This is a genomic window from Sphingomonas sp. BE138 (genome assembly GCF_031456125.1).
GTDB lineage: Bacteria > Pseudomonadota > Alphaproteobacteria > Sphingomonadales > Sphingomonadaceae > Sphingomonas.
On the sequence record NZ_JAVDUC010000003.1, the window covers coordinates 112,932 to 167,724 of the forward strand.

Consider the following 54,793-nt stretch of genomic DNA (forward strand, 5'->3'; position numbering starts at 1 on the left):
TGCTTACTCGGCGGCCGCTTCGGCCTCGGCAGCCGGGGCGTTCGCCGCCTCGGCAGCGGCTTCCTCGGCCGCCTTCTGCTTCTCGGCACGCTCCTCGGCGCGCTCCTTGGCCTTCTCGCCCGGCTCCGCCTTCTTCGGGTTGTTGCGGGCCGCACGCTCCTTCACGCCGGCCGCATCCAGGAAGCGCGCGACGCGGTCGGTCGGCTGCGCACCCATCGCCAGCCAGTGCTTGGCGCGCTCACCGTCGAGCACGATGCGCTTCTCGTCGTCCTTGGCGAGCAGCGGGTTGTAATTGCCCAGCTTCTCGATGAACTTGCCGTCACGCGGCGACCGCGCATCGGCCACGACGATGCGGTAGTAGGGACGCTTCTTCGAGCCGCCACGCGACAGGCGAATGCTGAGTGCCATTGATCTTTCCTTGCCTTCTAAACCGTCGCCCCTGCGGAGGCAGGGGCCTATCTCTGCGTCAACAATCGGCGCCCCTCGCTCACGGAGAGACATGGGCCCCTGCCTCCGCAGGGGCGACGATCGCTATCTCTTGAACTTGAACCCGCCCGGGCCCCCCGGAAGGTTGCCGGGCAGACCGGGGAGTCCCGGACCGCCACCGAGCCCACCGCCCAAGCCGCCGCCCGGCCCGCCCAGCTTGCCCATCATGTCGCCCATGTCGGCCCCGCCGATGGCGTTGCCCAGGCCGCCGAGCCCGCCCTTGCCGAGCATCGCCATCATGCCCTTCAGGCCGCCCATCTTCTTGATCTTCTTCATGGCGGTCGACATTTCCTGATGCATCTTCAGGAGCTTGTTGACCTCCTGCACCGTGGTGCCGGATCCCTTGGCGATACGGATCTTGCGCTTGGCGTTGATCAGCTCGGGCTTGGCGCGTTCCTTGACGGTCATCGATCCGATCATCGCGTCGAGATGCACCAGCATCTTGTCGCTGCCCGGCGTCGCCTCCATCGCGGCCTGCGCCTTCTTCATGCCCGGCAGCATCCCCGCCAGCGCACCCAGGCCGCCCATCCGCTTCATCTGGGCGAGCTGGCTGCGCAGGTCGTTCATGTCGAACTGGCCCTTGGCGAGCCGGTTCGCCATCCGCTCGGCGTCTTCCTGCTGGATCGACTCCGCCGCGCGCTCGACCAGCGAGACGACGTCGCCCATCCCCAGGATGCGCCCGGCGACACGGCTGGGGTGGAACGCCTCCAGCTGATCCAGCTTTTCGCCGACGCCCGCGAACTTGATCGGCTTGCCGGTGACCGCGCGCATCGACAGCGCCGCGCCGCCGCGCGCATCGCCGTCCATGCGGGTCAGCACCACGCCGGTCAGCGGCACCTGTTCGGCGAAGTTTGTCGCGACGTTGACCGCGTCCTGCCCGGTCAGCGAGTCGACGACCAGCAGGATCTCCTGCGGCTTCGCGACGTCGGCGACCGCCTTCATCTCGTCCATCAACGCCTGGTCGACGTGCAGACGGCCCGCGGTGTCGAGCATCAGCACGTCGAAGCCCTGCAGCTTCGCCGCCTGCACCGCGCGGCGCGCGATGTCCACCGGCTGCTGCCCGGCGATGATCGGCAGCGTCGCGACCTCGACCTGCGTGCCGAGCGTCGCCAGCTGCTCCTGCGCCGCCGGGCGATTGACGTCGAGCGACGCCATCAGCACCTTCTTGGCCGACCGCCCGGTCATCGAGCTCGACGACAGTCGCTTGGCGATCTTCGCCGTCGTCGTCGTCTTGCCCGAGCCCTGAAGCCCGACCATCATCACGATCGCCGGCGGGGTCACCGCCAGGTTCAGCTCGGCGGCCTCTGGATCGTCGCCACCCAGCATCCGCACGAGCGCGTCGTTGACGATCTTGACGACCTGCTGCCCCGGCGTGACCGAGCGCAGCACGTTCTGCCCGATCGCTTCCTCGGTCACCTCGTCGACGAACTGGCGGGCGACCGGCAGCGCCACGTCCGCCTCCAGCAGCGCGACGCGCACCTCGCGCATCGCCTGGCGCACGTCCGCCTCGGTGAGCGCGCCACGCCCCCGCAGCCGGTCGAACACGCCGCCAAGACGATCGCTGAGGCTATCGAACATCGAAACTCCTTTCACCCGCCGAAACGCAAAATACGCCGGCGGGCGAAACCTCGCCGGCCAGCGTGCGCCACATGGACGCGTGATCCTTCGCGTTCCCAACGGAACTTGGCTGGCGCGATAGCGGAATGTGGCGGAGGGAGCAAGCCCGATCCCGGCGACGACCGTCATTCCCGCGCAGGCGGGGATCCAGACGCGCAGGTTTTCGCTGGCACCGCAACGTCAGAGGTCATGGATTCCCGTCTCCGCGGGAATGATGGAGGGCTGGCTACCAGCCCCCACCCGCTTCCAGATAGCTCCGCTCCTCGTCCGTCGTCTCCCGCCCCAGTGCCGCATTGCGCGACGGAAACCGCCCAAATCGCGCAAACACCTCCGCATGATCGCGCGCGAACTTGATGTTCTCCTCGATCCCCAGCGCCTCGAACATCGCCACGCTCCGCGCCTGCCCGGCGCCATCCTCTGCGTGCATCAGCGGCATATAGAGGAACACCCGCTCCTCCTTCGCCAACTCCGCATCCCACCCGCGCGCGATCGCTTCCTCCGTCAGCGCGCGCGCCAGCGAGTCCGCTGCGAACGCCGCCGCCTCGCCCCGCAACAGGTTGCGCGAAAACTGGTCGAGCACGATCACCGCCGCCAGCAGGTGTCGCGGCTCGTCGCGCCATCCCGCCGCGCCCGTCGCCAGGACCCGCTCCCGCAGTGCCCCGAAGCGCGTGGCGATCTGCGCGTCCAGCGCGTCGTCCTTCGCGAACTGCTGCTCGCTGGTCAGGGCGAACCAGAAGTCGAGCACTTCGTTCGTCGCGGAGTCGACTTCACCCTCGGTCATGCCTAGATCGCGCCTCATGTCGTTATCCCACCAGCCCGAGGTCGTGACGCTCGGCTGTCGTCTCAACATCGCCGAAAGCGCGGCGATCCGCCAGATGGCGGGTCGCGGGCAGGTGGTGGTGAACGGCTGCGGCGTCACCAATCAGGCGGTGAAGGACACCCGCGCCGCGATCCGCCGGCTGCGTCGCGCGCGGCCCGATGCGGAACTGATCGTGACCGGCTGCGCGTCGGAGATGGATCGCGACGCGTTCGCCGCGATGCCGGAGGTCGATCGCGTGATCGGCAACGCCGCCAAGCTGCTTCCTGCCACCTGGGGTGCCCGCCCCAACGCGCCGCGCCCCGTGCCGCAGACGCGCGCCTTCGTGGGCGTCCAGAATGGCTGCGACCATCATTGCACCTTCTGCGCGATCCCGCAGGGCCGCGGCCGCAACCGTGCGGAACCGATCGCCGACGTGATCCCGCGCGTCGCGGCGCTGGTCGAAAGCGGCCAGCGCGAGGTGGTGCTGAGCGGCGTCGATCTCGCCAGCTACGACGATCGCGGCGCGCGGCTCGGCGCGCTGGTCGAGCGCTTGCTGACCGCGGTACCCCGCCTCGAACGCCTGCGCCTGTCCTCGCTCGATCCGGCTGCGATCGACGACCGGCTGTTCGCGCTCCTCACGCAGGAGCCGCGGGTCATGCCGCACGTTCACCTTTCCGTGCAGGCGGGCGACGACATGATCCTGAAGCGGATGCGCCGCCGTCATGCGCGCGTCGACGTGCTGCGGCTGGTCGAGCGGTTGAAGGCGGCCCGCGACGTCGCGATCGGCGCGGACCTGATCGCCGGCTTCCCGACCGAGGATGCCGCGATGTTCGCCAACACGCTCGCACTGGTCGACGATGCCGATATCGCCCACGCGCACGTCTTCCCCTATTCGCCGCGCACCGGCACCCCTGCCGCGCGGATGCCGCAGGTCACGCCGGCGGTCGCGCGCGACCGCGCCGTCGCGCTACGCGCGGCATCGGCCAGGCGCCTCGCCGCCCGCCTCTCGGCACAGGTCGGCACCGTGCAGCGCGTGCTGGTCGAAAAGCCCGGCGACCGCGGCCATGCCCCCGATTTCGCGGCGGTCCGCCTGGCTTTCCCCGCTCCCGTCGGCAGCGTGGTCGCAGTGACCGTCACCGCCGCCGCCCCCGACCATCTGACCGGACATATCGCATGAGCACGAGCTGGCACGACAAGCTGCTGGGCGGTTTCCGCCGCACCTCCGACCGGCTGGTCGGCAACCTCGCCGGTCTGGGCGGCGCGCGGCTCGACGAGGATACGCTCGACACCGTCGAGGAAGCGCTGATCGCCTCCGATCTCGGCCCCGCCACCGCCGCGAAGGTGCGCGGCCGGCTGGCCGAGGGCACGTTCGAGCGCAACATGGAGGAGCTGGGCATCCGCCTCGTCGTCGCCGAGGAGGTCGAAAAGGTGCTGGCGCAGGTCGCCAGGCCGATCGGGATCGACGCCTTCCCGCGTCCGCAGGTGATCCTGGTCATCGGCGTCAACGGCTCGGGCAAGACCACCACCATCGCCAAGCTGGCGCACCTGTTCCTCGAACAGGATTATGCGGTGATGCTGGCGGCGGGCGACACGTTCCGCGCCGCCGCCATCGGCCAGCTGAAGACCTGGGCGGAGCGGATCGGCGTGCCGATCGTCACCGGCCCGGAGGGCGGCGACGCCGCCGGCATCGTCTGGGACGCGGTGAAGCAGGCGACCGCGATCGGTACCGACGTGCTGATCGTCGATACGGCCGGCCGCCTCCAGAACAAACGCGAACTGATGGACGAACTGGCCAAGATCCGCCGCGTGCTCGGCCGCCTCAACCCCGCCGCGCCGCACGACGTCCTGCTGGTCCTCGACGCCACCACCGGCCAGAACGCGCTCAGCCAGATCGAGGTGTTCAAGGAGGTGGCGGGCGTCACCGGGCTGGTCATGACCAAGCTGGACGGCACCGCACGCGGCGGCGTGCTGGTGGCGGCGGCCGAGCGCTACGGCCTGCCGATCCACGCGATCGGCGTCGGCGAGCAGATGGACGACCTGCGCCCCTTCGATGCCCACGAGGTCAGCCGCATCATCGCTGGCGTCGACGCGGGGAAGCGCCGGTGACCGCCACCGCCCGCGAAACCAGGCCCGAGGGCAACGGCGGCGTCCGCGCGCTGGTCGACTACGGCCCGCTGGCGCTGTTCTTCGCCGCCAACTTCCTCGTCCCCGCCGAGGTCGCGCGCCGGATCGTCGCGCACGTCACCCCGATGCTGTCGACCCTGAAGCAGGTCGAGGCGCTGCTGCTCGCGCGCGTCATCCTGGCGACCGCGGTCTTCGTCCTCGCCAGCGGTGTCGCGCTGGTCATCGCGCGCGTGAAACTGGGGCGCGTGCCGCCGATGCTGCTGATCTCCGCCGGGCTGGTGATCGTGTTCGGCGGCCTGACCATGTACTTCCGCGACCCCCGCTTCATCCAGATGAAGCCGACGATCGTCTATGCCCTGCTCGCCGCCGTCCTCGGTTTCGGCCTCGCGACGGGCCGCCCGCTGCTCCAGCAGTTGATGGAGAGCAGCTATCCCGGCCTGCGCGAGAGCGGCTGGCGGCGGCTGACTCTCAACTGGGTGTGGTTCTTCGCGATCATGGCGATCCTCAACGAAGCCGTCTGGCGCGGCGCCGCGGTCGCGGTCGGGCCGCAGCGCGGGTGGGATCTGTGGGCGATCTACAAGGTGTGGGTCGTCATCCCCGCCACGATGCTGTTTGCGATCGCCAACGTGCCGATGCTGATGCGCCACGGACTCGTGCTCGGCGACGAAACCCCGCCGATCCCGCCGGAGGGCTGACGCCGCGTCAGGGTCCTGATGCACCCTTCGTGCAATGCCTGTCGAACCACGTGCCCGCCGCACGCCCTCGCCACATCCTACATCGCCAGCGCCAGGCTGACCGTCGCCAGCGGAACGACGGTCGCCGTCTCCGCGTCCAGGGTGCCCAGCCGCCGCAGCGTATCGTCGCGCACCACCGCGAGCACCTCGGCGCGCAGACGCCACGTCGCGCCGCCGGCGTCGAACGGCCGGGTCAACGCCAACCCCGCGCTCCCATAGGACACCGTGCCCGTACCCTTCTGATAAAACCCGCCCCACCCGACACCGATCAGCGCCGGGAACGACAATGTCGCCCCGCTTCCCAGCCCCAATTCGGGCGACATGCTCGCCTGCGTGAACACGCCGCCGTCGCCTTGCGTCCGCCGCGTCACCACGGCCCCCGGATGGAGCGCCGCAAGGCCGCTGTCACCGTCCAGCGACGCAGTCAGGCTCGCCTCGTGCGTGGTAGCGGAAATCCCGTTCGGGCTCGCCTTGATCGCATAGGCCGCCCCCAGGCGCACCCCGCCGCCGACCGACGCGACCAGTCCGACCAGGTTGTTGCTTTCATACCAGCTCCGCGGCGACGCACGCTCGGCACTGGCGGGCGCGTGCAAGCCATTGGAACTGCTCGCCACCAGCCAGCGGTCTGCCTCTCCCCTCGCATTGCGGTGCAGCTCCCGGGCGAAGCCGGCCTGCACATGCACCGGCACGCGGTCGAGATTGGCGGCATCGTCGTCATACCCGCCGCGCGCGAAGTCGCCGTTGCGCACATCGACCGTCACCAATGGATGGAAACGCCCCGCGCCGGCCGCCACCGCGCCCAGGCTCGCGTCCTCGGTGTCGATCGTCGGTGCGTCCTGCGCCGCCGCGGCGGACGGCTCCAGGATCAGGAGCAATGCCGCCGCGATCCGCCTAGCCACGCGGGCGCGCCGCCGCTGCGGCGGCGGTGGCCACGGTCGGCGTTACCCGCCAGACCGTGTTCGACAGGTCGTCGGCGACGTAGAGCGCGCGTCGCGGCGCGTCGTAGAGCACGCCCACCGGCCGCCCCCGCGCCTTGCCGTCCGGGCCGATGAAGCCGGTAACGACATCGCGCGGCTGCCCCGCCGGACGCCCGCCCGCAAACGGTACCCACGCCACCTTGTAGCCGGCGAGGTCCTGCCGGTTCCAGCTGCCATGTTCGCCGACGAACGCGCCCTCGCTGAACGCGCCGCCCCAGCCGCCGCCGGTCACGAACGACAGCCCCAGCGCCGCGACATGCGAACCGAGCGCATAGTCGGGCACCACCGCCTGCGCGACCAGATCGGGGCGCTGCGGATGCGCGCGCGCGTCGACGTTGCGCCCGTAGTAGCTATAGGGCCAGCCGTAGAACGCCCCGTCGCGCACCTGCGTCAGGTAATCGGGCACCAGCCGCGGCCCCAGTTCGTCGCGCTCGTTGACCACGCTCCACAGTGCGTTGGTGGTCGGCTCGATCGCCAGCGCGGTCGGATTGCGGATGCCGGTCGCGATCGCGCGGTGGGCGCCGGTCTGCCGGTCGATCTCCCACACCACCGCGCGGTCCTGCTCCACCTCCATCCCGCGTTCGCCGACGTTGCTGTTCGATCCGATCCCGACGTACAGCTTCGACCCATCCGCGCTCGCCGCCAGCGACTTGGTCCAGTGATGGTTGATCCGCGCCGGCAGCTTGGTCACCTCCCACGCCGGCGTCGTGATGCTGGTGGCGCCGGGCACATAGGCGAAGCGCTTGAGCGAGCCCTGTTCTGCGACGAACAGCTCGTTGCCGACCAGCGCCATCCCGTACGGTGCGTCGAGCTTGTCGATGAAGACGGTGCGCAGCTCCGGTCGACCGTCGCCATCGGCGTCGCGCAGCAATGTGATGCGGTCGCCGCCCTTCACGCTGGTGGTACCGACGCTCTTGATATAGCCCGCGATCACGTCCTTGGGGCGCAGCTTGGGCGCGTGCCCGCCCTTGCCCTCCGCCACCAGCAGGTCGCCGGTGGGGAGCAGCAGCATCTGGCGCGGCACCTTCAGGTCGGTCGCCACCGCCATGATGCTGAACCCCGCCGGGACGGTCGGCCTGGCATCGCCCCACGCCGAGGGCTTGGCGATCTTCATCGCCGGCACCAGCGAGTGCTGCTGGTCGGGCAGTTGCGGGTTCGCGCCGGTCTGGCGCACGTCTTGCGGCTGGCTGCCGCACGCGGCGAGCAGCGCCAGCACGGCGAGCGAGGCGGCCGCGCGGATCATCGCACCGCCTCCGCGCGCACCGCAGGGCCGGCAAAGGCGAACCATCCCGCGGCCAGCACCGCACCGGTCGATACCAGCGACAGCAGCAGCCCCCCGACCCCGACCGACGCCCAGGCGTCCTGGCTATGGTGGAACGCGTTGACCAGCCCCGCCACCCATGCGAGCGCCAGCAGGAGCGGATAGAGCCATGCCGCCCGCCGCCGCAGCGCGTCGACCACGCTCCACGCCAGCGCCGGCGCGCCGATCACCAGCGCGCCGGTGATCGCCCACGCCGCCATGTTCGACCATTGCATCTCGGCACTGCCCAGATAGGTGGCATCGGCGGCCAGCGCGGCCGGAAACAGCGCGACCGGGAAGGCGAGCAGCAGCCCGTGCACCGGGTTGACGCGCCGCGGGGCGACGGCTGACGACATCATGGGCGATCTCCCGGGCCCCGTGCGGGCCGTCAGGTCACACAATGATCTCATCACGCCATGGTTGCCGCACCGCCGGTCAGAAGCGCGCGCGCACCCCGATCGTGGCGGTACGCGGCGCGCCCGGCTGCACCCACAGCGCCAGATAGCTGTTGGCGTACCATCGCGTGTCGAACAGGTTGCTGACCGACCCGAACAGCGTCACCTCGCGGGTCAGGTCGACCTCGCCGAAGATGCGCGCCAGCGTATAGCCCGGCAGCTCGAAGGCGGTGCCGGTCTGCCCGCTGCGCTCGCCGACATAGTGCACGCCCGCCCCCAGCAGCGCCTCGCGCGTGCCGAACGTCATGTGCTTGGCGAGCTGGACGTTGAGGTTATGGTCGGGAATGTTGATCAGCCGGTCGCCCGGCAGGATCTGGAACGAGAAATTGGGATCGAGCACCCGCGACCGCGCTTCCGCATCGGTATAGGCATAGCTCAGCAGCACGTCGACGCGCCCGGGCAGCTGTCCGTTGACGTCCAACTCCACCCCGCGGCTGCGGGCCTTGCCGATCGCGACCGAGAAGCCGGGGTTCGCGGTGTCGGTCGCCAGGACGTTCGACTTCTCGAGCTGATAGACCGCCAGCGTCCCGTTCAGCCGGCCGCCGAACGCGGTCAGCTTCACGCCCGCCTCCACCGATGTGCTCGTCTCGGGATCGAACACCGTTCCGCGTGCGTCCGCGCCTATATTGGCGCGGAAGCCCTGTCCATAAGCGGCGTAGACCGACAACGGATCGCTGACTTGGTAGACGATCCCCGCCTGCGGGTTGAAGCGCCCGGTGCGTCGCCGCCCCAGCTTGTTCAGCAGCCGGTCCTCGACGCGCAGGAGAAAGTCGTCGTAGCGCCCGCCGACGCGAACCTGAAGCCGGTCGGTGATGCTGATCTGGTCCTGCACATAGGCGCCCAGCGCGCGCTGCACGTCGAGCCGGTTGGTGATCGGCACCCCGGCCGGGGCCGGCCAACGCCCGTAGACCGGGTCGAGGATGTCGATCGCATAGCTTTGCCGATCGGTGGTGGCGGCCGTCACCACCGGGCCGCGGAAGCGCGTGAAATACTGGTCGGTGTCGAAATAGTCGCCGTCGGCGCCGATCAGCACGCGGTGCCGCAGGCCGCCGGTCGCGAACTCGCCCGCGATTTCCGCCCGCACCACGCTATGCGCCGATTCGTAGCGCCGCGTCCGCCGCTGCCGCGACAGCGTGCGACCGTCGAGGAACAGCTTCTGCCGCGCCACCGCGGTTTCGGCGTCCGACGACGCGCCGGTCAGCCGCGTGTCGCGGTGGCTCGCCCCCACCAGCAGGCTCCATCCGCCGCCGAAGTCGTGTTGCAGGCGCAGTTGATGGCCAAGCGCGCGCGCCACGGTGTCACCGTCGCCCGGCTCGCCGAGAAAGCGCGACCGCGGGACGGTGCGGAAATTCTCGCCGAGCACCACGATCCCGCGATCGAACGGCACCGCCACGCGCGTCCATTCCAGATCGTAGATGACGCGCGTGTTCGCCCCGATCCCCCACGCAATCGACGGCAGGAACCCCCACCGCCGCTGGTGGATGGTGTCGCGGAACGTGTCGCCGGACTCGGCATAGCCGATCAGCCGTGCGGTCACGTTGCCGGTCAGCGCGACGTTCGCGTCGCCCTCGGCCCGCACCGTGTCGAAGCTGCGATATTGCAGGCTCGCGCTGCCGAACGTGCGGCCCAGCTCGGCCTGTTTGGTGACCAGGTTGATCGACCCGCCCGGCTCTCCGCGCCCCAGCACCGCCGCCGCCGGCCCCTTCAGCACCTCGACCCGCTCGATCCCGGCGACATCGCGCTGCCCGCTGAACCCGCGCCCGGCGTTGAAGCCGTTGACCAGATAACCGCTCGGGAGGTTCTCGTCGCCCGCGAACCCGCGCACCGCGAAACTGTCCCACAAGCCGCCTAGCGTGTTCTGCCGCGCGACTGAGGCGTTCAGGTCGAGCGCGTCGGTCAGCCGCAGGATATTGTTCTCGCGCAGCGTGCCGGCATCGATGGTCGTGATCGCCTGTGGAATCTCGCGCAGCTTGAAGTCGCCGCGATACGGCTGGCGCACGCCCTCGACCGTGATGTCGTCATGCTCCTGCGGCGGCTCGTCCTCGGCAAGGGCCGGAGCCGGCGTCATCGACAAGGCGAGCGCGAGAGGCAGAACACCGACCAGCGCGGCGGCGCGCGATGAAGAACGCACGATGATGTTTCCCTTTTGCCTGGCGAAGCGATGGCGTCAGTGTCGTCGCTCCGCAAGCCGGACCTGTTAAGGTGATAATGTAACATTACAATCAAAAGTTGGATATCGGGATGCGACGCCACGCGGCAGCTCGCCCCGCAGCCGCCACGCTGACCCAAAAAAAGAAAGGCCCGGGTCGCCCCCGGGCCTCCTTCGTCCGTATGTCGGCGCGGCTCAGCCGACGGCGGCGTCGTACCGGCGCCCGGCCTCGTCCCAGTTCACGACGTCCCACCACGCCTTCAGATAGCCCGGCCGGTCGTTCATGTAGGTGAGGTAATAGGCGTGCTCCCACACGTCATTGCCTAGGATCGGCGTGCCCTTCTCCTTGGCATCGTCCATCAACGGATTGTCCTGGTTCGGCGTCGAGGTGACCTTCAGCGCACCCGATTCATCCGCGATCACCCACGCCCAGCCCGAACCGAACTGCCCGGCGCCCTTGCCGTTGAAGTCTTCCTTCAGCTTTTCGAGGCCGCCATAGGCATCGATCGCCTCGGCCAGCTTGCCCGATGGCTGCGTAGAACCCTTGGGCCCCATGATCTTCCAGAAGAAATCGTGGTTCCAATACCCGCCGCCATTGTTGCGGATCAGCGGCGGCAGCGACGAGACGCGCGCCAGGATGTCCTCGATCGACGCGCCTTCCAGCGACGGATCGGCGGCGACGCCTTCGTTCAGCTTGTTGGTATAGGCGGCGTGGTGCTTGTCGTGGTGGAAGGTCATCGTCTCCTTGGAGATCACCGGCTCCAGCGCGTCATAGGCATAGGGCAGCGGCGGCAGTTCGAAAGCCATGAAATCCTCCTCAAGGTTCGCGTCGGCAACGCGATGCGCCCCAAATGGCTCCCGGACGCTCGTTACGCAACCGCTCCGATCAGGTCGTGCCGCCGAAGCGCGTGACGCAGCTGGTCGTAGCTCAGGCCCAGCGCCTCGGCGGTCGCGCGCTGGTTGAAACGATGCTCGGCCAGCGACTTGGTCAGCAACTCGCGCTCGAACAAGGCGACGCGGCTCTTGAAGTCGGACGGCCCGACCTCGCAGGCAGCGACTTCCTCGTCCTCCTCGGCGGATGCGCTCGCCGGTGCCGGTGCCGGTGTCGGCACCGGGGTCGACCGCTTGCCGTTCGCCCCCGACGGGCGATAGGGCGAGGCGAACGGATCGAACTCGATCGCGCCCACCGCCCCCGGCCGTTCCCAGCGGTACACCGCGCGCTCGACCACGTTGCGCAACTCGCGCACGTTGCCGGGCCAGCTGTAGTCGCGCATCTCCTGCTCGATCTCGGGCGTGAACCCGGCCCATTCGCCGCGCCCCAGTTCCGACGACATGCGCCGCCCGAAGAAATCGGCGAGCACCGGGATATCGCTCTTGCGCGCGCGCAGCGGCGGCAACGTCACGACCTCGAAGCAGAGCCGGTCGAGCAGGTCGGCGCGGAAGGTGTTGGCATCGACGCGGTCGGGCAGATGCTCGTTGGTCGCCGCCACGATCCGCACATCGACGCGCAAGGGGCGCGACGCACCGATCCGCGTCACCTCGCCATATTCCACCGCGCGCAGCAGCCGCTCCTGCGCGCCCATCGACAGCGTCCCGAGCTCGTCGAGGAACAGCGTGCCGCCGTCCGCCTCCTCGAACCGCCCCGCCCGCGCCTTGGTCGCGCCGGTGAACGCGCCCGCCTCGTGCCCGAACAATTCCGCCTCGATCAATGTCTCCGGCAGCGCGGCGCAGTTCATCGTCACCAGCGGCTGATCCCAGCGCGGGCTGAGGTGGTGCAGCCGCTCGGCGACCAGTTCCTTGCCGGTCCCGCGCTCGCCGATCACCAGCACCGGGCGATCGAGCGCGGCGGCGCGGCTGGCGCGCTCCAGCGCGTCGAGGAAGACGCCCGACTGACCGATCACCTGCGTACTGCGCTTCATGCGCCAACGATTGGCGCATTTCACCAGACGATGGCAACCACCGGTTTTTCCTATTCGCGCCTAAATGGCGGAAATCCGCGGTTTTCAGCGACCGAAAGCATTTGGCACGGGCCGTGCAAAGCTTCGGGCAACAACGCTTTCAGGGAGTTTCCACCATGACCACCACCGTCACCAGCAAGATCGCCGCCCTCGCCCTCACCGTCCTCGTCAGCGCCACCATGGTGCTCGGCGCCGTCGGTCCGGCGACGTCGCTGGCGACGACCCCGATCACTTCCGCCCGCGCCCTGGCGTGAGCGGCGGGCGGGGTGCGGGAACAGACCCTCCCCGTACCCCGTCCGATCCGCTAGGATGGCGTGAATACCCAAGGAGTCCGTATCGAATGGGCATTTTCTCCCGCACTCGCGACATCGTCGCCGCCAATATGGCCGAGTTGCTCGACCGTGCGGACGATCCCGCCAAGATGGTCCGCATCATTATCGCGGAAATGGAAGATACGCTGGTCGAGGTGCGCGCCTCCGCGGCCCGCACCATCGCCGACCAGAAGGAGTTGCGCCGCCATATCGCCAAGCTGGCGGAACTGGAGGCCAGCTGGACCGAAAAGGCCGAGCTGGCGCTATCCAAGAACCGCGAGGACCTCGCCAAGGCCGCATTGGTCGAGCGCCGCAAGGCCGCCGACATGGGCGCGCAGCTGAGCGAGGAGGTAGCGGGGCTGGAGAATGCGCTGCGATCCTCGGAAGAGGATATCGCCAAGCTTCAGAGCAAGCTGCGCGAGGCGCGCGCCAAGCAGAACGCGATCGCGACGCGGCTGGAGAGCGCCAATACCAAGGCGCGCCTGCGCGAGATGTGGAACGGCCCACGCACCCACGAGGCGTTCAGCCGCTTCGAGACGCTCGAGCGTCGCGCCGACGAGGCAGAAGGGCGTGCCGAGGCGATGGGCCTCACGCCGCGTACACTGGAGGATGAATTCAACGAGCTGCGGTCGAGCGACAAGATCGACGCCGAGCTCGAGGCGCTCAAGAAGCGCATGAACAAGGAGGGTTGAGTATGGATTTCAACGGCTTCATCGCCATTCTGGCCTTCCTCATCGGGCTGCCGTGGCTGATCCTGCACTATGTTACCAAGTGGAAGACCGCGCCGAAGATGACGGGAGAGGACGAGCAGTTGCTCGACGAGATGTACAATCTCGCCCGTCGGCTCGAGGATCGCGTCACCACGGTCGAGCGGATCGTCGCCGCCGACAACCCCGATTTCCGCCCCGGCATCGGCGACTATCGCTCGACGCCCGACTATCGCCTCGACCAACCGTCTTCGCAGCGGAGGAACTGATGTCCGACAGCCGCACGAAATTCTATCTCGATAAGCAGGACGCCAAGTGGAAGGGTGTCTGCTCCGGGATCGCCGACTATACCGGCATCGAGGTAATGTGGGTCCGCATCGCGATGATCCTGCTGACGCTGGCCGGCGGGTTTCCGTGGACGCTGATCGCCTACTGGCTGATCGCGTGGATGGCGGAGCCCAAGCCGCTCAACCTCTACCAGGATCGCGCCGACCAGAAGTTCTGGCAGGGCGTCCGCGCCAACCCGACCCGCTCGACCGCCGAGGTGCGCGCCAAGTTCCGCGACCTGGACCGCCGCCTCGCCGACATCGAGCTTCACTACACCAGCCGCAATTCGTCGCTCGCCAAGGAAATCGACAGCCTGCGCTGAGCGCGGCCGACAAGGGGAGAGTTCCAATGGACGGACCGTGGTTCGTCCTCGCGATCATCGCGATCAGCATGACCGCCTGGGTCGTCAACAACTTCATCCGTGCGAAACACGGGTACTCGATCAGCGACGACTGGGGCCGCAACATCGACCGCAGCGACCCGAAGGCGGAACGCCACCTGCAATTGCTGACCAGCGAGAACGAGCGGCTGGCGGGTCAGGTCGGTCGACTGGAGGAGCGGATCGCGGTGCTGGAACGGATTGCCACCGATCCCGCCGAGCGCACCGCGCGCGAGATCGAGGCGCTGCGCGACCGGTAAGTAGGAGTAACGACCATGCCCGACAAGTTTGTGTTCGTTCTGTGCTTTTTCATGATCGTGGTCGGCTTGCCGGTCATCTTCGGCGTCAGTGCGGAGATGTTTCGGCGCTGGCTGAAGCATAAGGAACGCATGGCCGAGGTGTTGACCGAAGCCACCGCCGAAAAGGCGGCCCAATATGCCGCCCATTCCGAGCGGCTCGAACAACGGGTCCGCGTGCTGGAACGCATCGTCACGGACAAGGGCGTGGCACTGGCGGACGAGATCGAGGCGCTGCGCATGGTGCCCGACAAGCACCCGCTGAACTGAACAACGACGAAGAGGGAGGAAGTAACGTGCCGTGGTCCGTAGCAGTGATGGTGGTCATGATCGTGATGATCGTCACCATCGGCCGTGTCAGCCGCGAGAAGTGGCGTGCGATGGCGATGCAATCCGAGCAGCCGCCACTCGACCAGCCGCAACGGTCGACCGACGAGATCCGCCAGCTCAAGGAACGTATCGCGGTCCTGGAGCGCGTCATCACCGATCAACACGGCCGCGCCGATCTGGAACGCCAGATCGAGCAGTTGCGCGACCGCTGACCTCAACGCCAGCACAGGAGAAGGCAGCCATGTCCGATCCCCAGACCACCCTCACCCTCGTCGCCGCCTCGCTCGCCGGGCTTGCGATGCTCACCTTCGCCGCGCTGAACGGCTGGCGCGGATGGCTCCAGCTCAAGACGCAGGAGATGCGGCTGTCCGCCGAGCCCGCCGCCACCCCGAACGCCGGCGCGCGGATCGAGATCGCCGACCTGAAGGAGCGCATCCGCAAGCTGGAGGCGATCGCGGCCGGCGTCGATCTGTGAACGGTTGCGGGCAGCGCGCGGGGGCGGTAGCGCCCGCGGCATGACCGACGCCGCTGCCACGCTCGATGACGTCCGCGAGGAATATGGCTTCCTCGAAGGCGACGACCGCTACCGCCTGCTCGTCGATCTCGGCCGCGCGCTGGAGCCGATGCCCGCGGCGCTCAAGACCGACGCGACATTGGTCCGCGGCTGCTCCGCCTCGGTCTGGGTATACCCGGCGGTGCGTGGCGACGGGCGGCTCCACTTCCTCGCCGACAGCAACGCGCACATCACCAAGGGCATCATCGCGCTGGTCCTCCTGACCGTGCAGGATCGCACCGCGTCGGAGATCCTAGCGACCGATATCGAAGGCGAACTCGCCCCGTTCGACCTGAAGGCGCAGCTCAGCTCCAACCGGACGCAGGGCATCCCGAACATGATCGCGCTGATCCGCGAGACGGCGGCACGCTACGCCTGATCGACCTTACGTCGTTCCCGCGAAGGCGGGAATCCAGATGCGCAGGTGTCGATGGATGCGCTGACGTCATGGGTTCTGGATCCCCGCCTCCGCGGGGATGACGATGAAGATGGCCGCGGCGTTCTCATTCCCCATCGCTCTTCGTCACGTCGGTGACGAGCGCACAGCCAGCCCCTCACCCCGCCATCGGTAACCGCAACCGCACCAGCAGTCCGCCGAGATCCTCGCTCTCCTCAAGCGCCACCGTGCCGTCGTAGATCTCCGCCACGTCCCGCACGATCGCCAGCCCCAGCCCGGTCCCCGGCTTGCCGGTGTCCAGCCGCACCCCGCGATCGAAGATGCGAATCCGGTCCGCCTCCGGAATTCCCATGCCGTCGTCCTCGACCAGGACCTCGACGAACCCCGCCTGCGCCCCGACCGTCACGAACACGCTGCCGCCGCCGTATTTGGCGGCATTCTCGACCAGATTGCCCATGATCTCGTCCAGGTCCTGCCGCTCGATATGCGCGACCAAGTCCTTGGGCCCACTCATGTCGATGCGGACGTGCGGGTAAAGCCGCTGCACCGCGCGTTCGACCGATTCGACGCTCGGCCACACGTCGGCGCGGCTGTGCGCCGACCCGCGCCGCCCGACCGCCCGCGCGCGCGCGAGATGATGGTCGACCTGCCGTCGCATCGTTCGCGCCTCGCGGATCACGGTGTCGGCGAGGTCGTCGGACTGCGCGGTCGCGGCGTTCATGATGACGGTCAGCGGGGTCTTCAGCGCGTGCGCCAGATTGCCCGCATGGCGCCGCGCTTCCTCCGCCTGCGTCTCGTTGTGCGCGACCAGCGCATTCAGCTCCTCGACCATCGGCAGCAGTTCGAGCGGCATGTTCCCCGCGATCCGGTTCGACCGGCCGGCGCGCATCCTGGCGATTTCCAGCCGCAGGCGACGCAGCGGCAGCAATCCATAGAACGTCTGGAGCGCCGCCAGGATCACCAGCCCCAGCCCGAGCAACAGGAAGCTGCGCACCAATGTCCGGCGCAGCACCGCGATCTGCGCGTCCAGCGCCTCGCGGCTGCTCGCCACCTGGAACCGCCAGCGAACGTTCGACCCCGGCAGCGTCACGTCGCGCTCGACGATCCGCAGCTTCTCGTCCGGAAACTGGTTGCTGTCGTAGGTATGGACCTGCCGGTCGCTATGCGGCGCGCCGAACGCCAGCTCGCGATCCCACAGCGAGCGCGACGGGAACGTCTCCTTGCCCGGCGACGATACCTGCCAGTACAGGCCCGAATAGGGCTCGATGAAGCGCTGGTCGGCGGGCTGCCGGTTGAAGCGCACCTCGCCGATCGGATCGATCTCGGCCGAGACGAGCAGCGAGCGCAGCACATATTCGAGCTGGTCGTCGGCGTTGCTGGTCACCGCGCCCACCAGCACGCGGTCCAGCGCATATCCGCCGCCGAGCAGCAGCGCGGAGATCCACGCCGCCGCGATCAGGATCATCCGCCGCGAGATCGACCCGCGCGCGCGCGGCTCCTGCGGCACGGCCACGTCGCTCACGACGTCAGGCGTCCGGGTCTTCCAGGCTGTAGCCCAGGCCGCGGATCGTGGTGATCACATCCTGCCCCAGCTTCTTGCGGATGCGCGTGACGAACACCTCGATCGTGTTCGAATCGCGATCGAAATCCTGGTCGTAGATGTGCTCGATCAACTCGGTGCGGCTCACCACCTTGCCCTTGTGGTGCAGCAGGTAGCTGAGCAGCTTGTACTCCTGCGCGGTCAGCTTCACCGGCTCGCCGGCGCGCGTCACCTTGCCCGAACGGGTGTCGAGCCGCACGTCGCCCGCGATAAGCTCCGAGGAGGCATTGCCCGACGCGCGGCGGATCAGCGCGCGCAGGCGGGCGATCAGTTCCTCGGTCTGGAACGGCTTGGCGACATAGTCGTCGGCGCCCGCGTCCAGCCCGGCGACCTTGTCGGACCAGCTGTCGCGCGCGGTCAGCACCAGCACCGGGGTCACCTTGCCCTCCTTGCGCCAGCGGTCGAGCACGGTCAGCCCGTCGATCTCGGGGAACCCCAGGTCGAGCACGATCGCATCGTAATTCTCGGTCGAGCCGAGGAAATGCCCCTCCTCGCCGTCGGTGGCCAGGTCGATCGCATAACCCGCGCCTTCCAGCGTGGATTTCAGCTGCTGCCCCAGGTTGGGCTCGTCCTCGACGATCAGCACGCGCATCGGTGGTGGGGCTCCCTGCAAGAAAAGATGAATGGCCAGCCTGCGCGCTAGCACGAACAACCACGGTTATGGAAACGCGTCTGTCGCGGTGCTGAACGTACCCGGTGCCTGCGTCAGCGACCGGTGCGCCCCAGCACCTGCCCGGTGCGCCCGTCGACATCGACCCAGATTACCGCGCCGTCGCGCAGGAACTTCAGCGTGTAGATGCCGCTCGGCATCTCCAGGTCGAAGCCGATATATTGCGCGTTGCGCATCGTCGGCACCACCCGCCGCTCGATCTCGGGCAGCGGGAGCAGCCGTCCCTGCCGCCGCGCCTGCAGCGCCACGGCCCCGTCGCGCACCTGATCCGGCAACGGCTGCGCGATCGCGGGCGCGGCCAATCCGCAAAGGAGAAGGTAGGCAAGCATTCTCACGATTGCTGGCATAGCGGCGACGGCTTGAACAGCCTGTGAATGAGGGAGAAGCGCATGTCGGTCGACAGCGCAACTTGCCCCCTCCGGTCAGGTTCCCTAGGTCGCACGCCATGGCCGCACCTATATTGTCGTATGAAGACCTCGGGCTCGTTCAGGGCTCCGGGTGGCTGTTCCGCCACCTCGACCTGTTCGTCGGTGAGCGCGATCGCCTCGCGCTGATCGGCCGCAACGGCGCGGGCAAGTCGACGCTGCTCAAGCTGATCGCGGGCGTGATCGACGCCGACGAAGGGCGGCGCAGCATCGTCCCCGGCACCCGCGTCGTGATGCTTGAGCAGGATCCCGACGTCGGCGGGTTCGCGACGCTGCGCGACTATGCGCTGTCGGGCGACGGCGCACCGGAAAGCTACCAGGCCGATGCGATCGCCGACCAGCTCGGAATCGACCTGTCGCGCGAGGCCGCCTCGGCATCGGGCGGCGAGCGCCGCCGCGCCGCGATCGTCCGCGCGCTGGCGATGGAGCCCGACGTGCTGCTGCTCGACGAGCCGACCAACCATCTCGACATCGCCGCGATCGAATGGCTGGAGGACTGGCTGAAGCGCTTCACCGGCGCGTTCGTGGTCATCAGCCACGACCGCACCTTTCTCACCCGACTGACGAAGCAGACGCTGTGGCTCGACCGCGGCGAACTGCGCCGTGCCGAGGTCGGCTTCGGCGGGTTCGACGCCTGGACCGAACAGGTCTATGCCGAGGAGGAGCGCAACGCGCAGCGCCTCGACGCCAAGCTGAAGATCGAGGAGCATTGGCTCCAGCGCGGCGTCACCGGCCGCCGTCGCCGCAACCAGGGCCGCCTCGCCAAGCTGAAGGAGATGCGCGCCGAGCGCGCCGCGATGATCGGCCCGCAGGGCGCCGCCGCGCTCCAGGTCGCCAGCGACGACGTGAAGACCAAGGTCGTGATCGACGTCGAGCATGTCAGCAAGAGCTACGGCGAGCGCCCGATCATCCGCGACTTGTCCCTGCGCGTCGCGCGCGGCGACCGGATCGGCATCGTCGGGCGCAACGGCGCGGGCAAGACCACGCTGCTCAAGCTGCTGACCGGCGAGATCGCGCCCGACAGCGGCACCGTCCGCCGCGCCAGGACGCTCGACGGCATCGTCATCGACCAGCAGCGCAGCCTGATGGCGCCGCAAAAGACGGTGCGCGACGTCCTCGCCGACGGCGGAGAGTGGATCGACGTGCTCGGCACGCGCAAGCACATCCACGGCTATCTCAAGGAGTTCCTGTTCGATCCGTCGCTGACCGAGGCGAAGGTCGGCACGCTGTCGGGCGGCGAGCGCTCGCGCCTGCTGCTTGCGCGCGAGTTCGGCCGCGAGTCGAACCTGCTGATCCTCGACGAGCCGACCAACGACCTCGACCTCGAGACGCTCGACCTGTTGCAGGAGGTGATCGCCGATTACGGCGGCACCGTCCTGATCGTCAGCCACGACCGCGACTTCCTCGATCGCACCGTCACCGTGACGCTCGGCCTCGACGGCAGCGGGCAGGTCGATGTCGTCGCGGGCGGATACGAGGATTGGGAGCGCAAGCGCCGCCCACGCGTCGAACCTGCCAGGAAACCGGCATCCAGGGGCGCCGCCGCGCCGCCGCCCCCCGCGCCGACGCGCGTCAAGCTCAGCTACAAGGATCAGCGCGACTACGACCTGCTGCCCAAGCGGATCGAGGAGCTGGATGCGCGGATCGCCGCCGACGAGGCCGCGATGGCCGACCCGGGCCTCTACGCCCGCGATGCCGCGGCCTTCGACCGGCTCGGCCGCGGCATCGCAGCGCTGCGCGAGGAAAAGGACGCCGCCGAGATGCGCTGGCTCGAACTTGCCGAAGTCGTTGAGAAATCTAGTTGATCCATATTATCCGCAACCCCGGGTTAACTGTTTCCGCTTACCGCCCTTGCCCATGGAGGGTGTGCAATGAGCGGATCGGAACCCATCGACTTCGACCAGCGACTGGCCGCGTTCGGCTATAACGGCGACAGCTATGGCGGCTTTCCGGCCGTCAGGCGCGCGATCGAACGGCACGCGCCGGCCGCGCTCGTCGCGCTGTACCGCCACATCGCCGCCACGCCCGCGATCCGCGGACTGTTCCAGTCGCAGGCGCGGATGGACCACGCCCGCGACAAGCAGCTCGAACATTGGCGCAAGCTGTTCTCCGGTCCGATCGACCGCAGCTATGCCGCCGCCGCCTCCAACATCGGCCAGATCCACGCGCGCATCGGCCTCGCGCCGACCTGGTACATCAGCGGCTATGCGCGGATGCTGGAGCATGTCCTGCCCCGGGTCATGCTCGGCCGCCTGCTCCTGCCGTTCGGTGCCCGCCGCCGCGCGCGCGCCGCGACTGCGCTGGTCAAGGCGTCGCTGATCGATATGGACATCGCGCTGGATGCCTATTTCGCCGCCGAACAGGCCGGTCGCCGCGCGGTGATCGAACGTTGCGGCCAGGTGTTCGAGCGCATGGCGCAGGGCGACCTCACCGCCACGCTCGACGGCCTGCCGTCCGAATATCAGGCGCTGGCGGACAGTTTCGAGGCGATGCGCACGCAAATGGCGACCACGCTCGGCATCGTCACCCGCTCCAGCCAGCAGATCCGCACCGGCTCCGGCGACATCCGCTCGGCGTCCGACGACCTGTCGCAGCGCACCGAGCAGCAGGCCGCCTCGCTGGAGGAAACCGCTGCGGCGATGGACGAGATCAACACCACCGTCCGCCAGACCGCCGAGGGCGCGACGCAGGCGAACCGCATCGTCGGCGAGGCGCGCACCGAGGCGCAGGAATCGGGTCAGATCGTCCGCCGCGCGGTGGAGGCGATGGGCGGAATCGAGCGGTCCTCCGCGGAGATCAGCGAGATCATCACCGTCATCGACGGCATCTCGTTCCAGACCAACCTGCTCGCGCTCAACGCCGGGGTCGAGGCGGCCCGCGCCGGCGAGGCGGGCAAGGGTTTCGCGGTCGTCGCCTCCGAGGTCCGCGCGCTGGCGCAGCGCTCGGCGGACGCCGCCAAGGACGTGAAGACGCGCATCCTCGCCTCCTCGGAACAGGTCGGCGCCGGCGTCGAGCTGGTCAACGAGGCCGGTCGCGCGCTGGAGCGGATCATCGGCCGCATCGGCGAGATCAGCGAGCTCGTCTCGCGCATCGCCGCCTCCGCCAGCCATCAGTCGATCGGCCTCGGGCAGGTCAATACCGCGGTGTCGGAGATGGACAACGTGACGCAGCGCAACGCCGCGATGGTCGAACAGGCCACCGCCGCCGCCCGCTCGCTCGCCGCCGAGGCCGAGACGCTGTCGCGCGAAGTCGCGCGCTTCCGCCTCGACGCGGGCGACGGAAACGCCGTCCACCGCCTGCAGGCCCGCCTCGCGGCGATGTAATAAGGGGCGGGTCGGAGAGCGTGCCACGGAAACTGCGCGGTCGGATCACGCGCAACCGGGCACACGCTTCGACACGGTCAGCGCGAACGGATCGGATCTCCATCCACTTCCGGAACAGTCTCCTCCAGCGCCTTGCCCGCGCGCCCCGCCAGTTCGACCACATAGTGCCACGCCACGCGCCCCGACCGGCTGCCGCGCCGGGTCGCCCATTGCACCGCATCCGCCGCATCGAACGACAGCGCATAACGCTCGGCATAGCCGCGCACGATCGCCAGATAGGCGTCCTGATCGACGACATGGAAGCCCAGGCTCAATCCGAAGCGATCCGACAGCGCCATCTGGTCGTCGATCGAATCGCGCGGGTTGATCGCGCTGTCCTGTTCCTTGATGTCGCGCGTCACCAGGTGGCGGCGGTTGGAGGTGACGATCAGGCGGGCGTTTACCGGCCGCGCTTCCGCCCCGCCCTCCAGCAACGACCGCAGCACCCGCGCATCCGCCGCCGCGTCGAAACCGAGATCGTCGAGGAAGATCGCATAGGCGCGCGGCTGCCGCGCCACCGCATCGAACAGCCGAGGCAGTGAGTCGAGCCGGTCCGCCGCCACCTCGATCAGCGCCAGCGCGCCGCCGCCCGCCTGCACCGCGCCCACCGCCGCCTTGACCAGCGCCGACTTGCCCGTACCCCGCGCGCCCCACAGCAGCGCGTCCTGCGCCGCCTGCCCCGCCGCCAGCCGTGCCAGATTGGTGAACAGCGCCGCCTTCTGCGCCTCGATGCCGTGCAGCAGCGCAAGCGGCAGCGGCCGGAAATCGCGCGCCGCGACCATCGCCGCGTCGCGCCAGACATAGGCCGGATGCGCGAGCGGATCGGCACCCGCCGGCGGCGGCGGCGCGAGCCGCTCCAGCGCGGCGGCGATACGGGTCAACGGGTCGTCCATCGCCGCGTCGGCTAACCCGCATGTCACGTTGCCGCAACGCAATATCGTGCATAAAGGAAACCTTGCGCGGGGCGACGGGTTCAGGCGCTAGGGGGTTCGTTACGCCTCCGTGGGGGAACAGGAGCTTCAATTGACGGAAATCGTGCCGGTGATCCTTTCTGGCGGGTCGGGGACCCGCTTGTGGCCGATGTCGCGGCCGGAAAAGCCCAAGCAGATGCTGTCGCTGACCGCGAAGGAGACAATGCTGCAGCTGACCGCGGCGCGGGCGCACGGCGATGCCTTTGCCGCCCCGATCGTCGTCGCCAATGCCGCGCACGCCGACCAGGTCGAGGAGCAACTCGGCGCGATCGGCGCCACGCCCAGTGCGCTGATCCTCGAACCCGCCGGCCGCAACACCGCGCCCGCGATCGCGCTCGCGGCGCTCAGCGCCGGGGACGACCAGGCGATGCTGGTCATGCCGTCTGACCACGTGATCGCCGATCGCGACGCCTTCCACGCCGCGATCCACGCCGCGCTGCCGCTCGTCGAACAGGGCTGGCTGGTCACCTTCGGGATCACCCCGGACGCGCCGGAGACGGGCTACGGCTACATTAAGATCGGCGAGGAGATCGCCGCGGGCGTCCACCGCGTCGCCCGCTTCGTCGAGAAGCCCAAGCGCGACGTGGCCGAGGCGATGATCGCCGCGGGCGACCACGCCTGGAATGGCGGCATCTTCCTCTTCCGCGCCGACGCCTTCCTCGCCGCGCTCGAACGCCACGCCCCCGACATGCTGTCGGCGGTGCGCGACGCCTGCGCAAAGGCGCGGCGCGAGGGCGTGCGCGTCTACCCCGATGCCGAGGCATTCGCCGCCTCGCCGTCCGACTCGATCGACTATGCGGTCATGGAAAAGGCCGATCGCGTCGCGGTCGTACCGGTCACCATGGGGTGGAGCGACGTCGGCAGCTGGGATGCGCTCCACGCGATCAGCGAGGGCGACGCACGCGGCAACGTGGTCCATGGCGAGGTCATCATGCTCGACAGCAGCAACTGCCTCGCGCGCAGCGACGGCGTGCGTGTCGCGATGGTCGGTGTCGAGGACCTGATCGTCGTCGCCAGCGGCAACGACGTACTCATCCTTCCGCGCGGCCGCAGCCAGGACGTCAAGCTGCTTCTGGAAGCGATGAAGCGATGACGAACGGCGCGGGGCTGCGCGGGAACGTACACGCGCCCGCGCCGTCGGCCCATCGCCGGATCGCCTCCGCCATCGCGAGCGTAGCGACGCCGCTCCGGATCCGATCACGGCACCGGACCGGCACTCCTACGCTCGCACCGATGCGCGTATGCCGCGCCCGGCCCTCACCCCGTCATCACCCACGCCCAGCACGCGACCAGTCCCGCGCATCCCAGCAGCAGCTGCGGCGGCCGCAGCCGTGCGAAGTGCGCGGGCGCATTGCCCGCCAGCGCCGCGCGCCGGTCGAGTAGCGCCGCCAGCGCATATCCCGCGGCCAGCAGCGCCAGCGCGGTGCCGACGAACGGCACCAGCAGCGCCAGTCCGGCGATCGTGACGTAGCCGACCGCCGCGACGATCTCGACCGGCGTCGACGCGCGGGGCGTCGCAAAGCCGAACCCGCGCCTGACCCCGCCGATGAACGACAGGATCAGCGCGCCCCAGATGATCGCCAGCCGCACGGCCAGCACGCCCCATGCGGGTGGCAGCACCCATGCGCCGATCCCGGCGGCGACGAGCGGGAGCATCGGGCCATAGCCGAAGATGATGCTGTCGGTGGGAATGCGATTGCGGTCGTTCATGCGGGCCGAACGCATGACCGACGCTTCAGTCGCGTGCGAAGATCTCGGTGTGCGGGATGGTGACCCCCGCTGCGGGAAGCGCGACGTCATGCGGCTGCGCGAACAGGTCGTCACGCCATGACGTCGGGCCGAGCCGCTGGATAACACGACAGGTTTCGTTATCGGGATCGACGAACACGATCGTATCGAGCGTCGGCAGGTGGCGGTACTGGCCCAGCTTCTCGCCCTCGTCGTTCCTGGTGGTCGACGGGGACAGCACCTCGAAGATCACGACCGGATCGGTGAAGATGCGATCGCGCTCGCGCTCCGGTGTGGCGGGGTGATTGCAGTAAACGCTGACGTCGGGATAGCGAACATCGGTATCCGTCACGCGCACGCCCACGTCGGAATTGTAGGGGCGGCAGCCGCTGCCGCGCAGGTGTTGTCCAAGAAAGACCAAAATCTTGGTCGCTACCCGCGCATGCGCCGGTGTCCCGCCGGTCATCATGCGGATCATCCCGTCGACCAGCTCGTACTTGCGGTCGCTCGGAAAATCGATCGCCAGGAATTGCTCGACCGTGATCGGCTCGTAGAGCGGGTCGTATCTCATGCCGCGGAGATAGCATTGGCGGAGACGCAAACAAAGGACCGGCGGATCGCTCCACCGGCCCTTCGTGTCGGGCAACCGGCGACGGCATAGCCGGCGCCGCGATGTCGGACGGGATCGGCGCTGCCGACCCGCCGGCCATTCCGATGTCGTGTCGGGCGCAGCCGAAGCTGCGCCCGTCCGTCATCAGAAGTCCATGCCGCCCATGCCGCCCATGCCACCGCCGGCGGGCATGGCCGGAGCCTTGTCCTCGGGCAGTTCCGAGACGGTCGCCTCGGTGGTGATCAGCAGGCCCGCGACCGACGCGGCGTTCTGCAGCGCGGTGCGCACCACCTTGGTCGGGTCGATCACGCCGGCCGAGACCAGGTTCTCATACTGGTCGGTCGCCGCGTTGAACCCGAACGACGTATCGGCCTGGTCGAGCAGCTTGCCCGACACCACCGCACCGTCGTGACCGGCGTTCTGCGCGATCTGGCGCACCAGCGCGGTCAGCGACTTGCGGACGATATCGACGCCGCGCGTCTGGTCGTCGTTCTCGCCGGTGACGCCGTCCAGCGCCTTCGTCGCGTACAGCAGCGCGGTGCCGCCGCCCGGGACGATGCCTTCCTCGACCGCGGCGCGGGTCGCGTGCAGCGCGTCGTCGACGCGGTCCTTGCGCTCCTTCACCTCGACCTCGGTCGCACCGCCGACCTTGATGACCGCGACGCCGCCGGCCAGCTTGGCCAGACGCTCCTGCAGCTTCTCGCGGTCGTAGTCGGAGGTCGTGACCTCGATCTGCTGACGGATCGCCTCGGTGCGGCCCTTGATCGACTCCGCGTCACCCGCGCCGTCGACGATGGTGGTGTTGTCCTTGTCGATCGTCACGCGCTTGGCGGTGCCCAGCATGCCCAGCGTAACGCTCTCGAGCTTGATGCCCAGGTCCTCGCTGACGACTTCGCCCTTGGTCAGGATCGCGATGTCTTCCAGCATCGCCTTGCGGCGATCGCCGAAGCCCGGCGCCTTGACCGCTGCGACCTTCAGGCCGCCGCGCAGCTTGTTGACGACGAGCGTGGCCAGCGCCTCGCCCTCGATGTCCTCGGCGATGATCAGCAGCGGACGGCCCGACTGCACCACCGCCTCGAGGATCGGCAGCATCGCCTGCAGCGACGACAGCTTCTTCTCGTGGATCAGGATGTAGGGGTCGTTCAGCTCGACCTGCATCTTCTCCGGGTTGGTGATGAAGTACGGCGACAGATAGCCGCGGTCGAACTGCATGCCCTCGACGACGTCCAGCTCGAATTCGAGGCCCTTGGCCTCCTCGACGGTGATGACGCCTTCCTTGCCGACCTTCTCCATCGCTTCCGCGATCTTCTCGCCGACTTCCTTGTCGCCGTTGGCCGAGATGATGCCGACCTGCGCGACTTCCGACGAACCCGACACCGGCTTCGAACGGCCCTTCACGTCCTCGACGACCTTCGCGACGGCGATGTCGATGCCGCGCTTCAGGTCCATCGGGTTCATGCCGGCCGCGACCGACTTCATGCCCTCGCGGACGATCGCCTGCGCCAGCACGGTGGCGGTGGTGGTGCCGTCACCCGCGATGTCGTTGGTCTTCGAGGCCACTTCGCGCACCATCTGCGCGCCCATGTTCTCGAACTTGTCCTTGAGCTCGATCTCCTTGGCGACCGACACACCGTCCTTGGTGATGCGGGGCGCACCGAAGCTCTTGTCGATCACGACGTTGCGGCCCTTCGGCCCCAGCGTGACCTTCACCGCGTCGGCGAGGATGTCGACGCCGCGCAGGATGCGCTCGCGCGCGTCGCGGCCGAATTTCACGTCCTTGGCTGCCATGTGGCTACCCTTTCAGATGACGAATGTTGGGAAAGTTGAGGCGTTCGGACTCAGGCGATGATGCCGAGGATGTCCGATTCCTTCATGATGAGCAGGTCTTCACCGTTGACCTTGACCTCGGTGCCCGACCACTTGCCGAACAGGATGCGGTCACCGGCCTTGACGTCCAGCGGGGCGAGCTCGCCCTTGTCGTTCTTGGCGCCCGCGCCGGCGGCGACGACTTCGCCTTCCTGCGGCTTTTCCTTGGCGGTGTCGGGGATGATGATCCCGCCGGCCGTCTTCTCTTCCGCCTCGACGCGGCGGACGAGAACGCGGTCGTGCAACGGACGAAAGTTCATTGCTCAGTACCTCTCTGAAGGCAATATGACAGTTCTTTGGCACTCCGGTCTCCCGAGTGCCAGCGCCCCGCATATGTGGGCCGGCCGCGTCGGGGTCAACGCCCGGCGCAACAATTTTGTGGAACCGGCCGTCAGGGCGTGCGTGGCGTCAGGCCAAGCCGCTCGCGCGCCGACCACCGCCACAGCAGCAGGACCGAAACGACGCCCAGCCCCGTCGCCAGCCCCCACCATATCCCCGCCGCCCCGTAGTGCAGCCCGAAACCGAGGAGTACCGCCGTCCCGAACCCCGCGCCCCAATAGCCCGAGATCTGGATCAGCATCGGCACCCGCGTGTCCTGCACCCCGCGCAGCACCCCCGCCGCGACCGCCTGCGCGCCGTCGACCAGCTGGAAGATCGCCGCGATGCCGAGCAGCTGCACCGCCATCCCCGCCACCGCCGCCTCGCGCGCCGGGTCGACGTACAGCCGCACCAGCCAGTGCGGCACCGCCCAGAAGATCGCCGCGCTCAGCGTCATCACCACGATGCCGCACCCGACCGCGACATTGCCGGCGCGCGCCACCCACGCACGGTCGCCCGCGCCAAAGGCGAAGCCGACGCGGATCGTTCCGGCCTGCGCCAGCCCGAACGGGATCTGGAAGGCGATCGCGGCGATGTTGAGCGCGACGGCATGCGCGTCGATCGCGGTAACCGAGATCAGCCCCATCAGCAGCCCGGCGCCACCGAACAGCCCGCCCTCCGCCATCCAGCCGAGCGCGATCGGCGCGCCCAGCCTGGCGATCTCGCGCATCCGCGACCATTCGGGCCGCCACCATTTGCCGAACAGCCGAAAGCGCCTCAGCCTGCGATCGCGCATCAGGATCACGGCGTAAGCCGCGCACGTCGCACAGGAAACCAGCACGCTCGACAGCGCGGAGCCTTCCAGCCCCAGCGCCGGGAAGCCGGCATTGCCGAAGACCAGGCACCAATTGCCGAGCAACGCGACCCCCAGCGACAGCGCGGTGACGACCAAAGCCCAGCCCGGCCGCCCCAGCGCCGCCGCGGTCAGCCGGATCAGCGCCGCCATGACCGCGGGCGGCACCGCCAGCGACAGGATACGACAGAACGCGCCCGCCCGCGCTGCCACCGCCGGATCCTGCCCCGCCAGTCGCAGCAGCGGCGCGGCGCAATTGAGCACCGCCATCACCACCAGCGATCCCGCCACCGCCAGCCACATCGCCATCCGGAACGACCGCCGCACCTGCCGCACCGCGCCGACCCGCCGCCCCAGCGCGGCGGCGATCAACGGCTCGGCCGCACCCACCAATCCGATCAGCGCGAAGCCCAGGATGTGGAAGAAGAACACCCCCAGCGTCGCGGCCGCGAACTCGACCGGGCCCAGCCGCGCGACGAACACCACGTCGACCGCGAACACCGCCATTTGCAGCAGGTTCGCCCCGATCAACGGCCCCGCCAGCGCCGCCAGCGCACGCAACTCCGCGTTCCACGTCGGCGGCGGTCCTTGCGTCAAGGGCGCGAGCGTGGCGGGAGCGTTCATGGGTGGAACCCCTAGCCGAGCGGCACCGCGATGGCGACCCCGCCCCTCCACTGTCATCCCCGCGCAGGCGGGGATCCAGACGCGCAGGTCTGGCGATAGGGCGAAACGGCGGGGGTTCTGTATTCCCGCCTTTGGCCGTCGGCCAAAGTTTATCCTGAGCGCCTCCCTTGCAGGCAGTGGAAGGGCGGGAATGACGAGCGCCGCCGCACGACGCTCGTTAACCCCAAAGCGTATTGCCCCGGTCATACACGCCGCGCTACGGTCGCCGCCACGCAATGAAGGTGGCAGGAACGATGAAGCTGGTACGCGGCGCCTGGAAGCTGCTGGTCGGGATCAAGGACGCGCTGGTGCTCGTCGCGATGCTGCTGTTCTTCGCGGTGATCTTCGCCGCCCTCAACGCACGCCAGCGCCCGGCCGCGATCGGCGACGGCGCGCTGGTCCTGAAGTTCGACGGCCCGATCGTCGAACAGCCCGAGGAAGTGCCGCTTACCGCCATCGTCAGCGGGCAGCAGATCGGCAAGCAATATCGCCTCCGCGACGTGTTGCGCGCGATCGACGCCGCGCGCACGGACGGCCGCGTCAAGGCGATCGTCCTCGACCTCGACCGGTTCGGCGGCGCCTATCCGGCGGTGCTGGGCGAGGTGCAGGCCGCGCTGCTGCGCGCGCGCGCCGCGGGCAAGCCGGTGCTCGCCTTCGCCACCGCCTATACCGACGGCGGCTACCGCCTGGCCTCGGCCGCCAGCGAGATCTGGATGGACCCGCTGGGCGGCACGATGTTTGCCGGCCCGGGCGGCAACCAGTTGTTCTACAAGGGGCTGATCGACAAGCTCGGCATCAACGCGCACGTCTACCGCGTCGGCAAGTTCAAGTCGGCGGTCGAGCCCTATACCCGCACCGACCAGAGTCCCGAGGCGCGCGAGGCGTCGCAGGCCCTCTACGGCGCGCTGTTCGACCAGTGGCGCGAGGCGGTGGCGACCGCGCGTCCGAAGGCGCAATTGGCGCCGTGGCTGTCGAACCCGGCACAGCTCATCACCCAGGCGCAGGGCGACGTCTCGCGCGCCAACGTGGCGACCGGCATCGTCGACAAGCTCGGCGACCGGGTCGCCTTCGGCCGCCGCGTCGCGCAGCTGGCGGGCGGCGACGACAAGAAGGTCGCCGGCTGGTTCAGGACGATCGGTTATGACGCCTATGTCGCCGCCAATCCGCTGCCGAAAAAGGGCAAGGTCGGCGTCCTGACCGTCGCCGGTGAAATCGTCGACGGCGACGCCGGCCCCGGCAAGGCCGCCGGCGATACCGTGTCGAAGCTGCTCTACGACGGGCTCGCCGACAACGACCTGAAGGCGCTCGTCGTCCGCGTCGACTCGCCGGGCGGCTCGGTGCTGGCCTCGGAGAAGATCCGGCTGGCGATCATGGAGGCGAAGCGGCGCGGGCTCCCCGTGGTCGTCTCGATGGGCGGGCTCGCCGCGTCGGGCGGCTATTGGGTGTCGACCCCGGCCGACGTGATCTTCGCCGAACCCGGCACCATCACCGGCTCGATCGGCATCTTCGGCATTATCCCGACCTTCGAGAACACGCTCAGGAAGATCGGTCTGTCGACCGACGGCGTGAAGACCACGCCCCTGTCCGGCCAGCCCGACGTCCTCGGCGGCACCACCCCCGAGCTCGACCGGATCGTCCAGGCCGGGATCGAGCACGGCTACCTCCAGTTCCTCACTCGCGTGTCGCAGTCGCGCAAGCTGCCGATCGCGCGCGTCAACGAGATCGGGCAGGGCCGCGTCTGGATCGGCGGCATCGCGCAGCAGCTGAAGCTGGTCGACCGGTTCGGCGGACTCGACGAGGCGATCGCCGAAGCGGGCAAGCGCGCCAGGCTCGACGATGCAAAGCCGGTCTGGCTGGAGAAGAAGCCCGGCTTCGCGGCGCAGATCGCGCAGCAGATCGCGAGCCAGGAGGATGACGACGATGCCGGCGCCCCCGACGCCTTGTCGCGACTGGCCTGGCAGCGTCAGCAGGCGTTCGCTTCCGCGCTCGGCGATGCGAAGCGGATGCTGGGCGGCGCGGCGGTGCGCGCACAGTGCCTCGAATGCGTGGGGCTCGGCCCGATCGCGGCGCGGGCGGAGGATCGCAACCTGTGGCAGCTCGTCGTCGCGCGGCTGGGGCTGTGATGACGCCCGGTCCGATCACGATCCGCGCCGCGACCGGCGAGGATGCCGCCGCGATCGCCGCGATCTACGCGCCGTTCGTGCTGTCGGGCACCGTCTCCTTCGAGAACGAGGCGCCCGATGCGGCGGCGATGCGCGCCCGGATCGAGGGGTCGGACGGCTATTATCCATGGCTGGTCGCCACCGCGGGCGATGCGGTGCTCGCCTACGCCTATGCCACGCGCTTCCGCGACCGCCCCGCCTATCGCTATGTCGTCGAGACGTCGATCTACGTCGCCGGCGCCACCCACGGCCAGGGCGTCGGGCGACTGCTCTACGAGGCGCTGGTCGACACGCTGCGCGCGCAGGGGTTCACCCAAGCGATCGGCGTCATCGCGCTCCCCAACGACGCGTCGATCACGCTCCACGAGGCGGTCGGCTTCCGCCGCGCCGGCGTCTATCGCGAGGTCGGCTACAAGCAGGGTCGCTGGATCGACGTCGGCTTCTGGCAATGCGAACTGAACGACAGCGCGATTCCGCCGGTCGAACCCAGGCCGTTCAGCGTCACCGGCGTACGGCGGGATTGATCCCGCCGTCCCGTGGAGGCGGGAACCCAGACGCGCAGATCGACCGCCGGACTCGCATCGTCAGAGGGTCTGGCTCCCCGCCTGCGCGGGGATGACGCAGCGGACTGCGCGGCCCGCCGCCTACGGCGCCGGCCGCTCCGCCTGCGCCTCCGCCAGGATCACCGCGAACTTGCCCTCGGCATCGGTCCACTCGCGCACCGGCGTCCAGCCGCCCGCGCGCAGCAGGATGCGCGCATCGCGCTCGCCATATTTATGGCTGTTCTCGGTGTGGATCGACTCGCCCGCCGCCATCGCGAACGGCCGCCCCTCGACCGTGAACGCGACGTCGCGCGTCGCGACCAGGTGCATCTCGATCCGCGCGCGATCGTCGTTCCAGCGCGCCTCGTGCGCGAACGCCTCGACCGGTACGGTCCCGTCCAGTTCGCGGTTGATCCGCTCCAGCAGGTTACGGTTGAACGCCGCCGTCACCCCGGCGGCATCGTCATAGGCCGGGACCAGCACCGCCGGATCCTTGATCCGGTCCATCCCGATCAGCAGCATCGCGCCCTCCCCCAGGGACGCGCGCATCGCCCGCAACAGGTCGACCGCGGCCAGCGGGATCAGATTGCCGATCGTCGAGCCGGGAAAGAACCCCAGCTTCGGCGCGTCGGCGATCGTATGCGGCAGCGTCAGCGGGCGTGTGAAGTCGGCCTCGAAGGGCAGCACCAGCAGGTCCGGGAACGCATCCGACAGGTCGCGCGCGGATTGCCGCAGGAACTCGCCCGAGATATCGATCGGCACATAGGACGACGGCTTCACGCAGCGCAGCAGCACCGGCGTCTTGGTCGACGACCCCGACCCGAACTCGACCACCGCGCGCCCCTCGCCGACGATCTCGTGCAACTCGGGGCACAGGTCGTGGAGCAGCGCGGTCTCGGTGCGCGTCGGATAATATTCCGGCAGATCGGTGATCTGCTCGAATAATTGCGAACCGCGATGGTCGTAGAACCACCGCGCCGGGATCGCGCGCGGGCGCCGCTCCAGCCCGGACAGCACATCGGCGCGGAACTGCGGGTCGGCCAGCGTCATCTGTCCGTCCTCGGCCTCGGGTTTCAGCATCACAGGTCCTTTGCCAGCCGCACGCCGGTGAACTGCCAGCGCTGGTGCGGGTAGAAGAAGTTGCGGTAGCAGGCGCGCACATGCCCGCGCGGCGTCGCGCAGCTGCCGCCGCGCAGCACGAACTGCCCGTTCATGAACTTGCCGTTATACTCGCCCACCGCGCCCTCGACCGCGCGGAAGCCGGGATACGGACGATAGGCCGAGCCGGTCCATTCCCACACGTCGCCGAAGAACGCCGGGCCACCCTCCGCCGGCCGCGGCTCGACCGCGCCCGCCGCGTCGAGCTGGTTGCCGCCGCCGGCATCGTGCGCCGCGGCGGCGGCTTCCCACTCGAACTCGGTCGGCAACCGCGCCCCCGCCCAGGTCGCATAGGCATCCGCCTCGTAGAAGCTCACATGCGTCACCGGCGCCGCCGGGTCGATTGCACGCCGCCCGTCGAGCCCGAAGCGCGTCCACCCGCCGTCGCGATGCTCCCAATACAGCGGCGCACTCACGCCCTCGCGCTGCACCCACCCCCAGCCGTCCGACAGCCACAGCCGCGCATCGCGATAGCCGCCATCGGCGATGAACGCGGCCCATTCACCGTTGGTGACGGTCCGATCCGCGATCGCGTGCGCCGGCACCAGCGTGCGGTGCCGCGGCCCTTCGCAGTCGAACGCGAACCCCTGCCCGCCATGCCCGACCTCCACGACACGCTCGCCGCTCTCGATCCACCCGACCGGTCCCGGCATCGCCACCGGCACCTTGCGCGCGGCCGCGAAGATCGCCGGCTCGAGCGGGTTTTCGGAAAACAGATGCAGCATGTCGGTGACGAGCAGTTCCTGATGCTGCTCCTCGTGATGGCACCCCAGCGCCACCAGCTCCCGCACCGCCGCGGGCAGCGCGTCCAGCGCCGCCAGCACCGCCGCGTCCACCGCCGCGCGGTACGCCAGCACCTCGTCCAGCGTCGGCCGCGTGATCATCCCGCGCCGCGCGCGCGCGTGCCGCCGCCCTTCTGCCTCATAATAGCTGTTGAACAGGAACGGGAACCGCGCGTCGTGCAGCCGGTAGCCCGGCACGTGATCCCGCAGCACGAACGTCTCGAAGAACCACGTGGTGTGCGCCAGATGCCATTTGGCCGGCGACGCATCGTCCATCGACTGCACCGTCGCATCGGCATCGGACAGCGGGGCGACCAGCGCCTCGCTCAGCCGCCGCACCTGCGCATAGCGCCGTGCGAGCGGGGTGGTCCCGGCATCATGCCGGGGGAGCGCTTCCATGGTCGTCCTCCTGCAGCTACCCGGGAGATCGGGCGCGCACGGGACTGCCTTATGTTATCGGTTTGCCCCTGCGACCCACAGAACGTCTCCACCTGCATTAAGGTTCACGTGCCGGCAGGCGACGAAAAGAAAATCCGAAAGGCGGTTCAGGTAGATGAGCGCTTGGGGGTTGGCATGCGGCGCCAGCGCCACCGCCGAGCGCTCCGCACGCCGCACGATCGCGCGCGCCAGATGCAACGACGCCGCCGCGCCGCCTGGCAGCACGAAGCTGGTCAGCGGCGGCACGTGCTCGTTGAGCGCATCGATCTCCGCCTCGATACGCGCGACCTGCGCCGGCACGATCCGCAACGTCATCTCGCCCGGTGCGTAATCGTCACCCGGCGTCGCCAGATCGGCGCCCAGGTCGAACAGGTCGTTCTGCACCCGCGTCAGCTGCGCGACCAGCGCGTCGTCCGCCAGCGCGGCGATCGCCACCCCGATCGCGCTGTTCGCCTCGTCGACATCGCCGATCGCCTGCATCCGCGCGTCGGTCTTCGCGATCCGGCTGCCATCCGACAGCCCGGTCGTCCCCTCGTCCCCGGTCCGCGTGTAGATGCGGTTCAGCCGGACCATCAGGTGCGCCCGGCGGCGAACAGGATGACGACCACGATCAGCACCGCCAGCGCCTGGTAGAAGATGCGCATCTGCATCATCCGGTTGGATTTCAGCTGCGCAGCGGTCGGCCCGCCCCCTTCGCCGCGCGCCTCCGCCGACGCACTCTGGAGGAAAGAGACGATGCCGCGCACGAGCGCGACCACCGTGGCGATCATCGCCGCGACCAGCAGGATGACGAGGAACGTGTTCATGAACGGAATGTAGGCACTTGCCCCGCCCGGAGCAACGGGCGCGCGCAGCCCGAGCCACCCGCCCCGCGGTCCAGCGTCACCACTGCCATCTACACCCGCTCTCCCGCCCGCAACCGCGCCGCCAGCGCCAGGCCGTCCACTCCCGACGCCCGCATCGCCGCCAGCGTCGGCGCCCCGTGCCGCTTCGCCAGCCGCTCCCCGTCCGCTCCGGCCAGCAGGTCGTGGTGCCACCACCGCGGCACCGGCAGGTCCAGCAGCGCCTGCAACACCCGATGGACATGCGTCGCCGCGAACAGGTCGCGCCCACGCACCACGTCGGTCACGCCTTGCGCGGCGTCGTCCACCGTCACCGCCAGATGATAGCTCGCGGGCGCATCCTTGCGCGCCAGCACCACGTCGCCCTGCGCCAGCGCCTCGTTCGCCACCATGCGCGCGTGATCGGTCCACGACAGTTCGCCGCCCAGCGCCACCGCCGCCGCCATGTCCAGCCGCCAGCAGTGCGCCGCGTCCCGCGCCGGCGCCCCCCGGCAGGTCCCCGGATACACCGCGGCCGTCCCATGCGGCGCGCTCATCGCCTCCGCAATCTCGGCACGCGTGCAATAACAACGATATAGCAGGCCCCGTTCACGCAATTTCTCAAGCGCCGACGCATAACGATCCAGCCGCGCCGACTGGAACACCACCTCCCCGTCCCACGCCAGCCCCAGCCATGTCAGGTCGTCGACGATCGTCGCGACATGCTCCGGCCGGCTGCGCGTCCCGTCGATATCCTCGATCCGCAACAGGAACCGCCCGCCGCGCTCGCGCGCGAAATCGTGCGCACGGATCGCCGAAAAGGCGTGCCCCATGTGCAGCCGCCCGGTCGGCGAGGGCGCGAAGCGCGTGGTAACGGTCATGCCCCCATCTGCGTGCGCCGCCGCCACGCGACAAGAGGGTGACGAAAACCGGGATCGCGCGTTAGGAAGCGCCTATGAACCACCCCACCCCGCCCGTCGCCGCCACCCGTCCGCATCGCTCCACCACGCACGGGGTCACCATCGACGATCCATGGGCATGGCTGAAGGACCCGAACTACCCCGACGTCACCGACACGGATATTCTCGCCTATCTGGAGGAAGAGAATGCCTGGTTCGAGGCGCAGATGGCGCCGCACCGCCCGCTGGTCGATCGCCTGTACGAAGAGATGAAGGCGCGCATCAAGGAGGATGAGAGCAGCGTTCCGCAGAAGGATGGCGACCATCTCTACTGGACGGCCTATGAGACCGGCGGCCAGTATCGCAAATGGTGGCGCCGGCCCGTCGCGGGGGGCCCGGACGAGCTGCTGCTCGACGAACCCGCGCTGGCGGAGGGCAAGGAATATTTCCGCCTCGGCGCCTTTGCCGTGTCGAACGATGCCAAGAAGCTCGCCTATGCCATTGACGACAATGGATCAGAACGCTTCACGATCCACGTCAAGGATCTGACCACCGGTGAACTGCTCCCCGATACGATCCCCGGCATGTTGTCGGAGATCGTCTGGACCGCCGACGACAGCGGCTTCCTCTACGGCCTCGCCAACAAGGAGTGGCGCACCGACAATGCGCGCTTTCATCGCCTCGGCACCGATCCGGCCGAGGATATCGAGCTCTTCCACGAGGATGACGAGGGCTACCGCGTCGCGGTTGGCGAGACGAGCGACCGCCGCTGGATCGTCATCGGCACCGGCGACCACGTCACCAGCGAGATCCGCCTGCTCCCCGCCGACGATCCCTTCGCCGATCCGATCCTGATCGCACCGCGTCGGGAAGGCCGCGAATATGACGTCGATACGCACGGCGACACGTTGTTCATCCACACCAACGACATCGATCCGATGTGGCGGCTCGTCACCGCCCCGATCGCGTCGCCAGGCGAGTGGACCGAGCGTATCGCGCCGGGCGCCCGCTTCTACATGACCGGCGTCGAATGTTTCCGCGACTTCTTCATCGTCGAGGGGCGCGAGGACGGGCTCGACCAGATCGAAGTCCATTCCTACGACCCCGCTACCCCGCCGCGCCGCATCACCTTCCCGGAGGCGAGCTACGCCGCGGCACTCGGCGATAATCCCGAGTACGATCAGACTGTTCTACGTCTCGGCTATGAGTCGATGGTAACACCGGGCACGGTCTACGACTATGACACCGCGACCGGCGAACTGACCATGCTCAAGGTTCAGGAGATCCCCAGCGGCTATGATGCGGGACGCTACGCGACGCAGCGGCTGACGATCCCCGCGCGCGACGGCACGCAGGTGCCGGTCTCGATCGTCTATCCGCACGACTTTCCGCGCGACGGCTCACGCCCGTTGTTCCTCTACGCCTATGGCGCCTATGGCCATGCGATCCCGCCGGGCTTCTCGACCGGGCGGCTCAGCCTGCTCGACCGCGGCTTCGCCTATGCGATCGCGCACATCCGCGGCGGCGACGACCTCGGCCAGCAATGGTATCACGACGGCAAGCTCGAGAAGCGCACCAACACCTTCAACGACTTCGTCGACGTGGCGAAGGCATTGGTCGCACAAGGCTGGACCAGCGCCGGCCGCATCGCGATCGCCGGCCGCTCGGCGGGCGGCGAACTGATGGGCGCGGTCGTGAATTCCGATCCGCAGCTATGGGGCGCGGTGATCGCCGACGTGCCGTTCGTCGACGTCCTCAACACGATGCTCGACGAGACGCTGCCGCTGACGCCCGGCGAATGGCCGGAATGGGGCAATCCGATTGAGGACCCGAAGGCGTTCGAGCTGATCCGCAGCTATTCGCCGTACGACAATGTAAAGGCTCAGGATTACCCGCCACTGTTCATCTCCGGGGGCCTCAACGATCCGCGCGTGACCTATTGGGAGCCCGCAAAGTGGGCGGCGAAGCTGCGCGCGACGAAGACCGATGCCAACGTCCTGCTGCTCAAGACCAACATGGGCGCCGGTCACGGCGGCAAGTCCGGCCGTTTCGAAAGCCTGCGCGAAGCCGCCGAGGAACATGCCTTCGTGCTGTGGCAATTGGGCGTGGAGGAGTGAGCGCGGCATGACGATCGAGGCGATCGTCGCGCGCTACGGTCTCGCCGCGCTGTTCGCGGGCGCCGCGCTGGAGGGCGAGGCAGCGGTGATGGCCGGCGGCATCCTCGCGCACAAGGGGCTGCTGTCGCTCCCGCTCGCGATGCTCGCCGCCGGGCTCGGCTCCTATGCCGCCGATCAGGCGTGGTTCTACGCCGGCCGCCACTTCCGCGACCATCGCTGGATCGCCGCCGCGCGCGCCAAGCCCGCTTTCGCGCGTGCGGTCGCCACGTTCGAACGCCATCCGACCGCCTTCATCTTCGCCTTCCGCTTCCTCTACGGGCTTCGCACCGTCAGCCCGATCGCGATCGGCTCCACGCAAGTGTCGGCGCGGCTGTTCGCGATCGTCAACGGCCTCTCCGCGGCGTGCTGGGCGATGATCTTTACTGGGATCGGCTATCTGTTCGGCCATGGGTTCGAGCAGGTGCTCGGCCGGGTCGCCGCCAACCGCCACCTGTGGTGGGCCGTCGCCGCGGTGCTGGCGGCGGGCATCGCCTTCGCGGGCTGGCGCTGGTACAAGGCGCGCCACGCATGACCTTCACGCAGCCCTTCACCGCGCAGCCTGCCGACATCGACGAGCTCGGCCACGTCAACAATGCCGTCTGGGTACGCTGGATTCAGGACCTGTCGGTCGCGCACTGGCACGCGATCGCGCCGCCCGCGCATCAGGCCGCCTATGTCTGGATGATCACGCGCCACGTCATCGACTATCGCGGCAATGTCGTGGAGGGCGAGACGGTGACCGGCGAGACCTGGGTTCCCGATCCGCCGCGCGGCGCCCGCTTCGACCGCCATTTCCGCTTCCTGGGCACCGACGGCAAGGTCCGTGTCGAAGGCGTGACCACCTGGGCGCTCCTCGACCGCGCCGCCGGCCGGCTGCTGCGCATCACGCCGGAGATCGCCGCACCGTTTCTGGCGTCCAGCCGACCCCCGGCATGAGCAGGGAATGAAAACGCGGGGGCCGTCGCCAGCCCCCGCGCCTGCATTCTCCGTCAGATCAAGCGGCCGCGGGCTGCTTCTCCGAAATCACCTTCAACAGATCGTCGAACGACTTGGAGAAGCTCGCGACGCCCTCGTCGACCAGCGTCCTGGTCACCCCGCCCAGGTCCAGCCCCAGCCGCGCCTGTTCGTCGATCACATGCCGCGCGTCGTCCACGCCCTCGGTCAGCGTCTGCGCCACCGTGCCATGGTCGCGGAACGCGTCCATCGTCTTGGGCGGCATCGTATTGACCGTCTCCGGCCCGATCAGCTGGTCGACGTACAGCGTGTCGGGATAGTCGGGGTTCTTGGTCCCGGTCGACGCCCAGAGCAAGCGCTGCGGCCGCGCGCCCTTCGCCGCCAGCTTCTGCCAGCGGTCGGACGCGATGAACTCCTGATACCAGGCATAGGCCAGCTTGGCGTTGGCGATCGCCACCTTGCCCTTCAGCGCCTTGGCCTCCTCGCCGCCCGTTCCGGCGTCGATCGCATCGTCGATCTTGCTGTCGATGCGGCTGACGAAGAAGCTCGCCACGCTCGCGATCCGCTCCACGGCCAAATCCTTCGACACGCGCTCCTCCAGCCCTTCGACATAGGCCAGCGCGACCTTCTTGTACGCCTCGACCCCGAACAGCAGCGTGACGTTGACGTTGATGCCCTTGGCGATCGTGTCGCGGATCGCGCGCACACCGTCGTCGGTGCCCGGGATCTTGATCATCAGGTTCGGGCGGTCGACCGCCTGCCACAGCCGCTCGGCCTCCTCGGCGGTCTCCGGCCCCTTCAGCGCCAGATACGGCGACACTTCGAGGCTGACATAGCCGTCCCTGGCGTCCAGCCGGTCATAGACGGGGCGCAGCGTATCGCACGCCGCCTGGATGTCCTTCACCGCCTGCGCTTCGTAGCGCGCCATCGGCTCGGCACCCGGATTGGCCTTGTCGAACTCCGCGAACCCGGCGTCATAGGCCTCGCCCGCGCCCATCGCCTTCTCGAAGATCGTCGGGTTGGAGGTGACGCCGGTCAGCCCGTCCTCGTCGACCAGCTTCTGCAGCCCGCCCTGCTCGAGGAACTTGCGGTCGACGAAATCCAGCCACACCGCCGTCCCGGCGTTGCTGAGGTCCTGTAGCTTGCTCATACCGATCTCCGTATCCCGTCGTGTCTGTCAGCGCGCAGCGCGTCGCCGGCCGATATAGGAACCCGCCGTCGCCGCCGCGACCGTCAGCGGCCCATCGCTTCCTTCGCCACCTTTACGACATTCTCGACCGTGAAGCCGAACTTGTCCTGCAGCTTGGCGAGCGGGGCCGACGCGCCGAACGTCGACATCGTGATCTGCCGCCCCTCGAAGCCGACGTAGCGATCCCAGCCGAGCGACCCGGCCATCTCGATCGCGACCCGCGCCGTCACCGCCTTGGGCAGCACGCTTTCCTTATAGGCGGCGTCCTGCAGTTCGTAGCGGTACCAGCTCGGCATCGACACGACGCGCGCCTTCACGCCCTCGGCGACCAGCGTCTCATACGCCTGCACCGCCAGCGACACTTCCGAGCCGGTCGCGGTCAGGATCACCTCGGGCGCCTCGTCGCCGCCCGCCAGCACGTACGCGCCCTTCTCGACCCCGTCCGCACTCGCATATTTGGTCCGGTCGAGCGTCGGCAGCGCCTGACGCGACAGGATCAGCGCCGCCGGGGTGCTCGCGTCCTTCATCACCGCGCGCCATGCCGCCGCCACCTCGTTGGCGTCGCCGGGACGGAAGGTGTCGATGCCCGGAATCGCGCGCAGCGTCGCCAGATGCTCGATCGGCTGGTGGGTCGGCCCGTCCTCGCCGACGCCGATCGAATCGTGCGTGAACACCCACACCGCGCCGATCTCCATGATCGCCGACAGCCGCACCGGCGCGCGCATGTAATCCAGGAAGACCAGGAACGTGGAGCCATAGGCACGCAGGTGCGACAGCGCCATGCCGTTCACCACCGCGCCCATGCCATGTTCGCGCACGCCGAAGTGGAAGTTGGTGCCGCCGTAATTGTCCGCCTCGAACGACGGCGCGCCCTTGATGTCGGTCTTGGTCGACGGCGCGAGGTCCGCCGATCCGCCGAGCAGCCACGGCACTTTCTTGACGATCGCGTTCAGCACCTTGCCGCCCGCATCGCGGCTCGCCACGCCCTTCTCGTCGGCCTCGAACACCGGGATCTCGCTGTCCCAGCCCTCGGGCAGCTCGTCCTTCAGCAGCAGGTCGAGTTCTGCCGCCAGGTCAGCATGTTCGCTGCGATACTTCTCGAACAATGCCACCCATTCGTCGCGCGCCTTGCCGCCGCGATCCTTGACCGCCTTGCCGAACGCCTCCTTCACGCCCTCGGGAACGTAGAAGTCCTCCGCCGGCCAGCCATAGGCGAGCTTGGTCTTGGCGATGTTCTCGGCGCCCAGCGGCTCGCCGTGCGCCTTCTCGCTGCCGGCGCGAGGGCTGCCCCAGCCGATCACCGACTTCACGACGATCAGCGTCGGGCACGATTGCTCGTCACGAAACGCCTGAAGCGCGTTCTTCAATGCGTTGAGATCATTGGCATCGTCGACATGAATGACGTTCCAGCCATAGGCCTGGAAGCGCTTGCCGACATCCTCGTCGAACGCCAGATCCGTGTCGCCTTCGATCGAGATCTGGTTGCTGTCGTAGATCCAGCACAGGTTCGACAGCTTCAGGTGCCCGGCCAGCGATGCCGCCTCGGCCGAGACGCCCTCCATCATGTCGCCGTCGCCGCACACGACATAGACGTCATGGTCGAACAGCGCGAAGCCGGGGCGGTTGTAGCGCGCCGCCAGCCAGCGCTCGGCGATCGCCATGCCCACCGAATTGCCGCATCCCGCGCCCAGCGGACCGGTCGTCGTCTCGACGCCGGTGGTGTGGCGATATTCGGGGTGGCCCGGCGTCTTGGACGACAGCTGCCGGAACTGCTTGATATCGTCGAGCGACATCGCCGGCTTGCCGCTCTTCTCGCCGTCCGCGCCGATCTCCTCGACGCCGGCCAGATACAGCAGCGAGTACAGCAGCATCGAGGCATGGCCGACCGACAGGACGAAGCGGTCGCGGTTCGGCCAGTCGGCATGCGCGGGGTCGTAGCGGAGGAACTGCGTCCAGATCGTCCAGCCGACCGGCGCCAACGCCATCGGCGTGCCGGGGTGGCCCGAATTGGCCTTTTGCACGGCGTCCATCGACAGCGTGCGGATCGTGTCGATCTGCAGCCGCTCCGGGCTGCCGTCCTCGTGGATACCGGCGGGCGAGCTGGCGGTGTCGGTCATGCAATCCTCATGTCGGGAGTCACGGGGTCGAACGCACCGGCACGACGCCGGTTGCCGAGTCCCGCCTCCCTTAACCGCTCGCCTCGGCGCGTTCCAGCCGCGTAACGACACCGCGATCCGCGACATAGGTCGCATCCACCTCGTCGAGAAACAGTCCGTGCCCCAGCACGCCCGGCGTCGCATCCAGCGCGGCGGCCAACGCGCGCGCCGCGGGAAAGGCCGCGAACCGCGCGTCGAGGACGAGGTTGCCGTTGTCGGTCGCCCGCTCGCGCAGCGCCACCGCCGCGCCCAGCGCGCCCAGCCTCGCGGTGACGAATGCTTCCGCGAACGGCAGCACCTCGACCGGCAGCTTCGCCGCGCCGATCGCCGCGACCCGTTTGGAGGCGTCGGCGATCACCACCATCCGCGTCGACGCCGCCGCGACGATCTTCTCGCGCAACATCGCGCCGCCCGCGCCCTTGATCGCCCACAGCCGCGCGTCGACCTCGTCGGCGCCGTCGATCGTCAGGTCGACCGCCGCGACCCCGGCGAAGTCGCGCACGGCGATGCCCAGCGCCGCGGCCTTGCGCGCACTGTCGATGCTGGTCGCGACCGCTTCGATGCGCAGTCCCTCGGCCACGCGCCGCCCGAGCGCTTGAATCGCGAACCGCACCGTCGATCCGGTGCCCAGCCCGACGAGCATCCCGTCGCGCACCTCTTCGACCGCCGCTTCCGCCGCCAGCCGCTTGTCGTCATCCTGCATCCGCGCCTCCGCCCACGACAGCGCGCGAGGACCGTCGATCGTTGCCTGCCTGCTGGTTATCCCAGCGAAGGCCGGGATCTCCCGACGGTGACGCGCACCGCCAGCCAGGCAGCAGATCCCGGCGTTCGCCGGGACGACGAACCCTGGCTAGTCCGGTGACACCGCCCCCGCCCCCGCCCCCGCCGCCGACCCCGCCCGCGCCCGCGCCCGCCCGTTGCCCTCCGCCTCATCCTTCTCGCCTCGGAAAGGATGCAGCAGCTCGCCGCCCATGCCGCCGCGGATCGGCTTGTCGATGCCATACACCGGCGGCCATTGATCCTTCGGCAGGTGAAGCGTCCCGAACACGCGGTCGATCCACGGAAACATCGCGGCATAATTGCGGTCGCGCCCCTCCGCGCCGTTGGTGTGGTGCCAGTGATGGAAGGCCGGCGTCGCCGCGACCTGCTCCAGCCACCCGAACCGCCACCGGACGTTGGCATGGACCAGGAACGACCACACCGTACCGACCAGCGTTACATAGACCGGGATCATCGCATCCGCGCCGCTGGCATGCGTGTTCGCCAGCCCCAGCGCATAGACCGGTACCAGCCCGCACAGCCGGACGAACGTGACGTCGAGCGGATGCGCGCGCGTGTTCGCCAGCCAGTCGAGATGCTCGACCGTGTGATGGATCGCGTGGAAGCGCCAGAGGAACGGGATTTCGTGGCACCAGCGGTGCGCCCAATAGGCGCCGATCTCGCTCACCAGCAACGCCGCGACCAGCTTGGCCGCGAACGGCAGCGAGGCGACCCACGCGGTATAGGCGCCCGGCGTCACTTGCCCCAGCACCACCGCGACCGTCGCCATGATCGGCGCGATGATCACGCCGGGCACCAGGCTGTTGAGGAAGTAGTAGACCAGGTCGGCGGCCCGTCCCGCGACGCCGCCGCGGGACGCCGGTCGGTCGCGCAGGCTGAACAACCACTCGATCGGCACGAACAGCATCGCGAGCAGCACCAGCCACACGCTCAATCGCGCCACGTCGATTGCCACGTCCGACAGCGTCATCGCCCCTTCCCGCCTGCGCCGACGACCGGCGCGCACCTTGTCTCGCGCATCGATCGTCAAGAATCGGTGAAGCGGCGGCGCGCCCGCAAGCACGCCGCCGCCCCACACTTCGTCGAAATCTGATCGATCAGACCATCTGGGGGCGGGTCGCGCCGCTCGCCTTGCGGCGACGGATCGTGGCGCCGACCACACCGAAGCCCAGGATCATCGTCATCCAGGTGTCGGGCTCCGGCACCGCCGCGGTCAGCGACACGTTGTCGAGCAGCAGCGACGGCGGCAGGCCGTTCGGGGTGCCCTTCGCGAGGAACGACAGCGTCTGGCTGGTGCCGCCCGCCACGAAGTCGAGCGAAGCCTTCTTCCAGCCCGAGGCGCCCTTCGGAGCGACGGTCAGCGTCTCGGTCGACTTCACGACGTTGCCCAGCGACACGTCGAAGCGCTGGGTCGTCTGGCCCGGGGTCGTGAACCACGTGACGGCGGCCCAGTCGAAGGTCAGGTTGTAGGTGTTGCCCTGGACCAGCCCGCCGATGACCTGGCTGATCTTGCCGGCGAATGCGGGATCGCCATCGGCCAGGATGTAGTTGCCGTATGCCCAGGTCTTGCCGTTGTCGCCGTTGTAGCCGGTCTCCGAATAATTGCCCTTGAAGTCGCCGAGGCTGGATACGGTGTTGGCCGTGCCGAAGGTGCCGTAGATGTAGTCGTGGTTACCGCCCAGCGAGGTGAAGCCGTCCCCATCCGGGCTGTCGCCCTTGATGAGGAAGTTATAGCCGTAGCCGGTATAGCCGCTGGTCTTCTCGTTCGTCCAGTTGGTGACATTGTTGGTGAACTGGCGGCTGCCATCGACGGTGTTTTGCTCGAAGCCGCCGTTCTTGACCAGGTTCTGCGCCGAAGCGGCACCCGACATCATCATCACGGCGGCGGCAGCCATTGCCAATTTCTTCATGATCGTCCCCTCACGACAACAGCGCCACGCCGTGCCTGTGAGAAATTCGATAGTGTCGCGCGCCGACGACCGTCAACAAGCGACGATCGACCGCTGATTATGCGCCCGATCCCGATTTCAGCCTCTTAGGTAGTAAATGTCTCTTTCTGATACACGCCGGAAAACACCGCTTACCGCCGATTGTACTTTCCGGCATTGCTAAGGAAGGCGTTCACCATGTCGCCGATTACGTCGCCCGGCGTCGCAGCCTCCGACGCGGCGCGCCGGTCCTTGGGTTCGGCGCCGTGATCTTCTTGCGCGGCGGTACGTCCGGCAGGGCGCACGCCGCGCGACAATGCCGCGGTCACGGCCGCGCCCGCGACCGCGGTCAGCGCACCGGCGATCGCCTGCCGCCCCGCCGGCCCCTGCGCCTGCTCGATCAGCTTCTCGCCCGCCTTGCGCAGTTCCTTGGGCACCTTCACCCCCAGCACTTCCTTTGGCAGCTTGCCCTTCTTCTTCTTGGCCATCGTCGCGCGTCTCCTGACTGTCGCAGCGATATAAGACACCGCCGGGGCGGCGCAACCGTCGTGCACATGGCGCGTCTTGCCGCAGTGCGGCACCCGCCCCACATCGCGCGCTGGCTTGCGGGCTGGACGCAGCCGAACAGATATGGAACAGATTCCCCTATGGCATTGACGACGATCTCCGTCCGCGGCGCGCGCGAGCACAATCTCAAGGACGTGAGCGTCGACATTCCGCGCGATACGCTGACGGTCATCACCGGCTTGTCCGGCTCCGGCAAATCGTCGCTCGCCTTCGACACCATCTATGCCGAGGGGCAACGTCGCTACGTCGAATCGCTGTCGGCCTATGCGCGCCAGTTCCTGGAACTGATGCAGAAGCCCGACGTCGACCATATCGAGGGACTGAGCCCCGCGATTTCGATCGAGCAGAAGACCACCAGCCGCAACCCGCGCTCGACGGTGGCGACCGTCACCGAGATCTACGATTACATGCGCCTGCTCTGGGCGCGCGTCGGCGTGCCCTATTCGCCGGTCACCGGCCTGCCGATCGCCGCGCAGACCGTCAGCCAGATGGTCGACCGCGTCATGGCGCTGCCGGAGGGCACGCGGCTCTACCTGCTCGCCCCCGTCGTGCGCGGCCGCAAGGGCGAGTATCGCAAGGAACTGGCCGAGTGGCAGAAGGCGGGCTTCACCCGCGTCCGCATCGACGGCACGATCCACGAGATCGACGAGGCCCCCGCGCTCGACAAGAAGTACAAGCACGATATCGAGGTCGTCGTCGATCGCCTCGCGGTCAACGAAAACGCCGCCACGCGCCTCGCCGACAGTTTCGAGACCGCGCTGAAGCTCGCCGACGGCCTCGCCTATATCGACCCTGCCGATCCGGTCGAGCCGCGCACCCCCGAAAGCGTCGTGCTCGGCGATCACGCGCCCCCGGGCCGCATCGTCTTTTCCGAGCGGTTCGCCTGCCCCGTCAGCGGCTTCACCATCGCCGAGATCGAGCCGCGCCTCTTCTCCTTCAACGCTCCCCAGGGCGCCTGCCCGGCCTGCGACGGGCTGGGCGAGAAGCTGGTCTTCGACGAGGACCTGATCGTCCCCAACCACGAACTGTCGATCAAGAAGGGCGCGGTCGTCCCCTGGGCGAAGTCCAACCCGCCCTCGCCCTATTACATGCAGGTGATGGCCAGCCTCGCGCGCGAGTTCGGCTTCTCGCTCGACACCGCCTGGCGCGACCTCCACCCCGAAGTCGCCGACAAGATCCTCTACGGCACCGAAGGGAAGGCGGTCACGCTCACCTTCGTCGACGGCAAGAAGAGCTACGACGTCAAGAAGCCGTTCGAGGGCGTCATCGGCAACCTCAACCGCCGCCTGCTCCAGACCGAGAGCGCGTGGATGCGCGAGGAGCTGTCCAAATACCAGTCGTCGCAACCGTGCGAGGTCTGCAAGGGCGCGCGCCTCAAGCCCGAGGCGCTGGCGGTCAAGATCGCGCAGCAGGACATCAGCCACGCGACCCGCATGAGCGTGGTCGACGCGCTCGCCTTCTTCACCGACCTGCCCAACCACCTCGGCGACCAGCAGCGCGCCATCGCCGAGCGCATCCTGAAGGAGATCATCGAGCGGCTCGGCTTCCTCAACAACGTCGGGCTCGACTATCTCAACCTCGACCGCACCAGCGGCACGCTGTCGGGCGGCGAGAGCCAGCGCATCCGCCTCGCGTCGCAGATCGGCAGCGGGCTGTCGGGCGTCCTCTACGTCCTCGACGAGCCGTCGATCGGCCTGCACCAGCGCGACAACGACATGCTGCTCGCCACGCTGCGCCGCCTGCGCGACCTCGGCAACACCGTCATCGTCGTCGAGCATGACGAGGATGCGATCCGCATGGCCGATTACGTGATCGACATGGGGCCGGGCGCGGGCGTCCACGGCGGGCAGGTCGTGGCGCAGGGCACCGTCAAGCAACTGCTGAAGTCGAAGACCTCGATCACCGCCGACTACCTCAACGGCACACGGCAAGTCGCCGTCCCGGCCAAGCGCCGCAAGGGCAGCGGCAAGAAGCTGACCGTCCACAACGCCACCGCCAACAACCTCACCGGCGTCACCGCGTCGATCCCGCTCGGCACCTTCACCTGCATCACCGGCGTGTCCGGCTCGGGCAAGTCCAGCTTCACGATCGACACGCTCTATGCCGCCGCGGCGCGCACGCTCAACGGCGCGCGCATCCTGGCGGGCAAGCACGACAAGATCACCGGGCTCCAGCATCTCGACAAGGTCATCGACATCGACCAGTCGCCGATCGGCCGCACCCCGCGCTCCAACCCCGCCACCTACACCGGCGCCTTCACGCAGATCCGCGACTGGTTCGCCGGGCTGCCGGAATCGCAGGCGCGCGGCTACAAGCCCGGCCGCTTCAGCTTCAACGTCAAGGGCGGGCGGTGCGAGGCGTGCCAGGGCGACGGCGTGCTCAAGATCGAGATGCACTTCCTCCCCGACGTCTATGTCACCTGCGACGTCTGCCACGGCGCGCGCTACAATCGCGAGACGCTGGAGGTGAAGCACAAGGGCCACAGCATCGCCGACGTGCTCGACATGACCGTCGAGGATGCCGCGTCGTTCTTCGCCAACGTGCCGCCGATCCGCGACAAGATGGCGATGCTGGTCGAGGTCGGCCTCGGCTACGTCAAGGTCGGGCAACAGGCGACGACGCTGTCGGGCGGCGAGGCGCAGCGCGTGAAGCTCGCCAAGGAACTCAGCCGCCGCGCCACCGGCAACACGCTCTACATCCTCGACGAACCGACCACCGGGCTGCATTTCGAGGACGTCCGCAAGCTCCTCGAAGTCCTCCACGCGCTCGTCGAGCAGGGCAACACCGTGGTGGTGATCGAACACAATCTCGACGTCATCAAGACCGCCGACTGGATCGTCGACCTCGGCCCGGAAGGCGGCGTGAAGGGCGGCGAGATCGTCGCGGCGGGGACGCCGGAGGACGTGGTGAAGGAGCCGCGCAGCTTTACGGGGAAGTATCTGGCGCCTTTGTTGGGGAAGGAAACCAAGGCGGCATGAGCGGCTACCGGCCTGCGTTCGAGGCCGGGCTCCGCCTGCTCGCCCGCGCCAGCGAACTGATGGAGCGTCGCGGCTTCGCGCGACCGGTGCTGGTCGGCGGCGGCGCGGTCGAACTCTACACGCAAAGCGCCGTCACAACCGGCGACTTCGACGTGGTCACGCCGCGTCAGGAGGCGTTCGAAGAAGCGCTACTACAACTCGGCTTCGTGCAGCCCGCCGGTACAGGGCATGTTCCCAACGGCTGGCTGCACCCCGAGTTGCTGCTCGGCTTCGAAGTCGTCGCCTCGACCCTGCTTGACGGGGCCGCCGACCCGAACCGCTTATTGCTGCTTGACATGGGCGACGACGGCCGCGTCTCCATCATCGCGGTTGAGGACGTCATCGCCGATCGCATGGGCCAATATGCCTCGGGGAGCGCCCCCGACATGCTCGAACAGGCGCGCGCGCTCTTCGCACTTCACCGCGATGCCGACGTGCAGTACCTTGACGCGCGTATTCGCTACGAGACGGCAGGTAGTCATGGCATCGCCGACCTTAAACAATCCTGAGGCGCGCAGCTTTGCTGACTTCGCAGAGGACATCGCTAAGCGCCGGCACGACGCTGGCGATGTAGAGGTGCCGCGAAACGAGGGAGATCGACGGACTGTCAGCAAACGTGCGCTATTGAACGCGCTGGAGCGTCTTGGCGCTTCGTGGTGAACGCTTGCGGGATCTCACAAATGCGAAGCCCAATGCTCCTCCGAAACGATGCGGATTGGCGAACCGCTTTCGCGATAGTCGACGGCTTTCACGATCTTCGTACCGAAAGCCGAATGCTTCCATGACTCCGTGGCGTAAGCGCCGATTACCAATACGTTGGTCCGCTTCGTCAGGGTGCCGGCCTCGCCGCCTCGCTTGATGACGGCCTGCTCACAGTCACGGCGACCGCCAAAGCCAAAGGTGCCTGTGAAGCAGTAACGCTGCGCGCGAAACAACAAGGTCGGAGCCGGGTCGCAGAGCGGCAACGTCGATGGCTTCATCACCTCGCCCAACTCGAAATCGCGGCTGGAAAAGCTGTTGAGTGTATCCAGCAACTCCGCACATTCATCTGCATCGGCCACGCCGTCAGCGAGGATCAGGTTCACGCGGTCGTAAAGGCGACGTATCATGGGTTGATCGCTGATCGCCATGTTCGCAGCGAGCCATTTTTGCAGAAACTCGACTTCGCTCTGGTTGATGGCACCGTCAGCTGCAATGCCGCGAGCCAATCCGACGAGTTCATCTACCTGCCGTGACGTGATGCGGTCGGTCCCCAGTAAATTATAGCGCTGCTCGCTCATGCCTATATCCCCCGGACATCGCCTGAGAGTGACAGTGTGACGCCGAGCTCGCAAGTCCGGTCAATGGCCCGCCGCGGCAAAGCCGCGTCGTCGGACGGCGCTCATAGCGCCGCCGGCCGAGCCCGCCGCAGGTTGTCGCGCCGGTAGCTGCGCTACCGGCTTGGCGCGGCGGGCTGTCCTACATCCTCCAACATAAGCCACCCTCCCGCACCCTTTCCGCAGGAGGCGCACCCAAAATGACCGTCATGACCCCGATGGAAGGCATCACCGCCCCCGCCCGCCGGGCCACGACGCCACCCCCCGCCCCGCCCGCTACCGACGCCACCCACTCCCGCCGCACCGACGGCTGGTCCGCCGCCAACCAGCGCACCTTCCTCGAAGCGATCGCCGAGGGCCACGGCGTCGACGCCGCCTGCGCGCGCGTCGGCCTGTCCGCCACCTCCGCCTACGCCTTCCGCCGCTCCGCCAAGGGCGCAACGTTCGCGCTCGGCTGGCGCGCCGCCTCGCTGGTCGCGCGCGAGGTCGTCGCTGAGACGCTGCTGGTCCGCGCGCTCGACGGCCAGACCGACACCTACACCCGCGCCGACGGCACCATCGTCACCCGCCACCGCCACGACAACCGCCTCGCGATGGGGCTGCTCGCGCGCCTCGATCGCCAGGTCGAGGCCGCGCCCGATAGCGATGCGCGCGCCGCACGGCTCGTCGCGCAGGAATTCGACGCCTATCTCGATCTCGTCGCGCAGGACGCCGGCCCGGCACGCGCCGGGCTGTTCCTCGCGCGGCGCTGCGACGCGCTCGCGCCGGCCGCCGGCGACGCGCCCGATCTCGCCCCGCTTCACGCGCTCGCCGCCGCGGATCGCTTCGCGCGCACCGGCCACGCCACCGCCGGCGAGGTGCCGGTTGCCGATCTCGATCCCGCGCAGCGCCGGCACTGGACCGCCGAGCAGTGGGCGCGCGCCGAGGCCGCCGGGCTGGTCGCCTTCGCCGCGCCATCCGCCGATGATCGCGCCCCCGCTTCGGACGCTGCGTCCGGCGCCGCATCCCCGCCCCCGGCACCGTCATCGTCTCAACATTCGCAACATTCGCCGCTGCCGGACGACGAGCCGGTATGGTGGGACGAGGATGTCGAGGACTGGCGCACCGCCTTCCCGCCCCCCGACGGCTTCGACGGCGAATGGGAGGGCGAGCCGGCCGAGCCCGACTACGAACGCTCGCTGACCGAGGCGGAGGCGGCGCGGATGGGGCCGCCGCCCGACCATCTCGACGCGGCGGCGCTGGCGCGGCTCGCCGCCGCGCGCGACCGCTTCTTCGGCTTCGTGCCCCCCGCCGCCGACGCCCCCGCGGTCTCCCTCGCCATCTCCCCCGATGATGCCGCCCTGCCCCGCGCCGCGCCGCGTGACCTGTCTTGCGCCGCGCCGCGTGACCTGTCCTGCACCCCGCCCGGCCTGTGGCCCGGCCTGTCGCTTTCCTCCGGGCCCGCCCCCGCGCCGCGCGCGGCGACGCCCGGCATCCGCTGGTTCGCGGACCCGCCCGACGTCGCCGCGCCTGAACCTTCGACGCGCGGCGACGTTGCCTGCGCACCACCCACGATAGAGGATTCGTGCGACATGAGCATCTTCGGCGCGATCAAGAAGGCGATCTTCGGCGACCATGGCCCGCTCGGCGGCCAGTTCTCGGGCAAGAAGGACGCCCCCGCCGCCCACCCCGCGCCCGCTCCTGCCCCCGCCCCCGGCACCGCGCCGACCGCGGCCCCGGCCCCCTCACCGACCCCGGCACCGGCAACGGCCCCCGCCGCCCCGCAGGCGCCCGTCGATGTCGAGGCGGTGCTGACCGGCATCGCGCAGAAGAAGGGCAATCCCGACCTCAACTGGCGCACGTCGATCGTCGATCTGATGAAGCTGCTCGACCTCGATTCCAGCCTCGCCAACCGCAAGGAACTGGCGACCGAACTCGGCTATACCGGCGAGAAGGACGGCTCGGCGGAAATGAACATCTGGCTCCACAAGGCGGTGATGCGCGAACTGGAAAAGAGCGGCGGCACCGTGCCCGCGGCGCTCAAGGACTGACCGGCCGGCGGACGGCGGCGCTCGGCCGTCGCCGTCCGGCTCCGGATCGTGGCGGAAGATGCCGTCGGTATTGAACGCCACCCGCCGCTCGTCGGCGACCGCATCATGCAGCGCCGCCAGCCGCGGACGGCCGCCGGTATCACCGGTCGTACGTCACTCGCCCGGCGCCCTCGCCTGGATCGCCAGCGCATGAATACGCTCCGCCAGCAGGTCGGCCAGCGCCCGGTTCACCAGCCGCTGCCGCGCGACACGGTTCAACCCCGCGAACGCGGCGCTCTCGACGACGACGCGGAAATGGCTCTCGCCCGTCCCGTCGTCGCCGAGATGCCCGCGATGCTGCGCGCTCTCGTTGACGACCTCCAGCCGCGTCGGGGACAGCGCCTCGGTGAGGCGGCGGGTGATCTGGTCGGCGATGCTGCCGGTAGCGATGTCAGTCATGCGACCCCATATAGCCCGCTTTGTGCGTCAAGCGACGAGTGAGTGCGTGAAGCCCCGTAACGATCGACCCCATACACGTTTCCACGGCCGGGTAGCGGACTCGGACAGGCCCTGCGAACATCCCGGCTGCGCCGAAGCCGGCGAGTTCCGCGCCCCCCCGCTGGAGGGCGCCGGCGCGCACGACGGCCCGCCGCGCTTCCGCTGGTTCTGCCTCGACCATGTCCGCGCGTTCAACGCTGGCTACAATTACTTCGACGGCATGACCGCCGACGAAATCCACCAGGCACAGCGCCCGATGGCGGGCTGGGAGCGGGAAACACGTGCCTTCTCGCGGGGACAGATGGGCGACCAGGGCCCGCGCTGGTCGGACTTCACCGACCCGCTCGACGCGATCGCGGCCAAATACGCCCGCGCCGCGCCGCGCGCCGATGGTCGCCCGCTCACGAGCGAGGACCGCCGCAATCTGGAAACGCTCGGCTTGCCAGCGGACGCGGACCGGTCCGCCTTGCGCAAACGCTATTCGGAGCTCGTCCGACGCTACCACCCGGACCGCAACGGCGGAGATCGCAGCCACGAGGCCGCGCTCGGCAAGGTCATCGCCGCCTACCAGCAGCTGCGCCGCGCCCCCGCCTTCGCATGACCGTCAGATGATATCGAGCACCAGCCCCAGGTCACGCGCCTCGGTCGCCTCGATGTACCAGTTGTTGGGCGCGCGGTCCTTGAGCTCGTCCAGCGACACCTTGCTGCCGCGCACGAGATCGGCGAAGCCTTCTTCCTGGATGCGGATCGAATCCTCGATCTCGTTCAGCTTGGCCTTCAGTACGGGCGCGAGCGTGTTGAGCGGTCCGGACAATTGAATCGTCGAATTCATCAACCGCTCATGGATCATGATCCGCGAGTTGCGCGTCAGAAAGCGCTTGTCGACCGGGAAGGCTGACATGAACGTCGCCCCTGCCGAGTAGACCGCGACCTTGCCGAGGAACAGCGCCTCGCGTCCGGTATATTCGCGCAGAAGGCGGATCGAATCGCCCATCGCCCGGGCCATCTCCGGATCGCCACCCAAGGTCGTGATCGACACCACCACCGGCCCGTCGCCCGGCGCGGCAGCAAGCTGGTCCTTGAAATTGGCGTACATCGTCTCGTCGACGGTGCCGTGGAGCTGGATGTGCGGTACCGCGAGCAGCGGATAGGCGGCGGCGTTGTTGTTCTCGGTCATGCCGCGCACAAGCCGCGAGCGCCGCGCGAGTTCCGCCGCTGTCGTACATCGCCGCGATGCGCATTCAGCCTGCACCGTCGACGAGACGCTCCTTCTCCTGACCGATAACTACATCGGCTGCTCGCGCAGTCCGCAATGTGCCGTCACCAAGGACAGACAAGCCCGCGCGCGATCACGCGCGGGCATCGCTGGCCAGCTCAGTATACGCGCTTCTTCGGCTTGATGTACTCGACGTCGTCGGTCAACGTGTAGTCGTGCACCGGACGATAGTCGATCGCCGTCGCACCGCCCTTGCCACCCCAACCGTCGAACGTCGCGATGGTGTGCTTCATCCAGTTCGCGTCGTCGCGCTCCGGGAAGTCCTCGTGCATGTGCGCGCCGCGGCTTTCCTTGCGGTTCTCGGCGCTCTTCATCGTCACCACTGCCTGACCGATCAGATTGTCGAGCTCCATCGTCTCGACCAGATCGGTGTTCCAGATCAGCGAGCGGTCGGCGACCCCGACGTCGTTCATCCCCTGATAGATCGTCTCGATCTTGCCGACGCCCTCACCCAGCAGCGCGCTGTCGCGGAACACTGCGCAATGGCGCTGCATCGTCCGCTGCATCTCGGCGCGCAGCTTCGCGGTCGGCGTCCCGCCCTTGGCATGGCGGAAATGGTCGAGCCGGCCAAGCGCCATCTCTTCCGAGCCTTTGGGCAGCGGGTTATGCGGCGTATTCGGCTTCAGCGTATCCCTCAACCGCAGCCCCGTCGCACGCCCGAAGACGACGAGGTCGATCAGCGAATTGGAACCCAGCCGGTTGGCGCCATGCACCGACACGCACGCCGCCTCGCCGACTGCGAACAGACCCGGCACCACCGAGTCCGGATCGCCGTCCTTCAGGCGGACGACCTCGCCGTGATAGTTACACGGGATGCCGCCCATGTTGTAGTGCACCGTCGGGGTGACCGGCAGCGGCTGGCGGGTCAGGTCGACGCCCGCGAAGATCTTGCCGGTTTCGGTGATGCCCGGCAGCCGCTCGTGCAGGACCTTGGGATCGATATGGTCGAGGTGCAGGAAGATATGGTCCTTGTCCTTGCCGACCCCGCGCCCCTCGCGCATCTCCATCGCCATCGAACGCGCGACGACGTCGCGGCTCGCCAGGTCCTTTGCGGACGGCGCATAGCGCTCCATGAAGCGCTCGCCCTCGGAGTTGGTGAGGTACCCGCCCTCGCCGCGCGCGCCCTCGGTGATCAGCACGCCCGCGCCGTAGATGCCGGTCGGGTGGAACTGCACGAACT

57 protein-coding genes (1 of these 57 running past the window's edge) are annotated in these 54,793 nt (G+C 68.6%); 24 read left to right on the plus strand and 33 right to left on the minus strand.

Translation table 11 applies throughout. The features are described 5' to 3' along the window. Nucleotides 1-3: 3 nt before the first annotated feature. From rpsP to J2Y58_RS05555, 3 genes are all read right to left on the minus strand, one after another. On the minus strand, nt 4-408 hold the full coding sequence (rpsP, locus tag J2Y58_RS05545; protein ID WP_310099887.1) for a 30S ribosomal protein S16: 405 nt from the start codon (nt 406-408) through the stop codon (nt 4-6). A 123-nt stretch (nt 409-531) separates the two neighbouring features. Then, nucleotides 532-2,064, minus strand: a complete 1,533-nt coding sequence (gene ffh, locus J2Y58_RS05550; RefSeq protein ID WP_310099890.1) for a signal recognition particle protein — start codon at nt 2,062-2,064, stop codon at nt 532-534. Nucleotides 2,065-2,329: 265 nt separating this feature from the next. Then, nucleotides 2,330-2,902 (minus strand): DUF924 family protein, encoded by a 573-nt coding sequence (locus J2Y58_RS05555; protein ID WP_310099893.1) that lies wholly within the window; start codon nt 2,900-2,902, stop codon nt 2,330-2,332. Here J2Y58_RS05555 and J2Y58_RS05560 point away from each other — a divergent pair. The 3 genes from J2Y58_RS05560 to J2Y58_RS05570 are packed head-to-tail and all read left to right on the plus strand — an operon-like array spanning nt 2,901 to nt 5,721. After that, nucleotides 2,901-4,079 (plus strand): MiaB/RimO family radical SAM methylthiotransferase, encoded by a 1,179-nt coding sequence (locus J2Y58_RS05560; protein WP_310099895.1) that lies wholly within the window; start codon nt 2,901-2,903, stop codon nt 4,077-4,079. The two genes, J2Y58_RS05555 and J2Y58_RS05560, sit on opposite strands and share 2 nt — an antisense overlap. Further along, entirely contained in the window at nt 4,076-5,008 is a 933-nt protein-coding gene (gene ftsY / locus J2Y58_RS05565) for a signal recognition particle-docking protein FtsY (protein WP_310099898.1), read from the plus strand. Before J2Y58_RS05560 ends, ftsY begins: the two co-directional genes overlap by 4 nt. Continuing rightward, nucleotides 5,005-5,721: an inner membrane-spanning protein YciB gene (locus J2Y58_RS05570; protein ID WP_310099901.1), complete on the plus strand. Its 717-nt coding sequence runs from the start codon at nt 5,005-5,007 to the stop codon at nt 5,719-5,721. Before ftsY ends, J2Y58_RS05570 begins: the two co-directional genes overlap by 4 nt. Nucleotides 5,722-5,798: 77 nt before the next feature. On the opposite strand, the gene J2Y58_RS05575 is transcribed toward J2Y58_RS05570, so the two are convergent. The 6 genes from J2Y58_RS05575 to pspF all read right to left on the minus strand — a co-directional run bounded on the left by J2Y58_RS05575 (nt 5,799) and on the right by pspF (nt 12,560). Beyond that, on the minus strand, nt 5,799-6,659 hold the full coding sequence (locus tag J2Y58_RS05575) for a hypothetical protein (RefSeq protein ID WP_310099904.1): 861 nt from the start codon (nt 6,657-6,659) through the stop codon (nt 5,799-5,801). After that, the gene (locus J2Y58_RS05580) at nt 6,652-7,980 is read right to left on the minus strand and encodes a sorbosone dehydrogenase family protein (RefSeq protein ID WP_310099906.1); all 1,329 of its coding nucleotides are present in this window, start codon (nt 7,978-7,980) and stop codon (nt 6,652-6,654) included. The genes J2Y58_RS05575 and J2Y58_RS05580 overlap by 8 nt, the downstream gene beginning before the upstream one ends. Further along, a complete protein-coding gene (locus tag J2Y58_RS05585) occupies nt 7,977-8,396 on the minus strand; it encodes a DUF2231 domain-containing protein (protein ID WP_310099909.1) in 420 nt (139 codons plus the stop codon). The genes J2Y58_RS05580 and J2Y58_RS05585 overlap by 4 nt, the downstream gene beginning before the upstream one ends. A gap of 76 nt (nt 8,397-8,472) precedes the next feature. Continuing rightward, entirely contained in the window at nt 8,473-10,560 is a 2,088-nt protein-coding gene (locus J2Y58_RS05590; protein ID WP_310100627.1) for a TonB-dependent receptor, read from the minus strand. Nucleotides 10,561-10,836: 276 nt separating this feature from the next. Further along, nucleotides 10,837-11,448, minus strand: coding sequence for a superoxide dismutase (locus J2Y58_RS05595; protein WP_310099913.1), 612 nt, complete (start codon nt 11,446-11,448; stop codon nt 10,837-10,839). A gap of 62 nt (nt 11,449-11,510) precedes the next feature. Further along, nucleotides 11,511-12,560 carry a phage shock protein operon transcriptional activator gene (gene pspF, locus J2Y58_RS05600; protein WP_310099917.1) on the minus strand — a complete coding sequence of 350 codons (1,050 nt, stop codon included), beginning with the start codon at nt 12,558-12,560 and terminating at the stop codon, nt 11,511-11,513. 155 nt (nt 12,561-12,715) lie between these two features. Between pspF and J2Y58_RS05605 the strand changes: the two genes are divergently transcribed. The 9 genes from J2Y58_RS05605 (at nt 12,716) to J2Y58_RS05645 (ending at nt 15,881) form a co-directional block, all read left to right on the plus strand. Continuing rightward, the gene (locus tag J2Y58_RS05605; RefSeq protein ID WP_310099919.1) at nt 12,716-12,853 is read left to right on the plus strand and encodes a hypothetical protein; all 138 of its coding nucleotides are present in this window, start codon (nt 12,716-12,718) and stop codon (nt 12,851-12,853) included. 86 nt (nt 12,854-12,939) lie between these two features. Next, the gene (gene pspA / locus J2Y58_RS05610; RefSeq protein WP_310099922.1) at nt 12,940-13,602 is read left to right on the plus strand and encodes a phage shock protein PspA; all 663 of its coding nucleotides are present in this window, start codon (nt 12,940-12,942) and stop codon (nt 13,600-13,602) included. Between the two features lie 2 nt (nt 13,603-13,604). Further along, the gene (gene pspB, locus J2Y58_RS05615; RefSeq protein WP_310099927.1) at nt 13,605-13,886 is read left to right on the plus strand and encodes an envelope stress response membrane protein PspB; all 282 of its coding nucleotides are present in this window, start codon (nt 13,605-13,607) and stop codon (nt 13,884-13,886) included. Next, a complete protein-coding gene (gene pspC, locus J2Y58_RS05620) occupies nt 13,886-14,266 on the plus strand; it encodes an envelope stress response membrane protein PspC (RefSeq protein WP_310099930.1) in 381 nt (126 codons plus the stop codon). The genes pspB and pspC overlap by 1 nt, the downstream gene beginning before the upstream one ends. A gap of 26 nt (nt 14,267-14,292) precedes the next feature. Beyond that, nucleotides 14,293-14,583 (plus strand): hypothetical protein, encoded by a 291-nt coding sequence (locus J2Y58_RS05625; RefSeq protein ID WP_310099934.1) that lies wholly within the window; start codon nt 14,293-14,295, stop codon nt 14,581-14,583. Nucleotides 14,584-14,679: 96 nt separating this feature from the next. Continuing rightward, nucleotides 14,680-14,889, plus strand: coding sequence for a hypothetical protein (locus tag J2Y58_RS05630; RefSeq protein WP_310100629.1), 210 nt, complete (start codon nt 14,680-14,682; stop codon nt 14,887-14,889). A 56-nt stretch (nt 14,890-14,945) separates the two neighbouring features. Beyond that, entirely contained in the window at nt 14,946-15,161 is a 216-nt protein-coding gene (locus tag J2Y58_RS05635; RefSeq protein ID WP_310099937.1) for a hypothetical protein, read from the plus strand. A 29-nt stretch (nt 15,162-15,190) separates the two neighbouring features. After that, nucleotides 15,191-15,424, plus strand: a complete 234-nt coding sequence (locus tag J2Y58_RS05640) for a hypothetical protein (protein WP_310099940.1) — start codon at nt 15,191-15,193, stop codon at nt 15,422-15,424. A 40-nt stretch (nt 15,425-15,464) separates the two neighbouring features. Continuing rightward, nucleotides 15,465-15,881: a SufE family protein gene (locus J2Y58_RS05645; RefSeq protein ID WP_310099943.1), complete on the plus strand. Its 417-nt coding sequence runs from the start codon at nt 15,465-15,467 to the stop codon at nt 15,879-15,881. Between the two features lie 175 nt (nt 15,882-16,056). Here the strand turns inward: J2Y58_RS05645 and J2Y58_RS05650 are convergent, their stop codons facing one another. The 3 genes from J2Y58_RS05650 to J2Y58_RS05660 form a co-directional block, all read right to left on the minus strand. After that, entirely contained in the window at nt 16,057-17,364 is a 1,308-nt protein-coding gene (locus J2Y58_RS05650; protein ID WP_310100632.1) for a HAMP domain-containing sensor histidine kinase, read from the minus strand. 61 nt (nt 17,365-17,425) lie between these two features. Continuing rightward, nucleotides 17,426-18,091: a response regulator transcription factor gene (locus J2Y58_RS05655; protein ID WP_310099946.1), complete on the minus strand. Its 666-nt coding sequence runs from the start codon at nt 18,089-18,091 to the stop codon at nt 17,426-17,428. 113 nt (nt 18,092-18,204) lie between these two features. Continuing rightward, nucleotides 18,205-18,498, minus strand: coding sequence for a hypothetical protein (locus tag J2Y58_RS05660; protein WP_310099949.1), 294 nt, complete (start codon nt 18,496-18,498; stop codon nt 18,205-18,207). A gap of 116 nt (nt 18,499-18,614) precedes the next feature. Here J2Y58_RS05660 and J2Y58_RS05665 point away from each other — a divergent pair, with 116 nt between their 5' ends. Together J2Y58_RS05665 and J2Y58_RS05670 are read left to right on the plus strand one after the other, a co-directional pair. Beyond that, the gene (locus tag J2Y58_RS05665; protein ID WP_310099952.1) at nt 18,615-20,399 is read left to right on the plus strand and encodes an ATP-binding cassette domain-containing protein; all 1,785 of its coding nucleotides are present in this window, start codon (nt 18,615-18,617) and stop codon (nt 20,397-20,399) included. A gap of 66 nt (nt 20,400-20,465) precedes the next feature. Then, nucleotides 20,466-21,917, plus strand: a complete 1,452-nt coding sequence (locus J2Y58_RS05670; protein WP_310099955.1) for a methyl-accepting chemotaxis protein — start codon at nt 20,466-20,468, stop codon at nt 21,915-21,917. 77 nt (nt 21,918-21,994) lie between these two features. Here the strand turns inward: J2Y58_RS05670 and J2Y58_RS05675 are convergent, their stop codons facing one another. Beyond that, nucleotides 21,995-22,849: an ATP-binding protein gene (locus J2Y58_RS05675; RefSeq protein ID WP_310099958.1), complete on the minus strand. Its 855-nt coding sequence runs from the start codon at nt 22,847-22,849 to the stop codon at nt 21,995-21,997. A 130-nt stretch (nt 22,850-22,979) separates the two neighbouring features. On the opposite strand from J2Y58_RS05675, the gene J2Y58_RS05680 reads away from it, so the two are divergent. Beyond that, entirely contained in the window at nt 22,980-24,020 is a 1,041-nt protein-coding gene (locus tag J2Y58_RS05680; protein ID WP_310099961.1) for a mannose-1-phosphate guanylyltransferase/mannose-6-phosphate isomerase, read from the plus strand. 164 nt (nt 24,021-24,184) lie between these two features. Here the strand turns inward: J2Y58_RS05680 and J2Y58_RS05685 are convergent, their stop codons facing one another. The 5 genes from J2Y58_RS05685 to J2Y58_RS05705 all read right to left on the minus strand — a co-directional run bounded on the left by J2Y58_RS05685 (nt 24,185) and on the right by J2Y58_RS05705 (nt 28,926). Beyond that, nucleotides 24,185-24,652 carry a DUF3429 domain-containing protein gene (locus J2Y58_RS05685; RefSeq protein ID WP_310099964.1) on the minus strand — a complete coding sequence of 156 codons (468 nt, stop codon included), beginning with the start codon at nt 24,650-24,652 and terminating at the stop codon, nt 24,185-24,187. A 10-nt stretch (nt 24,653-24,662) separates the two neighbouring features. Further along, nucleotides 24,663-25,226 (minus strand): Uma2 family endonuclease, encoded by a 564-nt coding sequence (locus J2Y58_RS05690; protein ID WP_310099967.1) that lies wholly within the window; start codon nt 25,224-25,226, stop codon nt 24,663-24,665. Nucleotides 25,227-25,409: 183 nt separating this feature from the next. Next, nucleotides 25,410-27,053 (minus strand): chaperonin GroEL, encoded by a 1,644-nt coding sequence (gene groL, locus J2Y58_RS05695; RefSeq protein WP_310099971.1) that lies wholly within the window; start codon nt 27,051-27,053, stop codon nt 25,410-25,412. Between the two features lie 50 nt (nt 27,054-27,103). Next, the gene (gene groES, locus J2Y58_RS05700) at nt 27,104-27,391 is read right to left on the minus strand and encodes a co-chaperone GroES (RefSeq protein ID WP_058756310.1); all 288 of its coding nucleotides are present in this window, start codon (nt 27,389-27,391) and stop codon (nt 27,104-27,106) included. A 131-nt stretch (nt 27,392-27,522) separates the two neighbouring features. Continuing rightward, nucleotides 27,523-28,926 carry an MATE family efflux transporter gene (locus J2Y58_RS05705; RefSeq protein ID WP_310099975.1) on the minus strand — a complete coding sequence of 468 codons (1,404 nt, stop codon included), beginning with the start codon at nt 28,924-28,926 and terminating at the stop codon, nt 27,523-27,525. A 293-nt stretch (nt 28,927-29,219) separates the two neighbouring features. Between J2Y58_RS05705 and sppA the strand changes: the two genes are divergently transcribed. Both sppA and J2Y58_RS05715 read left to right on the plus strand, forming a co-directional pair. Further along, complete coding sequence (sppA, locus tag J2Y58_RS05710) at nt 29,220-31,088, plus strand: signal peptide peptidase SppA (protein WP_310099978.1); 1,869 nt, start codon at nt 29,220-29,222, stop codon at nt 31,086-31,088. After that, the gene (locus J2Y58_RS05715) at nt 31,088-31,651 is read left to right on the plus strand and encodes an arsinothricin resistance N-acetyltransferase ArsN1 family B (protein WP_310099982.1); all 564 of its coding nucleotides are present in this window, start codon (nt 31,088-31,090) and stop codon (nt 31,649-31,651) included. Before sppA ends, J2Y58_RS05715 begins: the two co-directional genes overlap by 1 nt. Before the next feature lie 120 nt (nt 31,652-31,771). Here J2Y58_RS05715 and egtD read toward each other — a convergent pair whose 3' ends face one another. The 5 genes from egtD to gluQRS all read right to left on the minus strand — a co-directional run bounded on the left by egtD (nt 31,772) and on the right by gluQRS (nt 35,749). Beyond that, nucleotides 31,772-32,749: an L-histidine N(alpha)-methyltransferase gene (egtD, locus tag J2Y58_RS05720; RefSeq protein WP_310099985.1), complete on the minus strand. Its 978-nt coding sequence runs from the start codon at nt 32,747-32,749 to the stop codon at nt 31,772-31,774. Next, nucleotides 32,749-34,008: an ergothioneine biosynthesis protein EgtB gene (egtB, locus tag J2Y58_RS05725; protein ID WP_310099988.1), complete on the minus strand. Its 1,260-nt coding sequence runs from the start codon at nt 34,006-34,008 to the stop codon at nt 32,749-32,751. Before egtB ends, egtD begins: the two co-directional genes overlap by 1 nt. Before the next feature lie 54 nt (nt 34,009-34,062). Continuing rightward, entirely contained in the window at nt 34,063-34,620 is a 558-nt protein-coding gene (locus J2Y58_RS05730) for a cob(I)yrinic acid a,c-diamide adenosyltransferase (RefSeq protein ID WP_310099991.1), read from the minus strand. After that, the gene (locus J2Y58_RS05735; protein WP_310099994.1) at nt 34,620-34,853 is read right to left on the minus strand and encodes a twin transmembrane helix small protein; all 234 of its coding nucleotides are present in this window, start codon (nt 34,851-34,853) and stop codon (nt 34,620-34,622) included. The genes J2Y58_RS05730 and J2Y58_RS05735 overlap by 1 nt, the downstream gene beginning before the upstream one ends. A gap of 89 nt (nt 34,854-34,942) precedes the next feature. Next, complete coding sequence (gene gluQRS / locus J2Y58_RS05740; protein WP_310099997.1) at nt 34,943-35,749, minus strand: tRNA glutamyl-Q(34) synthetase GluQRS; 807 nt, start codon at nt 35,747-35,749, stop codon at nt 34,943-34,945. 74 nt (nt 35,750-35,823) lie between these two features. Between gluQRS and J2Y58_RS05745 the strand changes: the two genes are divergently transcribed. Genes J2Y58_RS05745 through J2Y58_RS05755 form a run of 3 tightly spaced genes read left to right on the plus strand, consistent with a single transcriptional unit; the run spans nt 35,824 to nt 38,859 of the window. Beyond that, nucleotides 35,824-37,884: a S9 family peptidase gene (locus tag J2Y58_RS05745; RefSeq protein WP_310100000.1), complete on the plus strand. Its 2,061-nt coding sequence runs from the start codon at nt 35,824-35,826 to the stop codon at nt 37,882-37,884. A gap of 7 nt (nt 37,885-37,891) precedes the next feature. Next, nucleotides 37,892-38,455, plus strand: a complete 564-nt coding sequence (locus J2Y58_RS05750) for a DedA family protein (RefSeq protein WP_310100003.1) — start codon at nt 37,892-37,894, stop codon at nt 38,453-38,455. Further along, on the plus strand, nt 38,452-38,859 hold the full coding sequence (locus J2Y58_RS05755; protein ID WP_310100005.1) for an acyl-CoA thioesterase: 408 nt from the start codon (nt 38,452-38,454) through the stop codon (nt 38,857-38,859). The genes J2Y58_RS05750 and J2Y58_RS05755 overlap by 4 nt, the downstream gene beginning before the upstream one ends. 58 nt (nt 38,860-38,917) lie before the next feature. Here J2Y58_RS05755 and tal read toward each other — a convergent pair whose 3' ends face one another. The 6 genes from tal to J2Y58_RS05785 form a co-directional block, all read right to left on the minus strand. Next, entirely contained in the window at nt 38,918-40,027 is a 1,110-nt protein-coding gene (gene tal / locus J2Y58_RS05760; RefSeq protein WP_310100008.1) for a transaldolase, read from the minus strand. An 83-nt stretch (nt 40,028-40,110) separates the two neighbouring features. Beyond that, complete coding sequence (tkt, locus tag J2Y58_RS05765) at nt 40,111-42,183, minus strand: transketolase (protein WP_310100011.1); 2,073 nt, start codon at nt 42,181-42,183, stop codon at nt 40,111-40,113. Nucleotides 42,184-42,253: 70 nt separating this feature from the next. Beyond that, nucleotides 42,254-42,925, minus strand: coding sequence for a ribose-5-phosphate isomerase RpiA (gene rpiA / locus J2Y58_RS05770; RefSeq protein WP_310100013.1), 672 nt, complete (start codon nt 42,923-42,925; stop codon nt 42,254-42,256). Between the two features lie 147 nt (nt 42,926-43,072). Next, nucleotides 43,073-43,972 carry a sterol desaturase family protein gene (locus J2Y58_RS05775; protein WP_310100016.1) on the minus strand — a complete coding sequence of 300 codons (900 nt, stop codon included), beginning with the start codon at nt 43,970-43,972 and terminating at the stop codon, nt 43,073-43,075. Nucleotides 43,973-44,099: 127 nt separating this feature from the next. Beyond that, complete coding sequence (locus J2Y58_RS05780; RefSeq protein ID WP_310100019.1) at nt 44,100-44,912, minus strand: PEPxxWA-CTERM sorting domain-containing protein; 813 nt, start codon at nt 44,910-44,912, stop codon at nt 44,100-44,102. 170 nt (nt 44,913-45,082) lie between these two features. Beyond that, nucleotides 45,083-45,418, minus strand: a complete 336-nt coding sequence (locus J2Y58_RS05785; RefSeq protein WP_310100022.1) for a hypothetical protein — start codon at nt 45,416-45,418, stop codon at nt 45,083-45,085. 159 nt (nt 45,419-45,577) lie between these two features. Here J2Y58_RS05785 and uvrA point away from each other — a divergent pair, with 159 nt between their 5' ends. Further along, nucleotides 45,578-48,475 (plus strand): excinuclease ABC subunit UvrA, encoded by a 2,898-nt coding sequence (gene uvrA / locus J2Y58_RS05790; protein WP_310100025.1) that lies wholly within the window; start codon nt 45,578-45,580, stop codon nt 48,473-48,475. Next, nucleotides 48,472-49,023 carry a hypothetical protein gene (locus J2Y58_RS05795; RefSeq protein ID WP_310100028.1) on the plus strand — a complete coding sequence of 184 codons (552 nt, stop codon included), beginning with the start codon at nt 48,472-48,474 and terminating at the stop codon, nt 49,021-49,023. Before uvrA ends, J2Y58_RS05795 begins: the two co-directional genes overlap by 4 nt. 165 nt (nt 49,024-49,188) lie before the next feature. Here the strand turns inward: J2Y58_RS05795 and J2Y58_RS05800 are convergent, their stop codons facing one another. Beyond that, nucleotides 49,189-49,794 (minus strand): BRCT domain-containing protein, encoded by a 606-nt coding sequence (locus tag J2Y58_RS05800; protein ID WP_310100031.1) that lies wholly within the window; start codon nt 49,792-49,794, stop codon nt 49,189-49,191. A 236-nt stretch (nt 49,795-50,030) separates the two neighbouring features. On the opposite strand from J2Y58_RS05800, the gene J2Y58_RS20975 reads away from it, so the two are divergent. Beyond that, nucleotides 50,031-51,860: a DUF3597 family protein gene (locus tag J2Y58_RS20975; RefSeq protein ID WP_405053069.1), complete on the plus strand. Its 1,830-nt coding sequence runs from the start codon at nt 50,031-50,033 to the stop codon at nt 51,858-51,860. Nucleotides 51,861-52,013: 153 nt separating this feature from the next. Here the strand turns inward: J2Y58_RS20975 and J2Y58_RS05810 are convergent, their stop codons facing one another. Further along, entirely contained in the window at nt 52,014-52,298 is a 285-nt protein-coding gene (locus tag J2Y58_RS05810; protein ID WP_310100035.1) for a BolA family protein, read from the minus strand. Between J2Y58_RS05810 and J2Y58_RS05815 the strand changes: the two genes are divergently transcribed. Next, entirely contained in the window at nt 52,297-52,938 is a 642-nt protein-coding gene (locus J2Y58_RS05815) for a J domain-containing protein (RefSeq protein WP_405053072.1), read from the plus strand. The two genes, J2Y58_RS05810 and J2Y58_RS05815, sit on opposite strands and share 2 nt — an antisense overlap. Nucleotides 52,939-52,941: 3 nt before the next feature. Here J2Y58_RS05815 and J2Y58_RS05820 read toward each other — a convergent pair whose 3' ends face one another. Continuing rightward, complete coding sequence (locus J2Y58_RS05820) at nt 52,942-53,514, minus strand: ATP-dependent Clp protease proteolytic subunit (protein WP_310100040.1); 573 nt, start codon at nt 53,512-53,514, stop codon at nt 52,942-52,944. Between the two features lie 197 nt (nt 53,515-53,711). Continuing rightward, nucleotides 53,712-54,793, minus strand: partial view of a succinate dehydrogenase flavoprotein subunit gene (sdhA, locus tag J2Y58_RS05825; protein WP_310100043.1) — the 3' portion only. The gene runs 724 nt beyond the window's last position; 1,082 of the gene's 1,806 nt are visible here — the last part of the coding sequence; its start codon lies off the right edge, out of view; its stop codon occupies nt 53,712-53,714.

Excerpts from the sequence above, each read along its gene's own strand:
- rpsP (WP_310099887.1), bottom strand. The coding sequence starts at position 408 with ATGGCACTCAGCATTCGCCTGTCGCGTGGCGGCTCGAAGAAGCGTCCC.
- ffh (WP_310099890.1), bottom strand. The coding sequence starts at position 2,064 with ATGTTCGATAGCCTCAGCGATCGTCTTGGCGGCGTGTTCGACCGGCTG.
- J2Y58_RS05560 (WP_310099895.1), top strand. The coding sequence starts at position 2,901 with ATGTCGTTATCCCACCAGCCCGAGGTCGTGACGCTCGGCTGTCGTCTC.
- J2Y58_RS05555 (WP_310099893.1), bottom strand. The coding sequence starts at position 2,902 with ATGAGGCGCGATCTAGGCATGACCGAGGGTGAAGTCGACTCCGCGACG.
- ftsY (WP_310099898.1), top strand. The coding sequence starts at position 4,076 with ATGAGCACGAGCTGGCACGACAAGCTGCTGGGCGGTTTCCGCCGCACC.
- J2Y58_RS05580 (WP_310099906.1), bottom strand. The coding sequence starts at position 7,980 with ATGATCCGCGCGGCCGCCTCGCTCGCCGTGCTGGCGCTGCTCGCCGCG.
- J2Y58_RS05585 (WP_310099909.1), bottom strand. The coding sequence starts at position 8,396 with ATGATGTCGTCAGCCGTCGCCCCGCGGCGCGTCAACCCGGTGCACGGG.
- J2Y58_RS05590 (WP_310100627.1), bottom strand. The coding sequence starts at position 10,560 with ATGACGCCGGCTCCGGCCCTTGCCGAGGACGAGCCGCCGCAGGAGCAT.
- J2Y58_RS05595 (WP_310099913.1), bottom strand. The coding sequence starts at position 11,448 with ATGGCTTTCGAACTGCCGCCGCTGCCCTATGCCTATGACGCGCTGGAG.
- pspF (WP_310099917.1), bottom strand. The coding sequence starts at position 12,560 with ATGAAGCGCAGTACGCAGGTGATCGGTCAGTCGGGCGTCTTCCTCGAC.
- J2Y58_RS05605 (WP_310099919.1), top strand. The coding sequence starts at position 12,716 with ATGACCACCACCGTCACCAGCAAGATCGCCGCCCTCGCCCTCACCGTC.
- pspA (WP_310099922.1), top strand. The coding sequence starts at position 12,940 with ATGGGCATTTTCTCCCGCACTCGCGACATCGTCGCCGCCAATATGGCC.
- pspB (WP_310099927.1), top strand. The coding sequence starts at position 13,605 with ATGGATTTCAACGGCTTCATCGCCATTCTGGCCTTCCTCATCGGGCTG.
- pspC (WP_310099930.1), top strand. The coding sequence starts at position 13,886 with ATGTCCGACAGCCGCACGAAATTCTATCTCGATAAGCAGGACGCCAAG.
- J2Y58_RS05625 (WP_310099934.1), top strand. The coding sequence starts at position 14,293 with ATGGACGGACCGTGGTTCGTCCTCGCGATCATCGCGATCAGCATGACC.
- J2Y58_RS05630 (WP_310100629.1), top strand. The coding sequence starts at position 14,680 with ATGTTTCGGCGCTGGCTGAAGCATAAGGAACGCATGGCCGAGGTGTTG.
- J2Y58_RS05635 (WP_310099937.1), top strand. The coding sequence starts at position 14,946 with ATGATCGTGATGATCGTCACCATCGGCCGTGTCAGCCGCGAGAAGTGG.
- J2Y58_RS05640 (WP_310099940.1), top strand. The coding sequence starts at position 15,191 with ATGTCCGATCCCCAGACCACCCTCACCCTCGTCGCCGCCTCGCTCGCC.
- J2Y58_RS05645 (WP_310099943.1), top strand. The coding sequence starts at position 15,465 with ATGACCGACGCCGCTGCCACGCTCGATGACGTCCGCGAGGAATATGGC.
- J2Y58_RS05650 (WP_310100632.1), bottom strand. The coding sequence starts at position 17,364 with ATGATCCTGATCGCGGCGGCGTGGATCTCCGCGCTGCTGCTCGGCGGC.
- J2Y58_RS05655 (WP_310099946.1), bottom strand. The coding sequence starts at position 18,091 with ATGCGCGTGCTGATCGTCGAGGACGAGCCCAACCTGGGGCAGCAGCTG.
- J2Y58_RS05660 (WP_310099949.1), bottom strand. The coding sequence starts at position 18,498 with ATGCTTGCCTACCTTCTCCTTTGCGGATTGGCCGCGCCCGCGATCGCG.
- J2Y58_RS05665 (WP_310099952.1), top strand. The coding sequence starts at position 18,615 with ATGGCCGCACCTATATTGTCGTATGAAGACCTCGGGCTCGTTCAGGGC.
- J2Y58_RS05670 (WP_310099955.1), top strand. The coding sequence starts at position 20,466 with ATGAGCGGATCGGAACCCATCGACTTCGACCAGCGACTGGCCGCGTTC.
- J2Y58_RS05675 (WP_310099958.1), bottom strand. The coding sequence starts at position 22,849 with ATGGACGACCCGTTGACCCGTATCGCCGCCGCGCTGGAGCGGCTCGCG.
- J2Y58_RS05685 (WP_310099964.1), bottom strand. The coding sequence starts at position 24,652 with ATGCGTTCGGCCCGCATGAACGACCGCAATCGCATTCCCACCGACAGC.
- J2Y58_RS05690 (WP_310099967.1), bottom strand. The coding sequence starts at position 25,226 with ATGAGATACGACCCGCTCTACGAGCCGATCACGGTCGAGCAATTCCTG.
- groL (WP_310099971.1), bottom strand. The coding sequence starts at position 27,053 with ATGGCAGCCAAGGACGTGAAATTCGGCCGCGACGCGCGCGAGCGCATC.
- groES (WP_058756310.1), bottom strand. The coding sequence starts at position 27,391 with ATGAACTTTCGTCCGTTGCACGACCGCGTTCTCGTCCGCCGCGTCGAG.
- J2Y58_RS05705 (WP_310099975.1), bottom strand. The coding sequence starts at position 28,926 with ATGAACGCTCCCGCCACGCTCGCGCCCTTGACGCAAGGACCGCCGCCG.
- sppA (WP_310099978.1), top strand. The coding sequence starts at position 29,220 with ATGAAGCTGGTACGCGGCGCCTGGAAGCTGCTGGTCGGGATCAAGGAC.
- J2Y58_RS05715 (WP_310099982.1), top strand. The coding sequence starts at position 31,088 with ATGACGCCCGGTCCGATCACGATCCGCGCCGCGACCGGCGAGGATGCC.
- egtD (WP_310099985.1), bottom strand. The coding sequence starts at position 32,749 with ATGCTGAAACCCGAGGCCGAGGACGGACAGATGACGCTGGCCGACCCG.
- egtB (WP_310099988.1), bottom strand. The coding sequence starts at position 34,008 with ATGGAAGCGCTCCCCCGGCATGATGCCGGGACCACCCCGCTCGCACGG.
- J2Y58_RS05730 (WP_310099991.1), bottom strand. The coding sequence starts at position 34,620 with ATGGTCCGGCTGAACCGCATCTACACGCGGACCGGGGACGAGGGGACG.
- J2Y58_RS05735 (WP_310099994.1), bottom strand. The coding sequence starts at position 34,853 with ATGAACACGTTCCTCGTCATCCTGCTGGTCGCGGCGATGATCGCCACG.
- gluQRS (WP_310099997.1), bottom strand. The coding sequence starts at position 35,749 with ATGACCGTTACCACGCGCTTCGCGCCCTCGCCGACCGGGCGGCTGCAC.
- J2Y58_RS05745 (WP_310100000.1), top strand. The coding sequence starts at position 35,824 with ATGAACCACCCCACCCCGCCCGTCGCCGCCACCCGTCCGCATCGCTCC.
- J2Y58_RS05750 (WP_310100003.1), top strand. The coding sequence starts at position 37,892 with ATGACGATCGAGGCGATCGTCGCGCGCTACGGTCTCGCCGCGCTGTTC.
- J2Y58_RS05755 (WP_310100005.1), top strand. The coding sequence starts at position 38,452 with ATGACCTTCACGCAGCCCTTCACCGCGCAGCCTGCCGACATCGACGAG.
- tal (WP_310100008.1), bottom strand. The coding sequence starts at position 40,027 with ATGAGCAAGCTACAGGACCTCAGCAACGCCGGGACGGCGGTGTGGCTG.
- tkt (WP_310100011.1), bottom strand. The coding sequence starts at position 42,183 with ATGACCGACACCGCCAGCTCGCCCGCCGGTATCCACGAGGACGGCAGC.
- rpiA (WP_310100013.1), bottom strand. The coding sequence starts at position 42,925 with ATGCAGGATGACGACAAGCGGCTGGCGGCGGAAGCGGCGGTCGAAGAG.
- J2Y58_RS05775 (WP_310100016.1), bottom strand. The coding sequence starts at position 43,972 with ATGACGCTGTCGGACGTGGCAATCGACGTGGCGCGATTGAGCGTGTGG.
- J2Y58_RS05780 (WP_310100019.1), bottom strand. The coding sequence starts at position 44,912 with ATGAAGAAATTGGCAATGGCTGCCGCCGCCGTGATGATGATGTCGGGT.
- J2Y58_RS05785 (WP_310100022.1), bottom strand. The coding sequence starts at position 45,418 with ATGGCCAAGAAGAAGAAGGGCAAGCTGCCAAAGGAAGTGCTGGGGGTG.
- uvrA (WP_310100025.1), top strand. The coding sequence starts at position 45,578 with ATGGCATTGACGACGATCTCCGTCCGCGGCGCGCGCGAGCACAATCTC.
- J2Y58_RS05795 (WP_310100028.1), top strand. The coding sequence starts at position 48,472 with ATGAGCGGCTACCGGCCTGCGTTCGAGGCCGGGCTCCGCCTGCTCGCC.
- J2Y58_RS05800 (WP_310100031.1), bottom strand. The coding sequence starts at position 49,794 with ATGAGCGAGCAGCGCTATAATTTACTGGGGACCGACCGCATCACGTCA.
- J2Y58_RS20975 (WP_405053069.1), top strand. The coding sequence starts at position 50,031 with ATGACCGTCATGACCCCGATGGAAGGCATCACCGCCCCCGCCCGCCGG.
- J2Y58_RS05815 (WP_405053072.1), top strand. The coding sequence starts at position 52,297 with ATGCGACCCCATATAGCCCGCTTTGTGCGTCAAGCGACGAGTGAGTGC.
- J2Y58_RS05810 (WP_310100035.1), bottom strand. The coding sequence starts at position 52,298 with ATGACTGACATCGCTACCGGCAGCATCGCCGACCAGATCACCCGCCGC.
- J2Y58_RS05820 (WP_310100040.1), bottom strand. The coding sequence starts at position 53,514 with ATGACCGAGAACAACAACGCCGCCGCCTATCCGCTGCTCGCGGTACCG.